Genomic DNA, 57,671 nt, shown 5'->3' on the forward strand with positions numbered 1-57,671 from the left:
CCCAACACCAACAACGGCCACACCCGCCGCACCACCAACACCACCACCACAACCACCTGCAACCCCAACCCCGCCCACGGCCCGAACCGCGGATGATCCTCTCGGGGAAAGCCGCTCCAGAAGGCGACGAAGACGTTGAGTGCGATGAGTGCGGCGACGAGGATGGTGTCCTGAACGGCGCTGCGGCCCAACCATCGAATCGGCCCTATCACGCGGTCACCCTAACGGCGCCCACGCGCCGCATACGCACATGTGGTCCATAGGACACAAGGGAGCGTACGAAAGTGGGTAGCGCGCCGCCGAAGTTGCAACCTTGGTCGCTTCCACTCCACACGAACCGCTCTGCCTGCTCCGCCGCCCCGCTTGTTTGGCTGGTGTCACGAAGACAGCCGAAGGGGCGGAGGAGCAGTGCCACACGAGACGCGGCAGCCGGTGCCGACGCCGGACGTGCCGCACGCGCCGGGCGCGCCGCGCCCTGCCCGGCGCCTGGACCGCCGCGCCGTCCACTGGTGGACGACGCAGAACCTGCTGGTCGTCGTGCCGGTCCTCGCCGCGCTCGCGGCGGTGGCGCTGCTGCCCGACGCGCCGTCGTGGCTGTGGCCCCTCTTCGCAGTGCTGTGCCCCCTCAGTGTCGGCTACGCGCTGCTCACCCCCTGGTACCGCTACCGCGTGCACCGCTGGGAGGCCGGTGACGCCGCGGTGTGCGCCGCGTCGGGCTGGCTCGTGCGGGAGTGGCGCGTCGTGCCGTTCACCCGCATCCAGACCCTGGACACCAGGCGCGGCCCGCTCATGCAGCTGTTCGGCCTGTCCGCGGTCACCGTGACGACCGCGTCGGCGGCGGGCCCGGTCACCATCGCGGGCCTGGACGACACGCTCGCCACCACCATGGTCCGCGACCTCACCGAGCGGGTCCGCGCCCTGCACGAGGACGGCACGTGACGACGGCGACGAAGGGCCCCGACGTGCCGAGCCCGCCCCGGACACCCCCGGCGCAGCCGTGGCAGCGGCTGCACCCGCGCATGGTCGCCGTGAGCGTCAGCTGGCTCGCGGGCCCGGCCGCCGCCCTGCTCGGCACCATGTTCCTGGCCCGCGACCTGCTCAACGCGCACGGCTTGATCGTGCTCGGCTCCTACATCGTGGTCGCCGCCGTGCAGGCCGGACACGAGTGGGTCCGCTACCGGACCACCCGCTTCCGGATCACCGACGGCCAGGTCGAGCTGCACGCGGGACTGTTGTTCCGTACCGACAAGTCGATTCCGCGCGACCGCGTCCGCAGCGCCGACGTGACCGCCAACCCCGTGCACCGGCTCTTCGGCCTCGCGGCCGTCAAGGTCGGCACGGGACAGCACACGGGCAAGAGCGAGGATGACGAACTGGTCCTCGACGGCATCTCGCGCGCCCAGGCGGTCCAGTTCCGGGCCCTGCTCCTGAACCGCGGCGGCCCGGACGCGGCCCCCGCCCTTCCGGTGCCGCTCGCGAAGCTGAGCTGGTCCTGGGCCCGGTACGCGCCGCTGACCGTCACCAGCCTGGCCGGTGTCGTGGCCGTGGTCACCGGTGGCTCCAAGCTCCTGGACACCCTCGGGCTCGACCTCACCGACAGCCGCGTCGCGCGGGGCGTCTGGGACCGGCTCGACGCGCTGCCGGTCGCGGTGGCCGTCACCGCCGTGGCGGCCGTCCTCCTCGCCATCGGGGTGGCCGGCTCCCTCGTGTCCTTCGCCGAGGCGTGGTACGGGCACCGCATCGAGCGGGAGCCGGAAGGCTCCCTGCACCTCATGCGCGGCCTGCTCACCTCCCGTTCGGTGTCCGTGGCCGAGCGGCGCGTCTGCGGCGTCGAACTCAGCCGGCCCCTGCCGCTGCGCGCGGCCGCCGCCGCCCGGCTCACCCTCCTGGCCACCGGCCTCGGCGGGCCCGCCGCCCGTTTCTCCAACCCGGCGCAGCTTCTGCCGCCCGCGCCCCTGGACTCCGCGCACCGGGTGACGGCCGACGTCCTGAACGAGGCGTCGTCGCCGATCGCACGCGTGGCGCTGCGCGGTCACCCCCGGCCCGCGCTGCGCCGCCGTCTGGTGCGCGGTTGCCTGCTGGCCCCGGCCGGAGCCGCCGCTCTGGCCGGGGCCGGGACGGCGGCGGGAGCGCTGCCCTGGTGGACCGCCGCCGCGGCCGCGCTGACCACCGCGGCCTGCGGCTATCCGCTCGCGCGTGACGCCTACCGCGGCCTCGGCCACGCGCTCAGCGGTGACTACATCGTCGTACGCCACGGCACGTTCGTGCGCCGCACGGTGGCGCTGCGGCGCGACCGGATCGTCGGCTTCACCGGCAGACAGTCGTACGCCCAGCGCCGCGCCGGACTGTTCACGCTGACCGCCACGACGGCGGCCGGGAAGGGCGCCGTCCGGATCTACGACGTGGACGTGACCGAGGGGCTGCGCTTCGCGGAGGAGGCGCTGCCCGGCCTCGTCGCCCCGTTCCGCGCCCCGGAGCCCTCGCCCGCCGGGTGACCCCCCAAACCCCCTGAAAGAGCAGAAGAGCAGCAGACCAAGTACTCCGGAGCGCTCCGGAGTGGAGGAAGGAACCGTGTTCAAAGCCCTAGGACGTTTCGTCGTCGGCCACCGGTGGCTGGTGATCATCACCTGGCTCATCGCCGGGGCGGCCGTGATCGGCTTCGCGCCGTCGCTGACCACCACATCCGACCAAGCAGAGTTCCTTCCCAAGCACTACGAGTCGATCCAGGCGCAGAAGATCCAGGAGAAGGCGTTCCCCAAGGGGTTCAGCCCCTCGGCGATCGTGGTGTTCACGCGCGAGGACGGCAAGGCCCTGACCCGCGCCGACTCCGCGCGGGTCGACAAGGTCGGCAAGGCGCTGAAGGCCAAGAAGTACGAGAAGGTGGAGCAGGTCATCACCGCGCCGCCGTCGCCGCACAAGAAGGTGCAGACGGTGATGGTGTCGATGGCCGACGTGAAGGCCGGTGACAAGGGCCAGCAGCACGCCGTCGAGGACATGCGGGACGACCTGAAGCCGCTGGTCGCCGACTCGGGCCTGAAGGCGGGCGTCACCGGTGACGCGGCCACCCAGCTCGACAACGAGGAAGCCTCCAAGGAGGCCGACTCGCTGATCTTCCTCGGCACCATCGGCCTGATCATCGTCCTGATGACGATCATCTTCCGCAGCCCGACGATCACCATCCTCACCATCGTCGGGATCACCCTGGTCTCACAGGTCGCCAACGGCCTCATCGCCACCTGCGCCAAGGTGTTCCACCTCAAGGCCGACAGTTCGGTCTCGTCGCTGCTCATCGTGGTGCTCTTCGGCGTGGGAACGGACTACATCCTGTTCCTGATGTTCCGTTACCGGGAGCGGCTGCGGCTCGGCGAGGACCCGAAGACCGCCATGGTCTCGGCCGTCGGCCGCGTCGGCGAGGCCATCGCCTCGGCCGCCGGCGCCGTCATCGTCTGCTTCCTCGCGCTCCTTCTCTCCTCGCTCAGCTTCCTCGTCTCGATGGGCCCGGCGCTCGCCATCGCCATCGGCGTGACCCTGATCGCCTGCCTCACGCTGATCCCGGCGATCATCTCCCTCATGGGCACCAAGGTGTTCTGGCCGTCCAAGTCGTGGCAGCGCGAGCCGCGCGCGGCCCGGTTCGGCGCCCTCGGCCGGTCCGTGGCCCGCCGCCCCGGCCGGTTCGTGGTCGGCTCCGGGCTCCTCATGATCGTCCTCGCCCTCGGCGCCCTCGGCTACAAGCCGACGTTCGCCAGCCAGGAGGACGAGAACTCCAAGAAGGAGTCGCAGGTCGCCCTGCACGCCATGAGCAAGGACCTGCCCGCGGGCAGCACCAACCCCAGCACCGTCCTGATGCGCTCCACGAACGGCGCGAAGCTCAAGGAGGCCGACATGAAGGCCTTCGTCGCGCAGCTCAAGCAGGTCAAGGGCGTCGGTGACGCCTCGCGCGCCCAGCTCAGCAAGGACGGCAGGACCGCAGAGTTCAACGCGGTCCTCACGATGGACCCCAACGGCCGCGAGGCCATGGACATCGTGCGCGGCCCGCTGCGCACCGCGGCCCACGAGCAGGCACCGCCCGGCACCGAGACCAAGGTGGGCGGCGTCACCTCGGTGTTCGTCGACATCAACAAGGCCGTCAACCGCGACTTCTCCGTGGTCTTCCCGACGGCCGCCGCGCTGATCATGCTCATCCTCGGCCTGCTGCTGCGCAGCGTCGTCGCGCCGATCTATCTGATGGTCTCGGTCGCGCTCGGCTTCGGTGCCACGCTCGGCGCGAGCGTGATCCTCTTCCAGCAGATCGAGGGCCAGTCGGGCCTGACCTTCTTCCTGCCGGTCATCATGTACTTGTTCGTGGTCGCCATCGGCACCGACTACAACATCCTGATGGTCGCGCGCCTGCGGGAAGAGGCGAAGGAAGGGCTCGGCCCGCGCGAGGCCACCGCCAAGAGCATCCAGCACGCGGGCCCGACGGTGGCCGCGGCCGGGGTGATCCTCGCGGGCACGTTCGCCTCGATGCTGCTCGCCAGTGACGTCTCGCTCGCCCAGATCGGGTTCGCGGTCGCCTTCGGCATCATGATCTCGGCCTTCGTGATGGCGATGTTCTTCACGCCCGCCCTCACCGCCCTGTTCGGCCGGGCCGCGTGGTGGCCGCGCCGGATCAGGCCGGACACCCCGGATCGGGGCACGCCCCCGCACGGCGGCTACCAGCATCCGGTGCCCGCCCAGGGTGGCTCGCCGTACGCGCAGTACCCGCCGCAGCACGGCCGGCGCGACTGAGCGCCTGACGCGTCCACGGAAATCGCGCCCCACCGCCGATGCGGTGGGGCGCGATTTCCGTGGGGGATCGAGGAGGAGGAACTCCGTAGGACTCAGCGATTACTCGGCGGATTACTCGGCGATTTTCGTACGGCCCACCCAGCGCAGCTTCAGCGGGTCGGAATCCCCGCCACTCGCCGGTGCGTTCACCCGGGCCCCGCCGACTCCGGCCGGAGCGTCGATGAACTCATAGTGCTCATAGCCGTTTCCGTGCCGGATCTTGACCTTCTCTGCGGAGCAGATCACGTCATGGAGATCGCCGAGGACGACGGTTCCGGAAAGGGTGCTCGGGCCGCCTTCGAGGTGGACGGGATTCACTGTGATGGCGGAGATGCTGGGGTCGATTCCTCGCATGGGTCACCTCTCGTCTTGGCACCTCGGACTCGGAGTGATTGTTCTGCGGCGAGCGGCCTTCGGATAGCCCTCCGGCACCCCTCAATGACCCCTATGTTTTCGCCGTCAGGGCACGGGGGTTCACGACCGCACAGCGGCAGGGACGGGCTCCGGGTGGCGCCGGTGCCCGTTGAGCCCCGGGCGGGGCGGCTGCTCGTCGTCGTCCGGGGCGGCCGCGAGCGCGCTGAACTTCTCGCCCAGCGGCTGGATGACGTTCTTCTCGACCTCGTAGTAGTTCGTGAGCGCCGACAGGGGCACCCGGCGCAGGTGCCAGCGGCCCGTGAGGTTGCAGCCCACCGCGGGCCGGGGCGTGAAGTGCCCGGTCAGCCAGCCCTGGTGCTCGCCGTCGAGGGTGTGCTCCAGACGGAAGTAGTTGAACAGGCTCTGTGCCGTGGTGCGGACCGTCTCACCCGGGTCCTGCGGCCGGGGGTCGGCCACGCCGAACCAGCACTCGGGCTCCCCGGCGTCCTTCACATAGGCGTCGTTGAAGCCGAGCCACGGCCAGACGAAGGCGATGTGGCGCGCGTGCGCGGTGCTCACGTCGTCGGCGCGCTGCCCGTCCGCGATCCGGTCGCCGTCGATGTAGAAGCGCCCGAGCCAGCTCGGCAGCCACAGGTAGTACGGGTACGAGCTGTCGTCGGAGAGCAGATAGCTGTTGGCGTTCGAGAACAGTTCGTTCCCGGCTATGGGACGCAGCCGCACACCGTACTCCGGCAAGCTGAAACGCACACTGAGGACTTCGAAGAACGACCGTACGTCCTGGAAGTAGGCGGCCAAGGTGTCATAGGCGTGCGCGGTTTCGGCGGCGACTTCTTTACGGAAGATCATGGGTATCTCTCCAACGCGCTGAGGCGGTGCTTTCCGGGTTCGCGAGTCACCTGGGAACCCGAATGTGCTAAGACGTCTGCGTGAGCGCGACTGTAGATCACCAGCAGAGTGCGGTAAACCATGCGAGGGCAAACACGGTGACGCCCACTCAAGAGCCAGGGCCCACCCCTACGTTGGTGGACACGGCGATAGTCGGGGCCGGTATCGGCGGCTGTTTCCTGGCCGAGAATCTCGCCCGCCGGAGGAATGCGGAGGACAATGCCCCAAGCGGTCACGTGGCCCTCTTCGAGCGCACGCACCGGGTGGGCGGACGGCTCTGGACCGTGCGCGTGGGGCAGGGGAGAGGGGCCCCCGTCGCCGACCTCGGCGCGATGCGCCTGCACCGCGGGCTCCGGCGGGTCCTCGACGTCGTGGCCCGGGCCGGGCTCGCGGGCGACCTGGTGCCCTTCGACTTCGGGCGCCCCGAGAACCTCGTCCACGTCCGCGGAGTGACCCTGCGGCAGCACGAGCTGGCCGACGCCACGAAGGTCCCGTACGACCTGGCGGATGCGGAGCGCGGCCTGCACCCCGCGGACCTCGTGCGGCACGCGGCTGACACCCTCGTGCCCGGCTTCACCGAGCTGCGCCGGACCCACCACACGGCCCGCGAACAGGGCGACGCGCACCGGGCCGCACGCACGGCCGCCGCATTCCGCGCACTCCGGGACCGAGCAGTCGTCGGCGGCCTCCCGCTGTGCCGGACGACCTACGCCGACGCCCTCAGGGCGGTCCTCGGCGCGGAGGCCGTGGCGCTCCTGCACGACACCGGCGGCTACGACGTCGGCTTCAGCCGTGAGAACGCCGCCGAGCAGCTCGGCCTGCTGTTCCGCACCCCACCCGACGCCGAGTACGTGACGCTGCGGCACGGCATGCAGCGCCTGCCCCTCGCCCTGTGCGACCGCTTCACCGCGGCGGGCGGCAGCCTGCGCCTGGGGCACCGGCTCCTGCGGATCGACCGCGCCGAGCCGGGCGCGGCCCGGGCGGCGGCTGCACGCGGCGAGCCCCCGCCCCGCTACCTGCTGACGTTCGCCCTGGAGGACCCCCGGGGCCGCGCCACCGGCGAGCACGTGCGCGTGCACGCGCGCACCGTCCTGCTCGCCCTGCCGCCGGGGCCGCTGCTCCGGCTCGCCCAGGACGGGCTGCCCTTCACCGCCCGGCTCCGCGCGGACCTCGCCGCGGTCGAGGCCGTGCCCGCGCACAAGCTCTTCCTGCTGTACGAGACGGCGTGGTGGCACCGCCTGGGCATGACCCGCGGACGTGGCACGACGGACCTGCCCCTGCGCCAGCTCTGGTACGGCGGCACCTGCCCGCCGCCCGCGGCCTCCGTCACCGACGGCCCGGCGCTGCTCCTGGCCGCGTACCCGAGCGGACCCGCCGCCGAGGCGTGGCACGCCGTCGAGCCCCGGTACTCCACCGGGGGCGGGCCCGACCCGGCCGCCCCCGTCCCCGGCGCGGCCACCGTCGAGCGGGCCCACCGCCTCGTCGCGCGCATGCACGGCCTGCCCGGCCTCGCGGCCCCGCTGCTCGCCCGCCGGCAGGACTGGAACCGGCCGCCGCACGACGGGGCCTGGCACGTGTGGCGGCCCGGGCACGACCCCGAAACCGTGGCGCCCCGCGTGCGCAGACCCCTGCCCGGCGAGGCGGTGCACCTCGTCAGTGACTGCTGGACACCCGACCCCGGCTCGATCGAAGGAGTCCTCTCCTGCGCCGACGCGGTGCTGCGCGAGCTGGCCGGGGAACGGGGCGACCACGGAGCGGCAGGGGGTGCCCTGGGCGGCCGCGACCGGGCACGGTAGGTTCCTCGTAAAGATTCAGTCATCGGCGGGGGCCCGCGCAGGGTGGACCTCCGGTGCGGTTGTGGCGAGGTGTGGTGGCATGGGTGTGCTGACGGTGGGGAAGGTCCTGCGGTTCGACGAGGTCCGCGGCTACGGATTCATCGCTCCCGAGACGGGCGACGAGGACGTCTTCATGCACGCGAACGACCTCGTGGGCGAGAAGTACCTCTACCAAGAGGGCAGCGTGGTCGAGTTCTTCATGGAGATGGGTGACAAGGGACCCAAGGCGTCGAACATCCGCCTGGTCCACCAGTCCACCTCCCACCAGCTGCCGCGCGGCGGCCTCGCGGCCCGGGCCGCCGCCACCGCGCCCGACGACGGCGAAGTCTCCCCGGCCGACGAGTTCACGCAGGAGCTGACGGAGGCCCTGCTCGACTCCGTCGGCTCGCTGACCGGCGACCAGATCAAGCGCGTGCGGGCCTGTGTGCTCGAACTGGCGCGGGACCACGGCTGGGTCGCCTCCTAGCCCGTGGAGGGCGGTGGGGTGCGCGCACCCCACCGCCCTCGTCGTGTCACCGGGGTCCCGTGCCGGGACTACCGGTCACCGCTGACGCTCAGATGGCCTCCCACAGGGCAGGCACGTTCGGCGGCTCCCAGCCCGGGTAGGCGGTGTGGCCCTGGACGCAGCGGTAGCGGACTCCTTCGTACGTCACGATGTCCCCGGCCGCGTAGGTGGCGCCCAGCTGCCAGGTGGTCTCGCCGCCGCCGGGCACGGTCAGGGTGTACGTGGTGGTGTGGCTGACCTGCCCGGCGCCCGTGAAGGTCAGCGTGTACGTACCGCCCACCGTGCCCGCGGCGACCTCGACGGTGGCGGTCGACGACTCGCCCGAGGTGACCGACTCCGGGCTGAGGGTGACGTTCACCCCTGCCGGGGCGCCCGTGGCGGAGAGCTTCACCTGCTGGGCGTTTCCGCTGGTCGTGGCCGTGGCGACGGTGACCTTCGCGGAGGATCCGGGCTCGACCGTGCCCGCGGCCGGGTCGGCCGAGATCGAGAAGTCGTCCGTCGGGGCGGGCTTGTCGCCCACGGACGTCTTCCAGATCGTGTAGGCGACACCGTCCGCGCTGCGGTTGAGCGCGGTGGCGGCGATGTTGGCGGTGGTGTCACAGCCGGAGTGGTAGCAGGGGTCGTAGGCACGGCCCGCGCTGCCGCCCCACTTCGCGGCCTCGGCCGCGGACTTCGTGGCCGATGCGCCGGTGGCGTAGCCGGAGGTGGGGATGCCGACCTGCTGGAAGGACGCGTCGTCCGACCGGCCCCGTCCCTCGACGTTCTCCTGCGGGGCGAGGTTGAGGGACGTCCAGTACTCCTTCATCGGCGCCGAGGCCGCGGAGTTCAGGTTGTTGATGAAGTAGCCGGCGTTGACCGAGCCGACCATGTCGAAGTTGTAGTACGCCTTGATCTTGGCGCGTTCGGTGCCGTTGAGGGTCCTTGCGTAGTAGTCGGAGCCGTTCAGGCCCTGCTCCTCGTCGGTCCACCAGGCGAAGCGGACGCGGTTCTTCATGGCGGGGTTGTTCTGCGCGAGGGCGAGGGCCGCCTCCAGGATCGCGGCGGAGCCGGAGCCGTTGTCGTTGATGCCCGGGCCCGCGCTCACGCCGTCGAGATGCGCGCCGAACATGTAGACGTTGTCCGCCTTGCCCTGCGGCCACTCGGCGATCAGGTTGTTGCCCGCGCCCGCGGAGCAGCCGGAGGCGCACGTCTGCTCGGTGACCTGGTATCCGGCGGCCTCCAGCTTGCCCTTGACGTAGGCGAGGGAGGCGCGGTAACCGGCGCCGGTGGCGCGGCGGTTGCCGCCGTTCTGCGAGGCGATGGTGTTGAGCTGCGTCAGGTGCGCCTGCACCTTGGCCACGTCGATGTCCGGCGGAGGCGTCGGGTTGCCGCCGCCGCCCACGGTCAGCGTGTACTGGGCGGTGTGCGTCTTGGTGCCCGCGGTGCCCGTGACGGTGATCGGGTAGGTGCCGGCCGCGGTGGACGCCGTGGTGGTGACCTTCAGGGCGGACGTGGAGCCGGAGGTGACGGTCTCGGGGTCGAACGAGACGCTCGCCCCGGTGGGCGCGCCGGTGGCGGTCAGCTTGATCTGCTGGGCGCTGCCGGTGACGGTCGTGGTGGTGACCGTGGCCGTGGTCGAGGCGCCCGGCTCGACCTTTCCGGAGGCCGGACTCAGGCCGAGTGAGAAGTCGTCCTGCCGGCCCTCACAGGTCGGGTCGCCGGTCTGGGCCGGGACGCTGACCGCGTCCCAGGCGGCCTTGGTGGCGTTGAACAGGTCGCAGCTCGCGTCCAGGTTCTTCGCCGAGGTCAGGGTGGCGGTGCGGTAGCGCTTGTACGTCATGCCGCTGGTCTTGAGCAGCATGGCGCCGTAGAAGACCTTGCCGGCGTTCTTGGCGCCCACGCCCGTCACCTGCTTGCTGTTGCAGGTGGGGCTGGTGGGCTTGCCGCCGCCGGGGTTGGAGCCCTCGGCCAGCAGGTAGAACCAGTGGTTCATCGGCCCTGCGGCCTTGTGCTCCTCGGTGCCGGGGATGGAGGCCGAGTAGCAGTTGGGGTCGTTGTTGACCCGGCTCGGGTCGTACATGTTCCGGATCGGGCCGCGGCCCTGGAGGTTGACCATCTCCCCGACGGTGTAGTCGGGCGTGTCGTAGGGGGCGGCCTGGTTGATGTACTCCTCGGTCAGGGCGCCCATGATGTCGCCGGTGGCCTCGCCGAGGCCGCTCTCGTTGTTCGCCCCGCCGGGCGTGTTGGAGTCCAGGCCGTGGCCGAACTCGTGGGCGACGACGTCGACGCCGGCGATCCACTCGTTCGCGCTGTTGTGGCCGATGGTGACGGAGGAGCCGTCCCAGTAGGCGTTGAGCTGGTTGAGGCCCACGCGCACCGGCCAGCTGCGGCCGTTGCCGTCGTGGCCGTTGCGGCCGAACCACTCCTTGAACATGTTCCACTGCTTCTGCGCGGCGAACATGACGTCGACGCACCCGGTCTCCCGGCTCTTGGGATCACCGGTGCCCCAGTCGTCGGTGGCCTTGGTGAACAGGCCGCCGCTGTAGTCCGAGCACTGGAGGCCGGGCCGGGTGGTGTCGCGCAGGACGTAGTTGGTGCCCGACCGGGAGGTGTCGATGGTCAGCGGGCTGGGGCCGTTCCACTTGCTGCGGCCGGTGCCCGCGCGCACGTCGTCGTAGGTGTCGACGACCTTGCCGGTGAGCGCGTCGACGAAGACGTGCAGCCTGCTGGGGTCGCCCGCCTTGGTCCTGCCGGTCAGCACGGTCTCCCAGGCGAGCGCGGGCGTGTCCTTCGCGACCCGGACCACCAGGCGCTCGGAGGCGACCTTCGTGACCTTTGCCAGCTCGGCCCGGCTGGTCCTGACCGCCTGCGCGGCCTTCACCTTCGCCCGGATGGTGAGAGAGATCCTCGCCTCGGTGGCGGAGTGCACGGACCGCACCTTGCCCTCGCCGTCGGCGAGGACGACCGCGTCACCGCCCACCACCGGCAGACCGCGGTAGGTGCGCTCGTACGCGACGGAGTAGAGGCCCTTGCCCCAGGGGATGACCTGGTGCCGGTCGTACTGTTCCTGCGGTCCCTTCGCGAGCGAGTCGAGGCCGCTCCGCGCCGCCTGGTCGGCGGCGGCGACGGCCTTCGCGCGGGGGTCCGGCTTGCCCGCGCCAGGCGCGGCCGAGGCGAAGGTCGCGGGTGCCACCACCCCCCCGAGCGCCATGGCCAGGGTTATCCCGGCCGCTGCGGATCTTCTGAGCATCACGGCTCCTTGTGAGAGGTGTTGAGGCTCTGCCGGCCAGGGGGAGCACGTGTGCGTCAGTGTCCGCGGTCGCGCGATCCGCTCCGCTCATAAACTGACAGTGACATGACATTCCCATGGCTGGCGGAACCCTCACACCGGCCCGGGCCGCGGTCAATGGATCGCGGGTGCCCGGCACACCTTGTCAAGAACTGGCAAGCGCGCCGGGCCGGGCGCCGCCTCACTCCGACACCTCCCGCAGCCGTTCCCGGTACTCCCGCACCTCCGGCAGGTCACCCCAGCGCCCGACGAGCCGGGCGTGCAGCCCGCGCAGCTCGGCGGTGACCATCAACTCGCGCGCCCGTACGGCCTCCTCCAGGACGGGCCGCGCCAGGGCCACCGCCGCGACGGGGTCACCGGCGCACGCCCAGCTGTCCGCGAGGCGCAGGGTGAGCAGCAGCCGCGTGGTGTGCCTCAGGGGCGGAAGCAGCGCGTACGACCTGGCGGTGGCCTCGATCGCGCGGCGGGCCGCGGCGCGGTCGCCCGTCACCACCGCGAGGTCGCGCAGCGCCCCGCCGATCGCCGACTCCAGGCGCAGCACCCCTTCGGCCCCCGAGAGCCAGGGCGCTTCCAGGCGGTCCCTCTGGTCGAGGCGGGCGAATCTGCGCCGGGCCGTGGAGATGTGGCGCCGGCACGCGGCGGCGTCGTGGCTCAGCGCGTACGCGCGCGCCTGGTACAGGTCCGCCAGGGTCGCCATCCAGCGCCGCTTGGCGTCCACCGCCCCGATGGCCTCGGCGTACACGAGCATCGAGGCGGCGTCCCCGTCGAGCCGGACGAGGGTGCACATGTCGCTGAGGAGGGTCGCGCGGGCCTCGGCGTCCTGGACCGCGTCCGCCCAGCGCAGGCCGTGCCCGAACCAGGCCATGGCGACGCCGCTCTGCCCCCGCTCCATCCGCAGGCGCCCGGCGACCTGCGCGTACTGAGCGGCGAGCCGCAGCTGGCCGTACGGGAGGCGGCCCGTGGAGTTGACCGCCTCCGCCCAGCGGGCCACGCCGCGCAGCAGCCGTTCCACGGTGGTGGTGCACGCGTCGGTGGCGTGGACGAACGCTTGGCGGATGAGGCAGGCGAGAACGGCGGTGAGCCCGTGCAGCAGCTCCACCTCCGCGCCGGCCACGGCACCGGCGCGGTCGTACGGCCTGGTCAGCCCGTTCAGGAGGTCGGTCACCGAGCTGGGGTCGGGCGTCGCGCAGCCCACCGTGCCGTGCAGCGGGCAGACCAAGCCCTCGTCGGGCAGCCGTGCGGGCCACTGCTGCGCGGTCAGGGGAACCTCGTCGCCGGGGGTGTCCGCTCCGGGGATCGGGGAGAACAGGGTGGGCGCCGTCAGGGAGCGGCCGGGCACGCGTGGCGACGGGCGCGGGCTCGCGATGGCCGCAGCCAGCTGTCCCCCGGTCCCCAAGAGCGCGTCGAGCCTGCTCACCAGGTCGAAGGGCGGCTCCCGCAGCCCGCTCTCCAGCCTGCTGATGAAACTGTGGTGATAGCCCACCCGCCGACCGAGCTGCACCTGGGTGAGTCCGGCCCGCCGCCGGTGGAAGCGCAGCTGCCGCCCGAACTCCGCCCACCCCGGGTCGACCGCCTGTGACACGCCGACGGACATGGCCCCTCCCCGACCGGGCTCCCCCTGGGGCCAGTGTGACAGGGGAGGTTGATACTTCCCATACCCTTATGGCGTGCGGCACTTGACGCCACCAGGAATCAGGAGCTACCGGCCGGTTCGGTGGGTGAGCCGTCAGGCCTCCGGGTGGTGGACGGCGAAGACCGTGTACGTGTGCGGGTCGGGCGTGCCGAGCGCGGCGGCCCGGTCCCGGTACACCTGGACGTCCGGGTCACCCATGGTGGCCTTGATGTCGGCCTTGCTGCGCCACTGCGCGAAGTAGACGAGGCGCTTGCCGTCACGGCTGGTCATGATGTTGACGGAGATGCAGCCGGGCCGGTGGCGGATGAACTTCTCGGCGCCTTCGCTGAGCACCTCGGCCAGCTCCCGCTGGTTCTCCGGCTCCACTTCGAACACGTTGATCATGGCGAAGGTGCCGTCGTCGGTGCGGATGATGGTCTCGGTCATGGGGGCACGTGCCTTTCGTCGTCGATGGTTACGGTTGCTGTCTCGTCGGGGACGGCTCGGGGGAGGGGTGGCGGGAGGACGCCCGGCGAGAGAACGCCCGGCGGGAGGACGCCCGGCGGGAGGGCGTCCGGGGCCGTCCCTCGGAGCGGACGCCCGGCATCCCTCAGCGAGGGCGTCCGGCATCCCTCAGGAAGGAGCCGTGGCCCACGCGCGGGCCACCTCGACCGCCTGCGCCGGGTTGAGCCGTGGGTCGCACAGGGACGCGTGGGCGGTCGGGGCGGCCCCGGCGTCGAGTTCGGCAGGGTCCGCCCAGACGCACTCGGTCACGTCGTGCGGCGTGGTTTCGAGGTGCAGCCCCGCGGGCGTACCGCCGGCCGCCGCCACCGCGTCCAGGAACCCGTGGACCTCCGCGACCACCGTCCGGACCGAACGGACCTTGCCGCCCGAGGGCGCCTTGACGGTGTTGCCGTGCAGCGGATCGCACAGCCACGCCACCCGGTGCCCGGCCGAGCGCACCGCGGTGACCAGCGGCGGCAGCGCGGTGCGGACCTTCGCCGCGCCCATCCGGGAGATCAGCGTGAGCCGCCCCGGCTCCCTGTCGGGGTCGAGCCGGGAGCACAGGGCGAGCAGGTCCTCCGGCCGGGCCGCCGGCCCGACCTTGCAGGCGACCGGGTTGGTCACCCGCGCCAGCATGCGGGCGTGCGGACCGTCCGGGTGGCGGGTGCGCTCCCCGATCCACGGCAGGTGCGTGGAGGCCAGCAGGACGTCACCGGCCGCGGTGCGCCGCAGCAGCGGCAACTCGTAGTCGAGCACCAGCGCCTCGTGACTCGTCCACACCGGTGCCCCGGTGGGCAGCGTCCAGTCGCTGGTGCGCTGCCGCAGATACGTCACGGCGCGATGGGCGGCGTCGTAGCACTCAAGCAGGCGCCGGGGGTCCGGGCGGCGGGCCGCGGCGGTCGGTTCGGGGCCGTTGACCAGGTGGCCGCGGTAGACGGGCAGTTCGACGCCGTCCACGCGCTCGGTGGTGGCGCTGCGAGGCTTGGCGAACTGGCCGGCGATCCGCCCGACGCGCACCACCGGCCGGCCGGTGCCCGCCACCATCACCCCGGCCAGCGCGTCGAGGAGGCCCGCTTTGCGCATGACCGTCGCCGGTTCGCACTCGGCCGGGTCCTCGGCGCAGTCGCCCGCCTGGATCACCAGGTAGTGGCCGCCCGCGGCCTCGGCGAGCAGGGTCCGAAGGAGCCGGACCTCCTCGCCGGTGACCAGGCCCGGAAGGCGGGCCAGCTCGGCGCGGGCCGCCGCGACCGGGACGGAGTCGGTCCAGTCCGGCTGCTGCGCGGCCGCGCCGAGGCCGCGTGGGAAGTCCTCGTCCAGATCGTGGAGGGCGACCTCGACGGCGAACGGGCGGAGCGGATGTCCGGGGCGCGAGAGTCCGATCACGGGAGCCGCCGTGCCATGGTCAGACCGTCGGCGACGGCGAGCATGACCAGCTCCACGCGCTCGTCGTCGCGGGCGTGCTCGTTGAACGCGTGCACGGCCGCCGCCTTCTCACCGGGGAAGTCGTCGATCACCTGGCCGCTGAAGAGCGTGTTGTCGACCAGGATCAGCCCACCGGGCCGCATCCGCGGGACCAACTCCTCCCAGTAGTCGACGTAGCCGGGTTTGTCGGCGTCGATGAAGGCGAGGTCCAGGTACGGCTCGGCGGGCAGGGCGCGCAGGGTGTCCACGGCCGGGCCGAGCCGCAGCTCGACGCGGTCGGCGACACCGTCGCGGATCCAGAACTCCTGGGCCAGCGCGGTCCATTCGGCGGAGACGTCACACGTGATCAAGGAGCCGCCGGTGACGAGACCGCGGGCCAGGCAGAGCGAGGAGGAGCCGGTGAACGTGCCCACTTCGACGACGTTCCGGGCGCCGAGCAGCCGCACCAGGAAGGTCAGGAGCGCGGCCTCCTCGGGAGCGACCACCATATGTGCCTGATCGCAAGTCAGTTCCCGTGTCCGCGACGCCAGTTCGGACAGGAGCGGGTCGGGGTTCATCCTTCCCTGGGTGAGCAGATAGTCGTGCAGCTCGGATGTGAGCGCGATGTTCCTGAGCGTGTCGTTCCGCAGCACGGGGTCTCCCGATGGTGGTGAGAAAGAGGGGTTCGCGGGGCGGAGCGAAGGGCCGGCCCCGTGGGGTGCGTCCGGCGGGCGGTTCAGGAGGCCGTGCCCCTGGCGGCCAGCCAGTCCGCGTAGACACGGCGGACCGCCTCGGCCGGACGGGAAAGACCGGCGGTCGCGGCGCGCAGGTCGCCCGCGCAGTGCAGTTCGAAGCGCCGCTGGCCGGGACAGTGGTGGTTGCGGACGAAGTACGTGACGGTGGAGCCGTGGGGGCCGCCCTCGTGCGGGTTGTGTCCGCCGCCCTCCCACAGCAGCCCGGCCTCGGTGCGCCAGGTGGTGACGAGCCGGGACAGCAGGGGCGGGGACGGCCGGGCCAGCACGAACGCGGTGTGGTTCTCGAAGCCGCACGCGGCTTCGGTGGCCGCGATCCCGTCGTCGAATCCACCGCTGTCACGGGGGAGGAGGAAGACCTCCACCGCGGCGTGCCGCCGTCCGTCCGGCAGGCGGAGCCGCAGTCGGGTGATGTGCACCTCGCACTCCGCCGGATCCAGTCCGTGGCGCTCGGCGAGGCGGGCGCGCACCACGGTGCTGGGGACGGTCGGCGAGGGAGCGAGCCCCCGCGACTCCAGGTGACGCAGCCCCGCCTCCAGGGTGCGGGGGAACAGCAGGACCGCGCAGTGGTCGAAGACGCACTCGCGCTCGGTCAGCGCCGCCGCGGTCCCGTGCGGCGCCAGCGGCGCGACGAGTGCGGACGCCGGCGCCGTACTGGCGAACCGGGCGTCACGTATCACTTCCTCCAGGCGGTGCAGATCCGTCTCGGTGAACGCCCCCGCTCTGGCCGAACCGTCGGCACGGCGGGTCTTTTGCTCGGCGATTCCACAGGAACGTACGAAAGTCATTGGTGCCCCCTTCCGTGGAGCTTCCGGAATTCTGTGACGGAATCCCGCACCGAGGCAAGGGCGTTCAGATGTCAGCCGTGTTCTTGGTGCTCGAAAAGCGCGTACGCGCCACCAAGGCAACCCTGTCACCTGGGAGAACGTGAAAGTTTCGACGGTACCGATGACATGGTTCGGCAGGAGCGATCGATCTGCTGGAGACATTTCTCGTGAATTCCGGAAGCGGATTCCCCCCTTTCTGTATTGATGTTCCTTGTCGACCGAGAAGCCCTCGCCCGCGAGCCTTCGCCCGGCAAGCTGCGATGACGTGGGTGGCGGAGGCGATTCCGCAGAGGGGCGGCAGTGATGAGGGCGACGATCCGCGGGTGAAAGCCGGGTGAAGATTCCTCGTGCGGCGCTGGCGAAGCCCCTGTATGGGAATTCCTTATCGCGCGCCGACGGCGCGCGGCCCATAGGGATTCCTTATCGGGTGGCGCTGGACGAACGGATCGGGCGCCGCACAGAATCTGAATGCGCGAGACAGCGTCCGCATCGCACTGCCGCTACGGAGGTTTCTTTGTGAACGCTCCCCCTGTCCGTACGAAATCCCCGCCGGTGCCCCGCACGTTCACCGCCGCCCTGGAACGCGCGGCCGCCTGCCGTACGGAACCCGCCCTATGGGACAGCGACCGGTGGCGGACCTGGAGGGACTGCCAGGACCAGGCCGAGCGCACCGCGGCCGCGCTGCACCGGCGCGGCCTGAGAGGCGGCGACGTCCTGGCGGCCAGACTCCCCAACTCCTGGGAGCTGGTGGTGCTGCACGCGGCCGCCGCCCGCCTCGGCACCTTGCTGCTGCCCCTGCACTCCGCCTACGGAACCCGCGAGACGCGGCGGCTCATCGAGCAGTCGGGCGCGGTCGCCCTCGCCGCCACGGCGGTCGTACGAGGCGAGGACCGCGGGGAGGAGATCTCCCTCCTGCGCGAGCGGTGCACCGGGCTGCGGCACCTGTGGGTGTCGGGCACGGGCGCCGCCCCTCCCCGGGCCGACGATCCGCCGGACCTGGCGGAGTTGTTCGACGAGGAACCAGGCCCGGACGCGCCGCTGCCGCCCGCGCCGGCCGACCCGCGGGCCCCGCTGGTGCTGCTCGCGTCCTCGGGGACGACCTCCCGGCGACCCAAGCTGTGCGTCCACAGCCACGGCGGGCTCCTCGGCAACGCGGCGGCCGTGGCGGCGGACGGCGGCTTCGATGCCACCGACACCATCGTGTCGGCGAGCCCGCTCAGCCATGCCTTCGGGCTGCTGTCCGTCCACCTCGCCCTGGTCACCGGCGGAGCCGTCGGCCTGGTCGACCGCTGGGAGCCGGCCGGGTTCGCCGCCGCCCTGGACGCGGTCGGCGCCACCACCATCTTCGCCGTACCGGCCCAACTGCGTGACCTGCTCGCCCTGTCCGGGAAGGACGCGGGCCCGCGCACCCCGACGCTGCGGGAAGTACGCACGGGAGGCGCGCCCGTGCCCCGCGAACTGGCCGAAGGCGTACGCCGCACCCTGGGGGCGCACCTCGTCGTGCAGTGGGGGATGACGGAGGTCGGAGCCGGCACGTACACCCGCGTCGGCGAGCCGCCCGAGGCGGCCGGGACCGTCGGACGGCCGTCCTCCGGCGCACAGGTACGGATACGGCGTCCGGACGGCGAGCCGGCCGCAACCGGCGAGACCGGTGAACTCCAGTACCGCAGCCCCCACATGTTCCGCGGCTACTACCGCGAACCGGAGCTGACCCGGGCCGCGCTCACCCCGGACGGCTGGCTGCGCACCGGCGACCGGGCCGCGCTGGAACCGGACGGCTCGGTGGTCTACCGGGGCCGCGCCGACGAGCTGATCAACCGGGGCGGCCTGAAGTACAGCGCACTGGAAGTGGAGGAACTGCTCGACGACCTCCCGCAGTTGGCGCAGCACGCGGTCATCGCGCGGGCCGACCCGCGACTCGGCCAGCGCGCCTGCCTGGTCGTGGCGCTGCGCCGAGGCGAGCGCGTGACCCTGGACGACATCACGAGCCACCTGGCGGCCAAGGGGCTCGCCACCTACAAACTCCCCGAACAACTCGTCGTGGTCGACGAGTTACCCACCACGGTCACCGGCAAGACGGCCCGCGCCCGACTGCGGGCGATGCCCCTGCCACCCCTCCCCGCGCGGCCCCCGCGGCGCGGCACGGCCGGGCAGCGCCGGTGAGCGGCGAGCGCCGGACCGCCTCAGGAGGCCAGTTGACCGCGCAGCACCGACTGGAGCCCGGCCAGGTTCGGGTTGGACGAGTTCCGGTCCAGCCACGTCATGGTGAGGGACGTACGCAAGGACGCGTCGTCGACCTCGACGACGGCGATCTCGCCCCGGCCCGCCTGCGCCCGCACCGCGAGGGACGGCAGCAGGGCGCAGCCCATGCCCGCGGCCACACACGCGCTGAGGGTGCCGATGCTCGACACCTCCGCGACCGGCTCCTTCGCGGTCGGCCCGGAGAAGGAGTCGTCGAACATCTGCCGGAAACCGCAGCCGTGTTCGGTGGCGAGGAAGGGCTCCGCCGCCAGCTCCCCGAGCCCCACCCGCCCGCGGGCGGCCAGCGGATGGTCCGGCGGGGTGATGACCACCAGCGGCTCCTCGCCCAGGGTCTCGGCCCGCAGCCCCGCGTCCGCCGGGGCGTCGCCGAACGTCAGGCACACGTCGAGGTCACCCCGGCGCACCGCCTTGTACAGCTCGCCCCGATTGTCCTGGGTGATCCGCACCCGCGCCTCCGGATGGAGCGAGCGGTAGCGCGCCAGCACCTCGGGCAGCAGATACAGGCACACCGTCTCCAGCGCGCCCACGGCGATCTCCGAGTCCGGTCGGCTCACCGCCCAGCGGGCCTCCTCCATCAGCTTGAGGATGCGCTCGGCGTACTCCGACAAGGCCGCGCCCTGCGGCGTCAGCCGGATCTGCCGCTGCGAGCGGTCGAGCAGCTCGACCCCGAGATCGCGCTCAAGGGCCTGGATCTGGTCGCTGACGCTGGACTGCGCGTAGTGCAACTCGCGTGCCGCCCGGGTGACGCTGAGCGTCCTGGCGACCGCGTCGAACGTCCGAAGATGCCGCAACTCCACGTCCCGGCCCCCCTCTCGAACATCGATCGGCTGAGCCGATGCTACCCATAGGGCATTCCCGTCGTCACCGGCGGCAGCGCGCCTTTCCGTTCCGCTTGAATGGAATGCGACCCCCGTGAACTCCCTTTCTACGGCGGCCCTTTGGTGCTTCAGAAACGAAGGAGAAAAACATGTCGACGCAGGCGGAAGCCGTTTCCGTCGCACCGGCGCGAATCGAGAAGCCCTCGGCGACCCTGCTGATCGGACTCTCGCTCGGCTACTTCATGGTCCTGCTGGACACGACGATCGTCGCCGTGGCGCTGCCCGCCATCTCCGATTCGCTGCACGTCGGCCTCAGCGGCTTGCAGTGGGTCACCAACGGCTACACCATCACCTTCGCCGCCCTGCTGCTCACCGCCGGCTGGCTGTCCGACCGGCTCGGCGGCCGCAGGACCTTCCTCTACGGCCTCGTGGCCTTCGGCGTCCTGTCCGGTGTCTGTGCCGCCGCCGGCTCCCTGGGCGCCCTGGTCGCCCTGCGCCTCGCTCTCGGCGCGGCCGGCGCGCTGATGCTTCCCGCCTCGCTCGCCGTGATCACCAACGCCTACAGCGACCCGGCCGACCGCGCCCGCGCCGTCGGCAACTGGGCGGCGATCACCGGGGTGGCTCTCGCGGCAGGCCCCCTGGTCGGCGGTGCGCTCACCGACTCCGTCGGCTGGCGCGCGATCTTCCTCATCAATGTGCCGCTGGCGCTGATCAGCTTCGTCATCACCCTGCGCCTGGCTCCGGAGACCCCGCGCAAGCAGCGCAGCGGTCTGGACATCACCGGCCAGCTCAGCGCCGTCGCCACCCTCGGCGCGCTGTCGTACGCGCTGATCGAGGGCCCCGCCAAGGGGTGGGGCGGCGGCCCGGTGGTCGGCGCCTTCGTCCTTGCGGCCCTCGCGGCCGCGGTGTTCGTCGCCGCTGAGGCACGGGCGAAGGACGCGGCGATGCTGCCGCTGCGCATGTTCCGCAGCCGGGGCTTCTCCACCGCCCTCGGCGTGGGCCTGATCGCGAACTTCGGCCTGTCCGGACTGCTGTTCGTCCTTTCGCTGTTCTTCCAGGAGGGCCGGCACTACTCCTCGCTCAGCGCCGGTCTGGCCTTCCTGCCGCTGACCCTGCCCACCGCCTTCAACCCCATCTACACCGGGCGGCTCGTCGGCCGCGTCGGCCCGCGCCGCCCGGCCGCCTTCGGGTTCGTCCTGATGGGCGTCGGCGCCCTGCTCCAGGCTCCGTTCACCGGTGACTCCGGGCTCGACCTCGGCGTCACCGTGGCCGGCCTTCTGGCCTTCGGCTTCGGCGTGTCCTTCGCCCTGCCCGCCCTGGTCGCGGGCATGGCGAGTTCCGTACCCGCCGACCTGGCCGGCATCGGTGCCGGCGCGCTCAACTCGGCCCGCCAGGTCGGCGCCCTCCTCGGCGTGGCCGTCCTCGGCGTGGTGCTCAACCTGTCCTCGACCAGCGCCGACGGCACCAGGTGGGCGCTCGTCGCCGGCGGTCTGAGCCTGCTGTTCGGGTCGGCCGTCGCCTGGACCGGGCTCAAGGGCCGCACCGCGAGCTGAACCGGAGCGGCCCCGGCCCGCGGCGCCCCGCCCCCATCCCAGGAGGAGCATTGACTTCCCTCTCACCGTCCACCCGCCCCGGGGCCGGCGCACCAGCTCCGCGCGTCCACGGGGTCGACCATCTCGCGTACGTCACCTGGAAGCCCCGCGCCACCGTCGAGTTCTACACCCAGGCCCTCGGCATGCCCCTGGTGCACGCCATCACCGCCAACGGCTGGGTCACCGAGGACTACCCGGACTTCGTGCACTTCTTCTTCGACGCGGGGGCAGGCAACCGCATCGCCTTCTTCTACTACTTCGGCCTGCCCGAGGAGAGGGCCCCCAGCGACCTCATGCACCGCTCCCGCCACGTGGCTTTCCACGTCGACACGGAGGACGAACTCCACCTCTGGCGCGCGCGGTTGAAGGCGCACGGCATCCGTGTCACCCGGCCGCTCGCCCACGAACTCATCGAGTCGGTCTACTTCGACGACCCCAACGGCATCCAGCTGGAGATCACCCGCCCTCTGCGCGCGATGTCCGCCATCGACGCCCGGGACGCCGAACTGACGGTCAGGGCGCTCGCCGACGTCGCCGAGTCCCCGCTCCCTTCGGTGGAATCGCTGTGGCGGCGCAAGGCGGAACTGATCCGCAAGAGCGCGGAAGGAGCCGAGCGGTGAGCCTCGCCCTGTACGTGCTCGACGTGCCCGAGTTCCAGCCCGTGCTGCGTGCCGCCGGGGCCGCAGGCCTGACCCCGCGTCAGGTCGGTGACTACGTCGAGCTGCGCACGGACGAGCCGGAGGCCGTGCTCCGCCGCGACGACGCGGTGATCCGCACCGCGGTGTGGCACGCGGCCCTCACCGGTGGCCTCGACGGCCGCATCGTCAGCTTCACCTCCGACACCCTCCACCTCGCCAAGGAGCCGGGATGAGCACGAGCACGGGCAGTTCCCCACGTCACCCGGTCCTCGTCGTGGGCGCGGGCCCGGCGGGCCTCAGCGCCGCCCTGGCCCTGCGCGCCGCCGGCCTGCCCGCCGTGGTCCTGGAACGCCGTACGGAGGGCGCCGTCCGGCCCGGCAGCCGAGCGGCCTATCTCCACGGTGCCTCGCTGCGCGAACTGGAGCGGCTCAGCCCGGGACTCGGCCACGAGGTGGCAGGCCGCGGTCTGCTCTGGACGACGAAACGCTCGTATTGGGCGGGCAAGGAGATCTACGTCCGCACCTACCCGCAGTCGACGCGTGCGGGACTGCCGCACTTCACGAGTCTGCCGCAGGTGATCACCGAGGACCTGATGGCCGCCGCCTGCCGCGAGCAGGGCGTGGCGTTCCACCGGGACGTGGAGGTGACCTCGGCGCGGAGCACTCCCGAGGGCGTCCTGCTCACGGACTCGGCCGGCCGCGAGTGGCAGGCCGACTACGTGGTGGCCGCCGACGGCTCGCGCTCCGTGCTGCGCGCCGCGGCCGGCAGCCCGCTGGAGGGGCCGCGCTCCCGGAACACCTTCGTGGTGGTCGACCTCGACGACGACCCGGAGCACCACCCCCTGCCGAGGGAGCGGGTCTTCCACTACCGGCACCCGGAGCTGGGTGGCCGCAACGTACTGACCCTGCCCTTCGCGGGCGGGTGGCGGGTCGATCTGAACCTTCTGGCGCACGACGATCCGCAGCGGTTCCTCTCGCCGGAGGGCCTGCGCCGCTGGATCCCGCGGGTCCTGCCGGAGGCGTACGGCGAACGGGTCAGCTGGGTCTCCACGTACCGGTTCGCCCAGCAGGTCGCCGCCGACTTCACGGACGTGCACCGGCGGATCCTGCTGACCGGCGAGGCGTCCCACCTGTTCGCCCCGTTCGGCGCCCGGGGCATGAACTCCAGCATTCCCGACGCGGTCCGGGCGGTGGGGGCGGTGGTGCGGGCGCTGGAAGCGGGCCGTGACCGGGCCGCCGCCGGGGCGGCTGTCAGCCGCTTCGCCGCGGAGCGCAGGGAGGCGGCGGTCTACAACCGCGCCTGTGCCAGTGCCGCGCTGGACCACATGCTGGCCCGTCGCCCCTCCCTCCGGCTCCGGCAGCGCGCGGCGGCAGCGGTCGCCACAGCGGGCCGCAGGGCGGGCGCGTGGCTGGACTCCGCGCCGTACGGGCCCAAGCTGGCCGCGCGCGGGGCGGCCCGCGGCTCGTACTGACCGGCGGTGGATCCGCCTCCGTCGCGCGCGGGGAGGGGGCCGGCGCCGCTCAGGGCGGGGAGACGGGGGAGCTTTCCAGGATGGTCCGGGCCGCTGTCCGCGCCGCGTCCACGACGGACTCGCCGGCCGTGGCGGAGAGGGCCAGGTACACCGGCAGAGGCGCGGGCGGGGCTCCCAGGGCGCCGGGCGGCGCCTGGCGGATCGCCGGTTGCCGCACGTGGGTGTTCGCGCCCAGGGCCGTGTAGGCCAAGCCGGCCTGGACGGACGCCAGCAGGGTCAGCGGGTCGGAGCACCCGGTGAGGGAGTACCAGGGGACGCTGTTGCGGTTGAGCGTCTCGGCGATGTGCACGCTGAGCGCCGAGCTGCCGCCGAGCAGGGCGACGGGTATCCGGCCCCCGGCCGTGAGCGGGGCGCGGCCGAACCAGTCGAGCCGCAGCCGCCCCAGCAGCTCGGAGCGGGGAGTGGCCGTGCCGAGCAGCAACGCCGCTTCGAGCTTCCCCGCGCGGACTCCGTCGGCGAGCGCGGCGCTCTGGCCCGTGACCATCGAGCACCGCACCTGGGGCCGCTCCACCGCCAGGCGGGTGAGCATCGTGCCAAGGCCCTCGGTGAGGTGGGTCGAGCAGCCCATGGTGAACGAGTCCCGGCTGGACAGCGCCGACACGCGGCTGAGGACGTCGTTGTTCAACATGAGGACGCGCCGGGCGTGCGCCACCAGTTCCCGGCCGACCGGGGTGAGTCGCGGGGGCCGCTTGGCGCGCTGGAAGACGGGTGCCTGGACGATCGACTCCAGGCGCTGGATCTGTTGGCTGATGGTCGGCTGTGTGACGTGGAGCGACTGTGCGGCCCGGGAGAACCCGTCCTCGTTGACGACGGCCAGCAGAGTGCGGAGAAGCTTCACTTCGATGTCGCGCTGCATCGTTGACTCACACCTGTTCCGGTGGTGACGGTGTCGCCCGCCCCTTGGGCCCACCATGCCGGTGGGCACGGACGATCCACCGTCACCGCCTTGCGGGAGCTGCTGCCTCGATGGGCGGCCAGTCCCACTATGAGTCGTCCGGCCGACGCGTTGCCATCCCTGTTGGCACAACGGGGTTTCCCGTCCTCCCGACGCGTCGACCAGCGAGTACGTCGGGGAGGGCGGCCATATTTACCCTGACGGAGAAAGCCGCCCTACCCATGACGGTCGGCCCCGCGGAACCGCGCGCGCGTCCTTCCGAGGAACTCAGCCCGCGCCCTTCGGCGGAACTCAGCCCGCGTCGACGACGACCTTGCCCACGTGTGCGCCGGACTCCAGGTACCGGTACGCCTCGTCGATCTCGTCGAACCCGAATCGCTTGTCGATCACTGGGTGCAGGCCGTGTCGCTCGACGGCTCGGTTCATCTCCTCGAACGACTCCCGGCCGGCGTTGGTGAGACCTCTCAGGGTGAGCTGCTTGGCGAGCACCCGCAGCGGATCGATGCCGCTGCCGTGCGTCAGCACCCCCACGACGCTGATGTGCCCGCCCATCCGGGCGGCGTCGATGGACTGGGGGAGGGTTCCCGCGCCTCCCACGTCGACGACGTGGTCGACGCCCCCGGCGGTCAGCTCGGCCGCCGCGGTTCCCCACCCGGGCGTCCTCTCGTAGTTGATGACATCCGTGGCGCCGAGCGCCCGCAGCGTCTCCAGCTTCCTGTCGGAGCTGGAGGTGGCGATGACCCGGGCACCGGCCAGCGACGCGAATTGCAGAGCGAACGTCGAGACCCCGCCGCTGCCCAGGGTGAGCAGGCTCCGGCCGGGCGTCGGCCGGCCTTCCTCCAGCACCGCTCGCCACGCGGTGAGACCCGCGCTGGGCAGGGTGGCGGCCGCGCCGAAGTCGAGGTGCGACGGTACGGCGACGACGGCGTCCTCGCCGAACGTCACGTACTCCGCCAGCACACCGTCCACCGTGCCGCCGAGTTCGTCCGCGGTCTTGCCGGGGGTTCCCGGACCCGAGAGCCACCGCGGGAAGTAGACGCCGACGACGCGGTCGCCCGGCGACCACCGGGTCACGTCCGTGCCGACCCGCACGACCTCGCCCGCCCCGTCGGACAGCGCCACCACGTCGGGCTTCACGGGCTTCGGATACAGCCCTTTGGCGATCATCAGGTCACGGAAGTTGACCGACCATCCGCGCATGCGGACGAGTATCTGACCGGGCCCGGGTTCGGGGACGTCACGTTCCCGCTGAACCAACCCGGCACCCGGCTTCGCTATGCAGAAGAACTTCACGATCGATCCAAGTCTCGATGAGGAGTGGAGAGCAGGGAGAAGGAAGTTGGGATAAAGGGGGGAGAGGGAAGTAGGGGGTGAGTGGGCGAAGGCGTCACTTCGTCGTGTTCCAGTGGCTCGACGTGGCGAGTTCGCCGTCGACGCGCCTCAGCAGCTGCGGAGTGATCTCGCCGAGCGAGCTGACGATGTGCCGCACCCCGTCCTCGGCCATGAACCGGCGCTGGCGCCGATGAGCGGCGCTGCTGGGAAAGCCGATGAAGCCGGAGCCGTGCTCCCGCGCGGCCTCGGCCACCCGGCTGACGTCGTCGATGAAGACCGCCTCGTCGAAGGCGCAGCCGACGACGTCGCGCACGATCCGCGTGACGCCCGGCCTGTGCTCGTTGATGCTCACGTAGGGGTGCTCGGGGTCGAGGAGGTCCACCACGTGCCCGAGGTGCCGGTCGAAGGTGTGCTGCCGGTCACGGCCGCCGTAGCAGAGCACGCGGACGTCGAGGTTCCGCAGCGATGCCAGGAGGTCCACCACGCCGTCGTTGACCTTGACGGGGTGCTCGCGCAGGTACGCGTCCCGCTCCGCCCAGATCGCCGCGAGCACCTCCGGGACCGGCTGGTCGAGGCCGCACAGCCGCCCGACGCGTTCGGCGACGACCACGTCCCGCAGGCCGACGACATCCCGCTCGGCCTGAGCGTCGTAGTGGCCGCCGTGGCGGGTGACGAAACGCTCGATGACGGCCAGGTAGGTGTCATTGATGAGTACGCCGTCGCAGTCGACCGCGACGAGACGGACCTTGCGCATCCCGTTCATCGTTGCCCGACGCGGTCCGCGAACACCTGCCGCGCCACGGCCATGGCGTTCAGTGCTGCCGGGAATCCGGCGTAGAACGCCACGTGCAGCACCGTCTCGACCACCTGCTGCCGGGTTCCGCCGACGTTCAGCAGGCCGTGGATGTGCACCTTCAGCTGCGGCAGTGCCGAGCCGAGCGCGGTGCAGGCCGCCACCGTGACGATCTCCCGGTGGCGCAGGTCCAGGTGCGGCCGGGGGTAGATCTCTCCGAAGGTGAACTCGATGATGTACCGCGCGAGGTCGGGTGCGATGTCCTGGAGGGCCGCCACCACCTCTGCGCCCGCGTCTCCGTCCACCTGCTCCATGACGGCGAGGCCGCGTGCGTACCGGTCGTCCGCCGCGCCCGAGGGCCGCGCGGGCTCCGCCGCGTCCGCGCCGGACCTGTCGTCCGCGCCCCCCGGCGGGGCGAGCAGGTCCTTCGCCGCGAGGAGGGCGTTGAGCACGGCCGGGAATCCCGCGAAGGAGCTGACCTGGATGATGGACTCGATGATCTGCCGCCGGTCGCAGCCGACATTCAGCGCGGCCTTGACGTGGAACTGGAGCTGGGCGGACGCGTAGCCGAGGGCGGTCAGCGCGCCGATGGTGGCCAACTGCCGTTCCGCAAGGGTGAGTCCTTCCCTGTGGTAGACGTTCCCGTAGATGAACGCGACGCACTGCTCGCCGAACGCGCCCTCGTCCACGCTCTCGAACAGGTCGAGAACCGCCGGGCGCTCCAGTTCGCCCATCCGCTGTATCAGATGCAGTCCCCGATCGAAATCCGACCTCGGTGCGGACCCCTGCGTTTCGACCATCTGTCGTTTCCTTTCTCCGCCCGTCAGGGCCTATGCGTCCGGGGTCAGTTGCGATCGGGTGGCCCCGGCTGCCTTGCGGTGTTCCAGGACGTCTACGCGTTCCTGTTCGACCATGGAGTACTCGATGTCGGCCCTGGCCACGACTCCGCCGTTCTGGCACGCCGACGTCGTCGTACGGAACCGAAGGCTGGACTTCTTCTCCCCGTCGAACTCGGTGATCTCGGAGCGTACTTCCGCGTGCAGCGGGAAGAGGAAATTGTCGAAGCTTATGTCGATGCGGTGCCAGATGCCCGCATAGCCGGAGAAGGGCAGCCCGGGCCGGTGGCTCGTCTCGAACTGCGCGGTGCAGATCTGCCGCATGGCTTCGACGATCAGCATTCCCGGCACATGCCGCGTGGTGTGATGGTCCAGCAGGTGTTCGTTGTCCTTGTGGATGCGGAGCCCGGCCGCGCAGTGCGTTTTCGAGAAGTTCCGGAGATCCGCGAGCAGGACGTTCTCCGCGCGATGCTTGTGCACCACCGGAGGCCGTACGGGCCGGGAGAGGGGAAGCTCCGGGGTGGCGAGGCGCATTCCGGAGCCGTTCCCGGTCACGCCGCCGACCAGCAGCGCGTCCAGGTCCGATCGCTCGATTCCCTGACCGAGGTGAAGCACCCATGCGCCGTCGGTCCGTTCGGTTTTCGCGCCGGCCAACGCGACGCACTCCGAGACCGTCAGCACCTGCTCGCCGTCGGCGAACCGCGCGAACCTGTCCGCCACCAGAACGACATGGCGTAAGGCACCCTCCCCGTGTTCGCCTTCCGGTCCTGACCGTCCCGGTCGACCCCGATCGTGTCGACCCCGGTCCTGTCGGCCCCGACCCGCGGCGGCGCCCGCCGATTCATCCAGCACGATGTTCCCCCTTCGACACCGGGCCCCCCGATGTCACACAGACATTTGTGCGCTCGACAAGGAATCCATCAGGTCCCGTGCCGCCTTGGAGCGATGCCACCGTGGGGCGGCGAGTTCCGCTGCCACCGCTTTCAGCACCGCTCGCACCATGTCGGGCTGCCCGCCGACATCCGTGGAGAGGAACGGTTCCAACTCGGCGGCAGCGCCGTCCAGCTCGCCCAGTCGCAGCCGGGCCCGCGCCCTCTCGATCCGGATCATCAGCTCCATCACCTCCCACCGGTGCTCCGGCGCCAGCGCCCCGTACGCCTGGCGCGCGGTGTGCAGTTCCTTCAGCGCGAGTTCGGTACGCCCCACCGAAAGGAGTGAGGTGCCCGCCATGTAGTGCCGCCGGTCTTTGCTGATGTTGAAGAACCGGTCCTCGTCGGCGACGGCCGGGTCGGCGTCCTCGATCCTCGCCCAGCGCCCGATGGCGTCGAGGACCCGCTGTTCGGCCTGGACGGATGCCCACCCGCGTGCTTCCGCGAGGATCAGGGGCCCGTCGGCCATCCCTTTGCCGGCCTCGGCGGCCAGCCCGTCCGCGGCGAGGCGGGCGGACTCGGCGCCGTTCCCCGCCCAGTACTCCACCCGCGCCTGGGCGGTGCGGACCCAGCGCCGCGCGAGCTGGTCATCGGCGTACTGGTGATAGAGCCAGGCCGCGGAGTTGAGTTCCTGCGCGGTGCCGTACCGCCCCAGGTCCGCGGCGGTCCAGGCCATCATCGCGCAGCACTTCGCGCTCATCACGTACAGATCCCGTGTCTGCTTCGGCCGCTGCCGGTTCTTCAACAGGGCGGCGATCCGCTCGCGCACCAAAGACAACTGGCGGAGAACGGACGCGGGTGGCGCGTGCGCGTAGGCGTTGCCGAGGTAGTTCATGTCGGTCCACAGGTCGTCCAGCTGGACGTCGTCGACGTTCGTCTGCGTCAGAGTCATCGCTTCGGCCAGCACGTTCTCCCCGACGGCCGCGGTCATGCGCGGGGGTGCGGTCTCCGCACTCCCTGGCGGCTGATGCGGGGGCACCGCACCTGACGGCGCGCCGGACGCTCCCGCCGCGTGGTACTCGGCGAGATGGCCGGGTGGCAGCTGCTCCAGATCGCGGAGGTCGAGAAGGTCCCGGAAGCCGGCGCCGTACACCTGGGCCAGGATGCGCAGCGCGGGCAGGGTCGGCCGGACGCCCCGGTCCGGCCACTGCTCGTACTCCCAGATGCGGGAGCCGCGCATGCCCGCGCCCGCGTCCCCGCGTACGACGTTGTAGTGCCGGGCCGCCTGGTCGAGCGACAGGTCGGCTGCCAAGCGCCATGCGGTGCGCGGCCGGATCTGGCATTGCGCGATCAAGTGTTCCGCGACGCGGGGGCGGATGGCCTCCCCGGGAAACCCCAGAGCGGCCAGGCGATCACGTATCTGCCTGCGATGTGCTTTGCTTCCGGGCTTGGCCTGGCGACCCATTCCTCCTCCAACGATGCCGAATTTGCTGTGCGTGGAGATGTGCGCCGAGGGGACGGAAGGAACCCTGTCGGCGTACGGAGAATTGACGCTCCGTCACGGCAGTGGCAACTGGGGAGGGTTTCCCTACCGGAAACGACTGTACGAAGCGCGGTGGAGGCACTCAATGATGTTCTTCCGCTGTCGACAGGAACGAGCCAGCTTCCCGGTGCGGCGGAGATCAAGAGGAATGGTTCCGGTTCGCCGCTGATCAGCCGCAAGAATCGGAACTCTCCCAGGGGAGGAAAACAGGCGGGCGGTATCTGCAGGTGGACGTTGGCAGGAACGCCCCCTGGCGTCATATCCCCGGCGTGTCGCTCCATGCTGTACGAGCCGAAAGGGTGTACTCGGCCGCGTGTGCACCGGAAAGGCCGATCGCGCGGTGCGCCGGTCAAATTCTACGCATTCTTTGCAGGGTTATGGGCGAGTCCTTACCGTCATGCGCATGGCGATGGAGAGAGCGCGGCCTCGGAACATTCCCGCCGCCCGGCGGGGGCCGACCCGGGGGGCGGCGGGATGTAGGGTGCGGCCGTAGCACTTGACCTGCAAGAAGGCAGGCAGGGAGCCCACACCCCAGGAGTACTCCGATGCTTCGCACCATGTTCAAGTCCAAGATCCACCGCGCCACGGTGACCCAGGCCGATCTGCACTACGTCGGGTCCGTCACCATCGACGCCGACCTCCTGGAGGCGGCCGACCTGCTGCCCGGAGAGCTGGTCCACATCGTCGACGTCACCAACGGCGCCCGACTGGAGACCTACACCATCGAGGGCGAGCGCGGCAGCGGTGTCATCGGGATCAACGGCGCGGCCGCGCACCTCGTGCACCCCGGCGACAAGGTGATCATCATCAGCTACGCCCAGGTCGAGGACGCCGAGGCCCGTGCGCTGCGGCCACGGGTCGTGCACGTCGACGAGGGCAACCGCGTCGTGGCCCTCGGCGACGACGCCGCCGCGCCGGTGCCGGGCGCCCCCGACATGGCACGCTCCCCGCAGGCGGCGGCGCGCCCCTAGCGACCCGCGCGGGCCCGCCGCGGCGCGCGGCCCAGCCACCCGCGCGCGGCGGCGCCCGCCGGGCGACGGAGCGGTACGGAGACACGGGCGCCCCGGCGGGCGCGGCGAGGAGCAGGGTCGATGAGCGACACCGGGGCGGCCGGGCGGCCGTTCGGCATCCGGGGCGACAGGGCGCGCGGAGCCCTGCTCGCCGGGGAGGACGGGCAGGCCCTCGGGCGGATCGCCCCCCTTCCCCCTGGCCGCGCCCACCGGGGCCGAGGGCGGCCCGTCGCCATGGTGACCCTCGCGCTCCTGCACACCTCGCCCGTCCACGTGCCCGTCTTCGACGCGCTCCGGGACGAGGACCACCCGGGCCTCGCGCTGCGCCACCTCGTGCACGGGGAACTGCTCGACCGCGCCCGCGAGGAGGGTCCCGAGGCCGTCGCGGACCAGCTCGGGGCGGTCCTGGAGCGGGCCGTCGCCGACGGCGCGGGCGCCGTCCTGTGCACCTGCTCGACGATCGGCGGCGTCGCCGAGGCCCGCGCCGCGGCCCTGGGCGTGCCCGTGCTGCGCGTCGACCGGCCCATGGCGGCCGCCGCCGTCGCGGCGGGCCCGGCGGTCACCGTCCTCGCCACGGTCGCCAGCACGCTCGCACCCACCGCCGCCCTCCTGGCGGAGGAGGCCGGGCGCGCCGCGCGCCCCGTCGACGTACGGACCGTCGTGGTGGACGGCGCGTGGGAGCGCTTCGAGGCAGGGGACCAGGACGGCTATCTGCGTCTGATCGCCGCCGCCGTCGAACGGGCCGACGCCGACGGCGCCGATGTCGTCGTGCTCGCCCAGGCCTCGATGGCGGGCGCCGCCGCCCGCTGCGCCGTCCGGGTGCCGGTCCTCGCGAGCCCGCGGCCCGGACTGCGTGCCGCCGCCGTGCTGTGCGGGCGGCCGAGCGCCTAGGACGGGCCCGCCGAAAGGAGTGGACTCGGCGCGCGGGGGCACGCGAGGCGGGAGAGAGTGGAAGCGGCCGGCTCGCCTCCGCACCTCGGGGCCGGTCGCCCCGCGCCCTCACGAAACGCCGGGAGGAAGCATGACCAACCCGTTCCCCGACCCCGTCCCGCCGGGCCCCACCCCGGGCCCCCGCCCCGATCCGGTCCCTGACCCGGCCCCGGCCCCGGAGCCGACGCCCGACCCGAGGCCCGCCCCGGGACCCGTGCCGGTGCCGCAGCCCCCGCCGTCCCCGGTGCCGAAGCCGCCGGGCCCGGACCCCGTACCGGATCCGGACCCGACGCCCGAGCCGATGAGCTAGCCCGTACCGGTACGGGCTACGCCTCGACCTCCGAGCGGTCACCGCCCCACAGCGTGTGGAACGAGCCCTCGCGGTCCGTCCGGCGGTAGGTGTGCGCGCCGAAGTAGTCCCGCTGCCCCTGCGTGAGCGCCGCGGGCAGCCGCTCCGCGCGCAGCGCGTCGTAGTACGCGAGCGCCGCCGCGAAGCCCGGCGCGGGCACGCCCTGCCGGGTCGCGGCGACGAGCACCGCGCGCCAGTCGTCCTGCGCCGCGCCGATCTCGCGCGCGAAGCCCTCGTCGGCGAGGAGGCTCGGCAGGTCGCCACGCGCGTCGTACGCGGCGCGGATGCGGTCGAGGAAGGCCGCGCGGATGATGCAGCCGCCGCGCCAGATCGAGGCGACAGCGCCCAGGTCGATGTCCCAGCCGTACTCCTCGCTGCCCGCCGCGATCTCGTGGAAGCCCTGCGTGTACGACACGATCTTCGAGGCGTACAGCGCCTGCTCGACGCGGTCGGCGAAGGCCGCGGCCTCCTCCTTGGACAGCGGCTCGGCGGACGGGCCCGCGAGGCCGCGCGAGGCCGCGCGCAGCTGGGTGTGCCCGGACACCGAGCGGGCGAACACCGCCTCCGCGATGCCCGACACCGGCACGCCCAGGTCAAGCGCGATCTGTACGGTCCAGCGCCCGGTGCCCTTCTGCTCGGCCTGGTCCGCCACCACGTCCACGAACGGCTTGCCCGTCGCGGCGTCCACGTGCGCGAGGACCTCGGCGGTGATCTCGATCAGGTAGGAGTCGAGCCGCCCCTGGTTCCAGGTGCGGAAGATGCCGGCGATCTCGGCGGGGGAGTAGCCCGCCACCTCGCGCAGCAGCTGGTACGCCTCGGCGATCAGCTGCATGTCCGCGTACTCGATGCCGTTGTGCACCATCTTCACGAAGTGGCCCGCGCCGTCCGGGCCGATGTGCGCCGTGCAGGGGCTGCCGTCGGCGGCCTTCGCGGAGATCTTCTCCAGCATCGGGCCGAGCGCCGCGTACGACTCCGCGGAGCCGCCGGGCATGATGCTCGGGCCGTTGAGCGCGCCCTCCTCGCCGCCGGAGACGCCGGCGCCGACGAAGTGGATGCCCAGGTCGCGCAGTTCGCGCTCGCGGCGCCGGGTGTCCGCGAAGTGCGCGTTGCCGCCGTCCACGATCATGTCGCCCGGTTCCAGCAGCGGCGCGAACTCCTTGATGACGGCGTCCGTCGGCTCGCCCGCCTTCACCATGACGACCAGGCGCCGCGGGCGCTCCAGGGCCGCCACGAACTCCTTCGCGGTCTCCGTGTACACGAAGTCGCCCTCGTCGCCGAACTCCTCGACCAGCGCCCGGGCCTTGGCGGCGGTGCGGTTGTGCACGGCGACCGTGAAGCCGTTGCGGGCGAAGTTGCGGGCGAGGTTGCGCCCCATCACCGCGAGCCCCGTGACGCCGATCTGCGCTGAACTGCTCATGTGCTAGCTCCTGGGTTCCTGGAGATCCGAAGGACCGTGACGGTCCGGCGCGCCGACTGACCTGCCGCTCATGTCAGGGGCGGCGCGTGTGTCGTAGGTAACGCGCCCGCCCGTCAGTATCACTCCGCGGCGTACCGTGACCTTGGACACCGTGCCCGAAGGAGGAGCCGCCCGTGCCCCATTTCGACCTGCCGCTCGACCAACTGCGCCAGTACCGCCCGGAGCTGCCCGAACCCGAGGACTTCGACGCCTTCTGGGAGAAGACCCTCGCCGCCGCGCGGGAGCACGACCTCGACGCCCGGTTCGAGCCCGTGGACGTGCCGCTCGCCTCGGTCGACGTCTTCGACGTGACCTTCGCGGGCTTCGGCGGCCACCCCGTCAAGGGCTGGCTGCTGCTCCCCGCGGGGGCGCGCGAGCCGCTGCCCGCCGTGGTCGAGTACATCGGGTACGGCGGCGGCCGGGGCCTGCCGCACGAGCGGCTGCTGTGGTCGGCGGCCGGGTTCGCGCACTTCATCATGGACACGCGGGGACAGGGCAGCGGCGGCTCGGTGGGCGAAACCCCCGATCCGGTGGGGAGTGCTCCGGCGTACCCGGGCTTCGTGACGCGCGGGGTCGAGGACCCGCACGCGTACTACTACCGGCGCGTCTTCACCGACGCCGTGCGCGCCGTCGAGGCCGTGCGCGCGCATCCGCTGGTGGACGCTGCGCGCGTGGCCGCGGTCGGCGACAGCCAGGGCGGCGGCATCACGCTCGCCGTCGGCGGGCTCGTGCCGGACCTCGCCGCGATCTGCCCGAACGTGCCGTTCCTGTGCGACTTCCCGCGTGCGGCGACGCTCACCGCCCGGCCTCCCTACCAGGAGATCGGCCTGTATCTGCGGGCGCACAGGGGGAGCGAGGACCGGGTGTTCCGCACGCTCGCGTACTTCGACGGCGTGCACTTCGCGGCGCGCGGCCGTGCGCCCGCGCTGTTCTCGGCCGCCCTGGAGGACGAGACCTGCCCGCCGTCGACGGTCTTCGCCGCCTTCAACGCCTACGCCGGCGCCGAGCGGTCGATGGAGGTCTACCGCTTCAACGACCACGAAGGAGGGGGCGTCTTCCTCCAGGATGTGCAACTCCGTTGGCTTCCGGGGCATTTGAGGAACTGACCAGTTCAACGCCCTCTCGACGGACAGGCCTTGTCACAGTGGCGGCCGACCGGCTAGCTTGCGGCCTTGTCCTGTGGCTGACGTGTGACCTCGCGTACATCGCGTGTCTGAGGGGGCTTTCATGGCCTTACGAGGCCGGCATCGCCGGTACCAGCCGAGCCGGATCAACCGTGCCTCGCTCACCGTCACCGCGAGCGGCGCGGGCATCGCGCTGCCCCTGGTGTCCGCGGGGACGGGCCACGCGGCGGACGTCGACACCTGGAACAAGGTGGCCGCCTGCGAGTCCACGAACAACTGGAGCATCAACACCGGCAACGGCTTCTACGGCGGCCTGCAATTCACCCAGTCCACCTGGGAGGCCTACGGCGGCACGCGGTACGCCCCGCGTGCCGACCTGGCCACCAAGGACCAGCAGATCGCCGTCGCCGAGAAGGTCCTCGACGGGCAGGGGCCCGGCGCCTGGCCCGTCTGCTCGGTGCGGGCGGGCCTCACCCGGGGCGGCGACACCCCGGACATCAAGCCTGCGACGGCGCCCCAGAAGCGCCCGGGCACGGCCAACGACGCCAAGACCGACGGCGGGCGCACGGCCCCCAGGCCGCCGCAGCGCACCGTCAAGGACGTCAAGCCGGAGGTGACCCCGCAGTCCGCCGCGGGCACCGCCCGCATGTACACGGTCGTGCACGGCGACACCCTGTCGGGCATCGCCGACGAGCGCCGCGTGCGGGGCGGCTGGCCGCAGCTCTACCAGAACAACCGCCGGACCATCGGCGCCGACCCGGACCTCATCACCCCCGGCCAGCGGCTCTCGCTGCGCGGCGCGGACGGCAAGGAGAAGCGGCCCGCGCGGCCGCCCGAGCGCAGGAAGCCGCCGGAGGGCAAGGAGCGGCCCGCGCGCGCCCCCGAGAAGCAGCGCGCGCACCCGCGGCCCAAGCCCCCCGCGCAGCAGGAGAGGAAGCAGGCCAGGCCCGCGCCGAAGCGGGACACGGCACCGGCTGGGCGGCAGAAGGCCAAGCCGGCCACGCAGGCGCAGTCGGGGGCCACGGCGCCCGTCGCCGCGTCGATCGGCACGCCCTACCGCGCGTCCGGCAGCTCCTGGTCGAAGGGCTACCACACGGGCGTCGACTTCCCCGTGCCCACGGGCACCTCGGTGAAGGCCGTCGCCGCGGGCACGGTCGTGGAGTCCGGCTGGGGCGGCTCGTACGGCTACCAGGTCGTCATCCGCCACACCGACGGCAGGTTCTCGCAGTACGGCCACATGTCGGCGCTCTCGGTGAAGGCCGGGCAGAAGGTCGTCCCGGGCCAGCGCATCGGCCGCTCCGGCTCGACCGGCAACAGCTCGGGCCCGCACCTGCACTTCGAGATCCGCACGGGCCCCGGCTTCGGCTCGGACGTCGACCCGCTGGCCTATCTGCGGGCGCGAGGCGTCCGCATCTGAGGATCCGCGCGCCCGGGCGGCTCGCCTTACGCGCGCGCCGCCCGGGCGTCCGCGCGGGGGAAGGCCTGCATCACCGGTTGCATCGGCACGCCCGCGAGCCCGGCGAGACTTTCGGGCAGGAACGGCTGCTCCGGCGCGGGGGGTTCGTCCGCCCGGGGCCGGGAGCCCGCGTCGGCGGCGGGGCGCTCGTCGTGGACCGCCGCGCGTTGCTCGGTGACCGCGGCCGTGCGCTGCTCGGTGACCTCGGCCGACTCCTGCGGCGACCCGGACGAGGAGGCGGGGACGCGGCGGGCCGCCGGCTCGGCGGGCAACTCCTCGCGGGGCGCGGCCGGCGCGGCGTCACCGCGCGGCGCGGCCGCGGCGGAACTCGCGGCGGCCTCCGCCCCGATGCGCTCGGTGGTCAGCAGGATCAGCCCGCCCGCGGCGACGACACCGCAGGTCAGCGCCACCGCCGTGCCCATGGCTCCGTAACGGAAGGACTCCCCGAACAGGGTGAGGCCGACCGCGGCCGCTATCACCGGATTCACCACCGTCACCGTGGACAGCGGCGCCGCGAGCCCCGCGCCCCGGTAGGAGGCCTGGGACAGGAGCAGTCCGGCCACCGCGAGCACCGCGATCACCGCGAGGCTCGGCACCTGCCGGGTCAGCGGCTCCTGGGCGTCCCAGTCCACCGCCACCGTCTTCGTGAACACCGAGGAGATGCCGAAGGCGATGCCCGCCGCCGTGGCGAGCAGCACGCTGCGTACCGCCGGGTGCCGGTGCGCCGCGTGGGCCAGCAGCATCAGGGCGACCACGGCCCCGCCCGTGCCGAGCGCGAGCATGACGCGCTCCGCGTCCAGGAGGGAGCGGGAGTCGGCGGCCCGGGTCAGCGAGAGCAGGCCCGCGAGGCCCACCGTGGCCATCAGGGCGCCGCGCCAGGCGGTGGCACCGGCCTTGCGGCGCACGAACATCGCGGCCATCGGCAGGGCGAACACGATCGTCAGGGCGCCCAGGGGCTGCACCAGGCTGAGCGGCCCGAAGGCCAGCGCCACGACGTGCAGCAGCCCGCCGAGGCCGTTCAGGACCACCGCGACCCACCACACTCCGCGGCGCAGCGGCGCGTACTCGTGCTGCGAGGCCGTCGCCGCCACCTGCTCCTGGAGGATCGCCCCGCCCGCGTACGCCACGGCGGAGACGAGGGAGAGCAGGACGGACAGCGCGAGGGCACTCATGAGGCGCTCCGCAGGTGAAGGCAGCGCCGGTCGGCCCGGTACGTATCGTGCCGGTACGTCCGGTACGTCCGGTGCGGCGTGCGGTCGGCTTCCATGTTCACCACAATGTCGCGCGGAGCGCTTCCAGTCGTCGTCCCTGAGCAGTCAATCCGTCCTACTGCCGATGGAGTACGACCCCCCGTATGTCCTCCCCAGGTCTGGTTACCCATGGGACCGGGGGCTTCTGATGTACTGCGGCGATGACAGCTCACAGCCCTGACATCGCCTGGGACGTGGTCGGATCCGTCGGCGGCTTCTTCGCCCTGCGGACGGGGGAGCCGCCGGGGCGGACCCTTCCCATGGTCGCACGCGTGTACGAGGTCGGCAGGGCGGTGACGGAGGGTGACCCGCTGTCCTTCCGCGTCACCAAGGTCGCCGCCCGGCTCGCCGCTCCCGAGCCCCGCGTCGCGGCCTCCATCGCCCACCTCGGCCTCGCCGCCCGCCTGTGGTCCCTCGCGCTCGGCCCGGCCGCCCTGTACGGGCGCGTGCCCGACCTGGACCCGCGGCTGCTGCGCTGGGACGCCGACGGCAGCTCGCCGGACGACCTGTGGCTCAGCGGCGACCGCACGTTCCCGGCCGATGCCGCGCGCCTGAGGCAGGTCGTCCTGGAGGGCCACCTCGCCCCGCTCGCGGACGCCCTGCGCGCCCGCTTCCGGATCTCCCCGGCGCTCCTGCGCGGCAACGCGGGCTCGGCGCTCGCGGGCGCGGCCCGCGAACTGCACGCCTGGGCGGAGCGTGCGGGCCGCCCCGACGTGGGACGGCGGGCCCTCGCGCTCGCCGCCGACCTCTTCGCCCTCCCGGAGCTGCGCGCCACCGGCACCCTGGACGGCACCGCGTTCCGGCGCCGCAGCTGCTGCCTGTACTACCGCTGCCCGAACGGCGGCCTGTGCGGCGACTGTTGCTTCGACCGGCCGCCGCAGCGGTCTTCCCTCGAAGCGCCCGCTGGGTGACCATGAGGGGGCCGGCCGACGACGGGGGGCTCCGCTCGTGAAAGTGGGACTGCTCACCCGTGAGTACCCGCCGGACGTCTACGGCGGCGCGGGTGTCCACGTCGAGTTCCTCGCCCGCGAGCTGCGCGCGCTCACCGACCTGCACGTCCACTGCTGGGGCACCGACGCCGCCGCTGACGAGGGGGCCGGCGAGGTGGTGCGCCACCGCGCGTGGAGCGCGCTCGACACCGCCAACGACGCCCTGCGCACCCTGTCCGTGGACCTCGCCATGGCGGCCGGGCTCGACGGCTGCGACCTCGTCCACACCCACACCTGGTACGCCAACCTCGCGGGCCACGTCGGCAAGCTCCTGCACGGCATCCCGCACGTCCTGACGTCGCACTCGCTGGAGCCGCTGCGCCCCTGGAAGGCCGAGCAACTGGGCGGCGGATACGCCGTGTCGAGCTGGGCGGAGCGCACCGCCGTCGAGGCCGCCGACGCCGTCATCGCCGTCTCCGGCGCCATGCGCGAGGACATCCTCGCCTGCTATCCGGCCGTCGACCCCGCGAAGGTGCGCGTCGTCCACAACGGCATCGACACCGCGCTGTACCACCCCGACCCGGGCACCAGCGCCCTGGCCCGGCACGGCGTCGACCCCGGCCGCCCGTACGTCCTGTTCGTCGGCCGCATCACCCGGCAGAAGGGCGTGCCCCACCTGCTGCGCGCGGCCCGGCGACTGGAGCCCGGCATCCAGCTGGTGCTGTGCGCGGGCGCGCCCGACACCCCGGAGATCGACCGGGAGTTCCGCGTCCTGTTCGAGGACCTGAGCCGCGCCCGCGACGGCGTCCACTGGATCCCGCGCATGCTGCCGCGCCCCGAGGTCGTCCAGCTCCTCACCCACGCGGCGGTGTTCGTGTGCCCATCGGTGTACGAGCCGCTCGGCATCGTCAACCTGGAAGCCATGGCCTGCGGCACGGCCGTCGTCGCCTCCCGCGTCGGCGGCATCCCGGAGGTCGTCGCGGACGGCACCACAGGGCTCCTCGTGCCCTACGACCGGCACGACGAGGAGCGCTTCGAGCACGACCTCGGCCTGCTCATGAACCGCCTGGCCGCCGACCCGCGCCGGGCGGCGGCCATGGGCGCGGCCGGACGCTACCGGGCCCGGCGCGAGTTCGGCTGGGACGCGGTGGCGCGGCGCACGGTCGAGGTGTACGCAGACGTGCTCGGCGTACACGGCGTACTCAAGGCAACGTAAGCGGGCACCCGGACACCGGGGGCGCACGGGCGCCCCCTCTCGGAGCGTTCCGGGCCCACAGGGCGGTAGAGGGGGCGGCGATGCGCGGCGGACCTTCGGTCCTTGGAATCGTCCTCGCGGGCGGCGCGGGCAAGCGGCTCATGCCGCTCACCGCCGACCGCGCGAAGCCGGCGGTGACCTTCGGGGGCACGTACCGCCTCGTCGACTTCGTGCTCTCCAACCTCGTCAACGGCGACGTCCTGCGCATCTGCGTCCTGACGCAGTACAAGTCGCACTCCCTCGACCGGCACGTGTCCACCACCTGGCGCATGTCGAGCCTGCTCGGCAACTACGTCACGCCGGTCCCCGCCCAGCAGCGCCTCGGGCCGCGCTGGTACCTGGGCAGCGCGGACGCGATCCTCCAGTCCCTGAACCTCGTCCACGACGAACAGCCGCAGTACGTCGCGGTGTTCGGCGCCGACCACGTGTACCGCATGGACCCCCGGCAGATGCTGGCGCAGCACGTCGAGTCCGGCGCGGGCGTCACCGTCGCCGGGATCCGCGTGCCGCGCGCGGACGCCCGGCAGTTCGGCGTCATCACCCCGGCGCGCGACGGCACACTCGTGACGGGCTTCCTGGAGAAGCCGCAGGACCCGCCGGGGCTCCCGGGCGCCCCGCACCAGGTGTACGCCTCCATGGGCAACTACATCTTCACCACCAAGGCCCTCGTCGACGCCCTGCGGCAGGACGCCGAGGACGAGGAGTCGGCGCACGACATGGGCGGCTCCATCCTGCCGATGCTCACCGAGCGCGGCCTCGCCCAGGTGTACGACTTCGACGGCAACCACGTGCCGGGGGAGACCGCGCGGGACCACGGCTACTGGCGTGACGTCGGCACGCTCGACGCCTACTACGAGGCGCACATGGACCTGATCTCCGACCAGCCCGTGTTCACCCTCGACAACCGCTGCTGGCCCATCTACACCCACCCCGGCCAGCTCCCGCCCGCCAAGTTCTGCGCGGGCGGCATCGCGGGGGAGTCGGTCGTCAGCCCCGGCTGCGTCATCCGCGGCCAGGTCACGCGGTCCGTGCTCTCGCCCGGGGTCACGGTCGAGGAGGGCGCGGTCGTCCAGAACTCGGTCCTGCACGACAACGTCCGCGTCGGCCGGGGCGCGGTGGTCCGCGGCGCCGTCCTGGACAAGAACGTGGACGTCCCGCCCGGCGCCACGATCGGGGTGAACCCGGAGCGGGACGCCGAGCTGTACACCGTCTCGCGGGCCGGGGTCATCGCCCTCGGCAAGGGACAGTGCGTACCGGAGTGAGGGCCGGCGCGCGGGAGCGGTGGGCGCGCCCGCCCCGGCACGGGAAGCGACGGTTCTACTAGCTTTCGTAGACCCGTTACCGAGGGCGGATGTGGACTTCTGTACCTATACCACTGCTCGTACCCGCCGCGTACGCTGAGCGGCAGTTCCTTGGGGAGCGGGGGTCGGGAGGGTGTGGTCCGAGGTGTTCCGGTGCGGGCGTACGGGAAGGGCGGGCACCCACTCCATACGCCCGCGGCGCATCCGTACGCGAGACGGCCGCACCCCCGCCGGTTCGCGTCCCTGAAGCCGACCGCCCCACGGATCGCGCCGGAGCGTGAGCGCTCCGCACGGACCAGGGCCGGGTGCGCCCCCCGTCGCACCCGGCCCTCCACCGACCGGTGACCACCGAGGCCGTCGCCCCGCCGCGACCACATGCCCGGACCCCGAGTTCCGTACGACAACCGGCACGGCAAGTCCAGAAGGTGAGGATGAACATGGTCGACAAAGGCACTCCCAACGCATTCCTCAGCGGTGGCTCCCACGCGTTGATCACGGACGAGGACCGGCTGCACCACCTGCCGGACCCCGGCGTGGACAAGGTCAAGGTGCTGTGCGGCAACCGCTACGAGCACTTCGAGGCCAGCTCCGAGACGACCCGCGTCGACGACCGCGAACTGCGCGTCTTCGTGTGGACCCAGCGCACCTACGTCGCGGAGTGAGACGGCGGGCCCTCCCCCGGCAGGACGCGGGGGAGGGCCCGCCCGCGCGGCGGGCGCGCTTGTCCGGGCCGTCGTCGGTGTGCCAGATTTCGTGGGCGCGTGCGCGCGCACATCCTGTGACCGATCTGTGCACACCATGCAAAACGAAGGGACGTAAGGGACGTAATGAGCACCGAGACGCTGGAGTTTCAGGCTGAAGCGCGGCAGCTCCTGCAGTTGATGGTCCACTCGATCTACTCGAACAAGGACATCTTCCTGCGCGAACTCATCTCCAACGCCTCCGACGCCCTGGACAAACGGCGCCTGGCCGGCCTCACCGACGAGGCCCTGCGGGCCGACGACCTGCACATCGCCGTCGAGGCGGACAGCGAGGCCCGCACCCTGACCGTGCGCGACAACGGCATCGGCATGTCGCGCGAGGACGTGGTGGGGCTCATCGGCACCATCGCCCGGTCCGGCACGGCCGAGACTCTGCGCCGCCTCAAGGAGAAGAAGGAGAACAAGGGGAACAAGGAGAACGCGGAGGGCGCCGAGTCGGTCGAGCTGATCGGCCAGTTCGGCGTCGGCTTCTACTCCGTGTTCATGGTCGCCGACAAGGTCAGCCTGCTCACCCGCAAGGCCGGCACGGAGGACGGCGTCCGCTGGGAGTCGGACGGCGGCGGCACGTACACCATCGAGACCGTCGAGGACGCGCCGGAAGGCACCTCGGTGACCGTGCACCTGCGCCCCGCGGACGAAGAGGACGCGCTGTACGACTACGCCGACGACCGGAAGATCCGGGAGATCGTCAAGCGGTACTCGGACTTCATCTCGTTCCCCATCCGCATGGGCGACGAGACCCTCAACTCGATGAAGGCGCTCTGGGCGCGGCCGCGGTCCGAGGTCAAGGACGGGGAGTACCGGGAGTTCTACCGGCACATCAGCCACGACTGGACGGACCCGCTCGACGTCATCCAGATGAGGGCGGAGGGCACCTTCGAGTACGAGGCGCTGCTCTTCATCCCCTCGCGCGCCCCGCACGACCTCTTCCAGCGCGACGCCCGTCACGGCGTCCAGCTGTACGTCAAGCGCGTGTTCATCATGGACGACACCCGCGAGCTGCTGCCCGACCACCTGCGCTTCGTCAAGGGCGTCGTGGACGCGGCCGACCTGTCCCTGAACATCTCCCGCGAGATCCTCCAGCAGGACCGGCACATCCAGCTGATCCGCCGCCGCCTCGCGAAGAAGGTCCTCTCCACCGTCAAGGACCTCATGAAGAACGACGCGGAGAAATACCGCACGTTCTGGCGCGAGTTCGGCCCCGCGGTCAAGGAGGGCCTGCTCGACCGGTCCGAGGACCACAAGGCGATCCTCGACATCGCGTCCTTCGCCTCCACCGCGGGCGACGAGCCCACCACCCTGGCCGACTACGTCGCCCGGATGAAGGACGGCCAGGACAAGGTCTACTTCATGACCGGCGAGAGCCGCGCGCAGGTCGAGAACTCCCCGCACCTGGAGGCCTTCCGGGCCAAGGAGTACGAGGTCCTGCTGCTCACCGACCCGGTGGACGAGATCTGGGTCGAGTCGGTGCGGGAGTACGACGGCAAGGAGTTCCAGTCCATCGCGCGGGGCGCGGTCGACCTGCCCGCCGACGAGGAGCTGTCGGAGGAGGAGTCCGGGGCCTACGCGCCGCTGCTCGGCTGGCTCAAGGAGACCCTCGACGACGTGAAGGACGTCCGCCTGACGACCCGCCTCACCAGTTCGCCCGCGTGCCTCGTCAGTGACGCCGAGGGGCTCACCCCGGCGCTGGAGAGGATGTACAAGGCGATGGGTCAGGAGGTCCCCGCGGTCCAGCGCATCCTGGAGCTGAACCCCGAGCACCCGCTGGTCGCCGGCCTCAAGGCCGCGCACGAGCAGCGCGCCGACGCCCCGGAGCTGACCGAGACGGCCGAGCTGCTCTACGGCACCGCCCTGCTCGCGGAAGGGGGCGACCTGGCGGACCCGGCGCGCTTCGCCAAGCTGCTCGCGGACCGCCTCGCCAGGACGGTGTGAGCCCTGGGCGGCCGGCTGTGTGACCCCTGAGGCGAGCCTGCGTGCCGCGCGCCGCCGCCGCGGCGGGCCTGCGCCTGCCCATCCGGCGGGTGCTGCTGCCCCTCGGCGGCGCCGCGCGGCACCCCGCGCCCGGTTTCGACCCGCTGGACCACGCGCGGCTCGCCGCCCGTACGGGATCTCCACGCGGCGGCGGGCGCGCTGCCGCGGCGGAGGGCCTGGAGCGGCTCGCGGTCTGCTCGCGCGGAGCTGACCGGGCTGGTGGCCGCCTGTGACGACCGAACGAGTTTGATACCAGGCCCCCGCGCTACGTAAAGTTCCGCTTTTGGAGTATCCGCGGTCGATCCCAGGCGAACCGCGGCACGAGCGCGATGAGGAACGACAGCGGCGATGACGGTCACAGACGAGAGCCAGCAGGAAGGCACCGGCGCCGTCGCCGGGGCCGACGCGTACGGTCCGGGCATCGACCCCGAGCGCCTCGCGGTCTGCCTCAGCGTGCTCGACGAACTCGACAAGCTGGAGGTCGACCACCCCGACGCGATCACCGTGCGCCGCGCCACGGCCGGGATCTACCGCACGGTGAAGCAGCGCCGCCGCCAGGAGCGCCGGGCCGCGAAGACCGCCCACGACAAGGCCGTCACCGAAGCCACCGCCACGGGCTCCGCGCAGCGCATCGACGACGAGACCGAGGGCATCCTGCCCTCGTCCGTCACCGAGGCGGGCAAGCTCGCGGGGATACTCCAGCGCCCCCGCTCCTGCTACACGTGCAAGGCGCGGTACGTGGAAGTCGACTACTTCTACCACCAGCTCTGTCCCGAGTGCGCCACCCTGAACCGCGCCAAGCGCGACGCCGGCGCCGACCTCACGGGCAAGAGCGCGCTGCTCACCGGCGGCCGCGCCAAGATCGGCATGTACATCGCGCTGCGGCTGCTGCGTGACGGTGCCCACACCACGATCACCACGCGGTTCCCGAAGGACGCCATCCGCCGGTTCAAGGCCATGGAGGACTCGGCGGACTGGATCGACCGCCTCGAAGTCGTCGGCATCGACCTGCGCGACCCGGCCCAGGCCGTGGCCCTGGCCGAGCAGGTCGCCGAGCGCGGCCCGCTGGACATCCTGATCAACAACGCCACGCAGACCGTGCGCCGGCTGCCCTCCGCCTACGCCGCGCTCGTCGAGGGCGAGAGCGCCCCGCTGCCCGCCGGTGAGCTGCCCGCCCACCACGTGATCGGCGCGTTCAACTCCGGCGCGGTGGACGGCCTGGCCGCGCTGCCCGTCGGCGTCACCGGTCTCGACGCGCAGAAGGTCGCCGACCTCGCCCTGGTCGCGGGCAACGCGAGCGTCGAGCGGCACCGCGACGGCAGCGCCATCGACGCGGGCGGCCTGGTGCCGGACGTCGTGGACAGCAACACCTGGGTGCAGTCCATCGAGCAGATCTCCCCCGTGGAGCTGCTCGAGACGCAGCTGTGCAACTACACGGCGCCCTTCATCCTCATCAGCAAGCTGCGCGCGGTGATGGCCGAGGCCGCGCGCAAGGCCCCGAGCAAGCGGGCGTACGTCGTCAACGTCTCCGCGATGGAGGGCGTGTTCGGCCGCGGCTACAAGGGCGCGGGCCACCCCAACACCAACGCCGCCAAGGCCGCCATGAACATGGTGACGCGGACCAGCGCCCAGGAGATGTTCCAGACCGACGGCATCCTCATGACCTCCGTCGACACCGGCTGGATCACCGACGAGCGCCCCCACTACGACAAGCTGCGCCTGGCCGAGGAGGGCTTCCACGCCCCGCTCGACCTGGTCGACGGCGCGGCCCGCGTCTACGACCCGGTCGTGCGCGGCGAGGCCGGCGACGACGTGTACGGCGTCTTCCTGAAGGACTACGCGCCCGGCAAGTGGTGACGCGCCGCGCGCCCGCCTGGTGGTCAAGGGTGGCACGCGCCTCTTCCGGGTGACGGGGCGTCTCCGCGCGGGCGGATGTCCGGAAGTCACCCCTTAGGCCCAGCGCTATCGAGCAGAAGCCCGCTCATTTGGTTAATCTGGTGCGAACGGACGGCTGGAAGGCATCCACCACCGCCTCCCGGCCGTCCAGGGACAGGCTCGCCACCACGGCCGCGATCCCGCCCGCATCCGGCGCCACCGCGACCGCGAAGCCAGCGAAAGCAATGAGGCATCGTTTGTCCGTTACGCGACACAGAGGAGTGCGCGGTGACACCAGATCTGACCAAGCAGGACACGCGGCCGGTCGAAGCCGGCGGTGAGCGGGCGGTCCGCCCGAAGCAGCTCCGCAATCTGGAGGCCTGGGCCAAGGCGGCCCCGATCCGTCTCGCCGGCTACGAGGACGACCTCGCCGAGCCGCACATCCTGCCGGGTATCGACTGACGGTATCCGCCCGCACGTCGCACGCACCCCGCGCCGATCTCCATGGCGCGGGGTGCGTGGCGTATGCCGGCCTTCTCCGCCCGCCCCGGGCCCCAGGGCCCCGGGGCGGGCCTCGCAAGATCCTCCCAAGGAAATTCTGCAAAAACTATTTTGGAAAGTACGGAGGGCGATCTAGGCTCCCCGTATGGCTGACGAACACCGGGTCCTCGACCCCGAGCGGGACGCCGCCGCCCTCAAGGCCCTCTCCCACCCCCTGCGCATCAGGCTGCTCGGCCTGCTGCGCGCGGACGGCCCCGCCACCGCGAGCGAGCTGGCGGCCAAGACCGGCGAGTCGTCCGCCTCCACCAGCTATCACCTGCGGGTCCTGGCGAAGTACGCGTTCGTGGCGGAGGCCGAGCACCGCGACGGGCGCGAGCGGCGCTGGCGCCCGGTCCACGCGGTCACCAGCTGGAACAACGTGGACATGGACGCCTCGCCGGAGGGACGCGCCTTCCGCAGCAGCATGGCCCGGCGCCAGATCGACCATCTGAACCGGTCCCTGGCCCGGCACGAGCGGGACCTGGACGCCGGCCGCTTCGGGCCCGAGTGGCGCGAGCACGCCGGGATCACCGACCTCATGCCCCGCCTGACCGCCGGCTCCCTCGCCGAGCTGTGGCAGACCTTCGAGGCGAAGCTGGCCGAGCTGACCGCGCGGGACGCCGAGGACCCCCGCGCGGAGCAGGTCGTGGTCTTCGCCGCGACCCTGCCGGTGACGGCGTACGCGGCGAGGGAGGCCGGTGAGCCCGGCGAGTGCGGGCAGGGTGCCGGTTCCGGTGGCGCGGACAGCGATGCGGACACCCTCGGAGCGCACGGCCCTGACGCCCCCGGCGCACCACGTACCTCCGGTGAGCCCGAGGCCGCCGCCGGTCCGCACCGGAACGTCACCTGGGGCGTGGCGTGACGGCCCGGCAGCCCCTCGCCCCGCACGCCGCCCGGCGCAGATACGTGCTCGCCTGCGGCCTGTTCTGGCTGCCGCTCGGCCTCGCCATCGCCCCGATGGTGCCGCTGATGACCGAGCGGGGCCTCGCCCTCGCGGCGGTCGCGGGATGCGTCGCCGCGCACTCCCTGACCGCCTCGCTGCTCGAACTGCCCACCGGCGGGCTCGCGGACGTCATCGGCCGCAAGGCCGTGCTCGCCGCCGCGGGCGTGCTCGACGTGGTGGCGCTCACCCTGCACGCCCTCGGCACCTCCGCCTGGGTGCTCGCCCTCGGCATGGCCCTCAAGGGGGCGGGCCGGGCCCTGTCCAGCGGCCCCGCCGAGGCCTGGTACGTCGACACCGTGCAGGCGAGCGCGGGGCCCGACGCCGAGCTGCGCACCGGCCTCGCGCGCGGCGCCACCGCGACCTCCGTCGCCCTGGCGGCCGGCACGCTCGTCGGCGGCGCGCTGCCCTGGCTCCTCGGGCTCGGCCCCGACCTCGGCGGCCGCCTGGAGGAGGCCACGTCGGGGCTCGTCCTGCCGCTGTCCGTGCCCGCGCTCCTCGGCGTGGCCGTGGCGCTCGTCTTCATCGTGTACGTACTGACCGCGCTGCCCGAGCCGCCCCGCCCCCGGGCCACCCTGCGAGGCGTGCTGCGTGGCGTCCCGGGCACCATCGCCGCCGGGATCCGCCTGGGCGGCAGCGACGCCCTGGTGCGCAGGGTCGTGCTCAGCGCGGGCGCGGCGGGCAGCGCCCTGGTCACCGTCGAACTCCTCACGCCGGGCCGCGCCGCCGACCTCACCGGCGCGGCGGAGTCGGGCGCCGTGGTGTTCGCGGGCCTCGCCTGCGCCGGGTTCCTGTGCTCGGCCCTCGGCAGTCAGCTCGCCGCGACCGTCGCCCGCATCGCCGGCGGCGGGGAGCGCGCCGTCCTGCTCTGCCTCGGCGCCGCCGGGGGCGGGCTGCTGCTGCTCGCGGCCACGGCGACCGCCACGGGCCCGGCCCCGGTGCTGCTCGCGGTCGGCGGCTACGCGCTCGTGTACCTGGGCCTCGGCGCGGCGAACCCCAGTCAGAACGACCTCCTGCACCGCCGCGTGCCCAGCGAGGGCCGGGCCACCGCCCTGTCCGTCCAGTCCCTCGCGCTGCAACTGGTCGGCGCCGTCACGGGGTTGATCGCCGGCTTCCTCCCGGCCGGGCCCGCGCGCTGGCTGCTGGGCGCCGCCGTCCTGCTCGCGGGCGCCGCGCTGTGGGCGCGCCGCACGGAACCGGACGCCGGAGCGGAGGCCCCCGCCGAGCGGTTCCCGCTGGTCAACACCGAATCAGCGGCGGAACGTTGACGTGACGCGGAGGAACCGCGACGCCGCGCACCGCGTTTCCTCCGGGGTGAGGTGACGGACGGCGTGAGGGGGACGCGGTGCTGGGGCTGACCATGCTGGTGACGTGGGCCAGGTCGATGCGCGACCGGTTCGGACCGCAGCCACCGGAGGTTCCGGGGACGCGAGGGACGGGGGATACGGAGGAGACGGGGGAGACGGGGGAGACGGAAGAAGCAGGGGAGGCGCGGCAGACGTATGTGGCGGCCGGCCGGGCGGCTGCCGAGGAGCGGCTGCGAGCCCTCGCGGCGCTGCCGCCCGCGGCCCGCCGCGACGAGGTGGCGGAGCGCTCGGCCGACGCGACGACCAGCCTGCTCGTGGACCTCTTCGCCTTCGGGGCGGCCTGCGACGACCCCTGGCGGGTGCGCGAGGAGGCCGAGCTGCTCGCCGACGTCCTCGAAGCGGTCGTCGCCGCGCTCGCGGTCGGCCGCGCCCCCCGCCGGAGCGACGCCCGGCGCGTCGCGCGGATGCTGGCCGCGCAGACGCATCTGCTGCGCGGCATCGCCGCCGACGCGCTCGGGCACCGGCGCGAGGCACACCGCCACTTCTCGCTCGCCGCGCACCCGGCCGCCGCCCGGGTCGACGGCGTCGCCTTCGCGCTCGGCACCGTCGGAGCCGCCCTCGCCGACGAGGAGACCGACCTCGCCTCCCTCGCCGAACTGCCGGAATCCGCCCAGGACATGCTCGGCCCGCTGGAGGAGATGTGCGGCCACGAACTCACCGGGCTCCGCCGGGCGCTGGAGGTACGCCGCGCGGCGTACGCCGTGGTGGCGACGGTCGCCGAGGACGGCGACCCCGAGGAGGGCAGCAGGGAAGCGGCCGTGAAGCGCTGGCTGGACCAGTGGGGTCCTGGCGCCGAGGCCGAGCTGTGGATCGCCTGGACGGACGTGCTCCTCCGCGGGCGGCACGAGAGCGAGGGCGGGGGCGCGGATGGGGACAGCGGCGGGGGAGAGGCGCTCCTGGAGTGGGCGGTGCTCGGCGACCGGGTGCTCGCGGACAGCCCGGAAGCCCCGCGGTTCCGCCGGACGCTCGCCCACCGCCTGCGGACCCAGGGCGCGACGGACCGAGAGATCCGCGCCCTGGCGTCGCTCGTGGCCGACACCCCCGCGGACCCGCGGGCGGTCACGTCGCTCGCCCACGCGTACGCGGAGGCCGACCGCCTGGACGAGGCCGTCGCGCTGCTGCGCTCGCGGATCTCGGACCCGCCGGTACCCGACGACGAGCCCTTCGTCGAGCTGATCGTGCTGCTCCTCGCCACCCGGCTGCGCCCCGAGGCACAGGAGTGGGACGAGGAGCTGGCCCGCGTCACCGGTGGCCGCCGCCTCACCGACGCCCTGCCCACGACAGGCAACGCCCCCGCCTCCGCCGCACGGCCGCCCGTGTACCCGCGGCTCAAGGACGGCACGGACCCGTCGCAGCGCCTCGCCGAGGACGAGCCGGGCACGGCGGCCGAGGCCGCGAAGCCGCTCGGCGTCCCCCCGGTGACCCGCGCCCAGCAGGAGGCATCCGAGCTGATCGGCCGCGGCGAACACCACTTCCACCGCGGTGAGTACGCGGACGCCGCGACGTACTACCAACGCGCCCTGGACGCCGACCCGGACAGCTCGCTCGCCCTGCTGATGCTCGGCGACGTGCACTTCGTACGCCGGGAGACGGGCGTCGCCCGGGTCTGCTTCCAGGAGTCGCTCGCCGTCGAGGAGACGCCGCTGGCCTGGCGCTTCCTCGGCGACACCTTCCGCGACGCGCGTGACGGCGCGGAGGAGGCCCGCCGCTGCTACGCACGCGCGCTGGCCCTCGACCCCGGCTGCGGCGGGGCCCGGCAGTCCCTCGAAGCGCTGCCACCCCGGACCGTGGCACCGGCACCGGCCCCCGACGCGCCCGCGGCCGACCGCGCGGTGGCCGAACCCGCGGCGGCCGAGGCCTCCAAGGCCCCGCCCCAGAAGGCGGAACCCCACGCGCCCGTCCTCGGCGAACTGCTCGCCGCGGCCGGCGACGACGCCCGCTTCGACGCCTGGCTGCGCGCCGAAGGGGCGGAGCACTGGGCGGGCGCCCTCGCCACCCTGCGGAAGACGGTCTTCCAGTGCGCGGCCGAGGCGGGCGACTTCGAGCGCTCCCTGCTGCTCGCCCGGCGCGGCGTACAGATCGCGGAGCACCTGGACCGGCAGTGGCCCACCGGCGACCCCGATGAGCCCGGCCGGGCGCGGCTGCTGGCGAACGCCCTGGGGCAGGCCGCGGCCGTCCTCGACACCATGGGGCGCTACAGCGAGGCGTACGACCTGCTGCGCCAGGCCGAGCGCTGGCTGGTGACCGACGAGCACGAGCGGGAGCGCACCGGCCGCGACCCGTGGCTCGACCACGGGCAGTGCGGCAGCCTCGACCACTGGGCAACGCTGTACCGGGACCTCGCCCGGGCGGCGCGCCGCCGCGGCGACGCGGCCGCGGCGGAGGAGTACCAGCGCAGGCTCGACGAGATCACCGCCGACGCCCCAGCCGGCGACCACGACCGGGTCGTGTCGCTCGTCGAACTCGCCATGGCCTGGCACGAGCTGGGGGAGCGGGAGCGCGCCCTGAGCTGGTTCCACGAGGCCCTGCCGCTCGCCGAGCGGGAGGCGCCGCGTTCCCCGGAGCCGGTCGCCCTCGCCACCGTCCACCACTGCCTGGGCGTCGTCCTCGGCGAGCAGGGATTCCCGCGCAGGGCCCTGCACCACCTCGCCGAGGCCCGGCAGCACGACTCCGGCAACGCCGACCGGCTCGCCCAGGACTGGCTCGCCACCGCCGCCGTGCTGCGCCGCCGGCCCGACCTCGGCCACGCCGTGCTGGCGTACGAGCAGGTCCTGCATCTGTCGGGGGTGCCGGGGCACAGGGGCGACCCGCTGTTCTGGGCGCCCCGCGGCGAGCCCACGGCGACGCGCGGCCACCGCGTCCTGGCCGCCGGGCGCGCCTGGCCCGCGATCCTGCCCATGGCCCGCGCGGCCTGGGAGTACGGCGAGCGGTGCACGGCCACCGACGTGCTCGAACTCGGCGTGGAGCTGGCCGACCTGGTGAGCGCGGCCGAGCCGGACCCCGAGCGCCGCACCCACCTCCAGGACGGCCGGGCCGAGGCGTACGAACTGCTGACCCGCTATCGCCTCCAGTGCGCGGCGAGCGCGGCCCGGCGCGAGGGGGAGGACCGGGCGGCGGACCGCCCGGACCAGAGCCCCCGTCACCACGTCGCCGCGGCCTTCACCGCCTCCGAGCGCCTGCGCGCCCGCTCCCTGCTCGACGCCATGAGCACCGCCCAGCTCCGCGCGCCCGACGGTGTGCCGCCCGCCCTGCTGGCCGACGAGACGGCCCTCCTCCGGGAGCGCGCGGCCCTCGCGGCGGCGCCCGTCGCGGACTGGGAGCGCCACCACGACCTCACCGCGCGCCTCGACGTCCTCTGGCGGCAGCTCGCCGGGTACGGCCCGCTCGCCGAGGAGTACGTCGCGGTCCGCCGCGCCACCGCCATGGACCCCGGCGCCGTCTCCCGCCAACTCGCCGGGCAGCACGCGGTGGTGGCCTCGTACGCGGTGCTCGACACCGGGGAGATCGCCCTGTTCACCCTGGGCGGCGACACCGAGGAAGAACCCGTGCGCGTGACCCCGGTCGACGCCGACGGCGTGGCGGTGCTGCGCTTCATCGAGGACAACCTGGGCAGCGCCGGGCGCGTCCGTGAGATGGCCGAGGCGAGGGCTGGCCTCTTCCACCGCGTCCTCGACCCGCTCGTGGCGCCGCTGGCCGCGCTCACACGGCCCGAGGACACCGTCGTCATCTGCCCCACCGGGGCGCTGCGCCACGTGCCCTTCCACGCCCTGAGCGCCGACGGCTCCGGGGCGCTGATCGACCGCAACACTGTCGCGTATCTGCCGACCGTGTCGCTCCTGCGCACCCTCGCCCTTCCCCAAGCCCCCGGCCCCGCTCGAACAGGGGAGACCCCCTACGCCGCCGTCGTCCTCGGTGACCCCGGCGGTGACCTGCCGCACGCGCGCGGCGAGGCCGAGGCCCTCGGCGAACGGCTCGGCTGCGCCCCGCTGCTCGGTGGGCGGGCGACCAGGGAGCGGGTGCTGCGCGGCCTTCCCGGCGCGCGCGTGTTCCACGCCGCCTGCCACGCCTCCTCCGCCGCCGCGGACCCGCTGTCCTGCGGACTCGTCCTCGCCGACGGTGTCCTGACGGCCCGTGACATCCTGCGGCAGGACTGGCACGGCGTCCGGCTCGCCGTCCTGTCCGCCTGCCAGACCGGCACCGGCCGCACCGACGACACCCTCGGCCTGAGCTGGTCCCTGCTGTACGCGGGCGTGCGGTCCCTGGTGACGAGCCTGTGGCGGGTGCCGGACGCCACCACGGCCGCCCTCATGGGCGACTTCCACGACCTGACCGCCGCGGGCGAGGCGCCCGGTGCCGCGCTGCGCACCGCCATGCTCGCGGCCCGCGACCGCCCCGGCGGCGGCCACCTGGCGAGCTGGGCGGCCTTCCGCCTGTTCGGCGACTGGCGCACCCCGCACCCCGGCCCGCGTTCCGCGGCCCGAGGGGGTACCCCGTGACCGCGCGTCACGTCCCGGACCGTCCCCGAGGGCCTCGGCCGGGAAGCTCCGCCTGAGGGCCGAGCTGGGGCGGCGGCGAGGCGCGCCGCCGTCTCGCGTGGGCGCGCGAGGGGTTCACCGCGCCGCGTGCGCTGCGCCCGTGCTCTCCCGCTCGATCAGCGTCGGCAGCGGCACCTGCACCGTCGCCGCGGGGCCGTCGTCGAGGAGGCCGAGGAGTTCGCGCGCGGCCGTCCGGCCGAACGAGACCGTGTCCCGGGACAGGGCCGTCAGCCACGGGTGCACCATGCGGCACAGGGCCGAGTCCTCCCAGGCCACCACCGACACGTCGGCGGGCACGGCGAAGCCGAGGGATGCCGCGGCCGCCACCCCGGCGACGGCCATCACGTCGTTGTCGTAGACGAGCGCCGTCGGCGGGGCCGCCGAGCGCAGCACGCGGCGGGTCACGGCGGCACCCTCCGCGTCCGAGTAGTCGGTGGTGACCGACCGCACCCCGCTCAGGCCCCGGCGCTCGGCCTCGGCGCGCAGCGTGCGCACGCGGCGCTCGGTGTGCGCGAGCCCTGGGAGCCCGGCGATGTGCACGATGCGGCGGTGCCCGAGCGCGTGCAGATGGCCGACGACGGACGCCATGGCGCCCGCGTCGTCGGCCCACACGGTGGACAGGCCCGTGCGCGGCGGCCGGCCGGGGTCGGGCACCCCGCCGGTGACCACCGCGGGCAGCCCCAGCTCCTCCAGGAGCGCGGGCCGCGGGTCGTCGGTGCGCGGGTCCACCACGAGGACGCCGTCGACCCGGTGCTCGGCCCACCACCGCCGGTACGCCGCGCACTCCGCGTCGACGTCCTCCACCACCTGGAAGAGCAGCCCCAGTTGACGCTCGGCCAGGACCTCCTGGATGCCCGAGATCAGCTGGAGGAAGAACGAGTCGACGCCGAGCGTGGCCGCGGGCCGGGCCACCACCAGGCCGACCGTGGCCGCGCCCTCGCCCGACAGGGCGCGCGCCGCCGTGCTGGGCCGCCAGCCCAGCTGCTCGGCGACCCTGCGCACCCGGTCGCGGGTGACCTCGGAGACCCCGGGTCTGTCGTTGAGCGCGAAGGAGACGGCGCTCTCGGAGACGCCTGCGCGCCGGGCGATGTCCTTCATGGTCGGCCGGCGCGCCGGTGACCGCTTGCCTTGCACCCGTTGCCCCTTTCCGCGTGCGGAGTACCCGATGCACTCCGGCCGCGCAGGTACTAATGCGCTTGAGCTAGCACACCCTAAAGCGCATTAGCTGTCGGTGACAAGGCTTTCAACCAACGGCTCTGACCTGGGAGTTAGCCAGTCAGCTCGGTCTCGTACGCGGCGAATCGGCACCAATCCATTGACTTTTCACCGGAACTCCATGCAGGGTCTGCCTCGGTGCGATTCAGCGATTGAGTGATTCATGACCCCGTGATCCCACGCGGGTCCGCCACCGCTGCCGGTGGCCCGTGCCGCCGTACGCCGGGCCGAGCAAAGGAGCCGTTCACGTGCGTCATTCCCGGATATCCCGCAGCCCCCGCAGGGCGATCCCCGCGGCCGCCGCCGTCGCCGCCGTCTTCTCGACGTTCGTTCTGAGCGCCTGCGGCGGCAACGACGACGGCGGCTCGACCGACGCCTCGGGCAAGGTCGAGGGCAAGATCACCTTCCAGACCTGGAACCTGAAGGCGAACTTCAAGTCGTACTTCGAGGGCCTGATCGACGACTTCGAGGACAAGTACCCGGGCACCGAGGTCAAGTGGGTCGACCAGCCCGGCGAGGGCTACGCCGACAAGATCAGCGCGGACGCCGCGGGCGGCACCCTGCCCGACGTCGTGAACGTCTCGCCGGACCTGGTGGCGCCGCTGGCCAAGGCGGGCATCGCCCTCGACCTCGACCAGGCGGCGGGCAAGTACGAGAAGGAGTACCTGCCGGGCGCCTGGAAGAGCCATCAGGTCCCCGGCGTGCGGGGCACGTACGCGTTCCCGTGGTACCTGAACACCGGGCCGCTGTTCTACAACAAGCGGCTGTTCGAGGAGGCGGGCCTGGACGCGGCCAAGCCGCCGAAGACGTACGACCAGCTCTTCGCCGCAGCCCTGAAGATCTCGAAGAAGAGCGGCGGTGACATCGCCACCCTCGCCAACGTCCCCACCATCGAGGACTTCGGCCGCTACGGCGTCCCGCTGATGAACAAGGAAGGCACCGCCTTCACCTTCAACGACGCCAAGGGCGTCGAGCTGCTCACGCAGTACAAGAAGCTGTACGACGCCAAGGCCCTGGACGGCCAGGCCCTGACCGCGACGCCCGAGTCGACCGGCAAGAAGTTCCTCACCGAGGCCGTCGCGATGAACCCGGGCAGCGCCCTGGACCTGGAGAAGTTCAAGAAGGACGCCCCCGCCCTCTACAAGAACATCGGCATCACGCCGCAGATCAGCTCCACCGGCAAGGACAACATGTACGTGATGGGCGTGATGGTGAACAAGCGCACCAAGCAGACGCCCGCCGCCGTCGCCTTCGCGCACTTCGTCACCGACGCGCAGCGCCAGATGTCCTTCGCCAAGAAGGTCGCGATCTTCCCGAGCACCAAGGGCTCCCTGGACGACCCGTACTTCACCAAGGAGGACGGCACGGACGAGACGCGGGTGCGCATCGCCGCCGCCAAGTCCCTGAAGACCGCGGTGAACTACACGCCCGTGCTGTTCAGCGAGCAGATGAAGGTGGCCCTGCGCAACTCCGTCGCCAAGGCCCTCCAGGGCAAGGACAGCCCTAAGGAAGCGCTTGACAACGCTGTCAAGCAGTGTGACCGCCTGCTCCAGCAGAGCTGACCCCCTACAGGAACGTCGGCCATGACCGCCATGAAGACTCCAAGTCCCGCCGCGTCCCCGGCGCTGCCCACCGGGGACGCGCCCAGGACGGCGAAGGCCGCGCGCGCCGGACGCGCCGGCCGCCGCGTCCGGAGGCAGCTGCCGACCAGCCCCTGGCTGTTCGCCGCCCCCGGCCTCGTGATCGTCGGCTGGTTCATCCTCTATCCGTTCGTCAGCACGGTGATCAACGCCTTCACCGACAAACGGCAGTTGGTCGAGGGCAAGTACGTGGGCCTCGCCAACTTCCGCGAGCTGCTGCACGACGACATGTTCTGGATCGGCCTGCGCAACAGCACCCTGTACGTCCTCGTGGTCGTACCCGCGCTCGTCATCCTGCCGCTGCTGCTCGCGATGCTCGTACAGAAGCAGATCCCCGGCATCACGTTCTTCCGGTCCGCCTTCTACACGCCGGTGGTCGCCTCCATCGTCGTCGTCGGCCTGATCTGGGTGTGGATGCTCGACGAGCGGGGCCTGGTCAACGCCGTCCTGGAGGCGGTCGGCGCGGGCAAGGTCGGCTTCCTCAGCGACCAGTGGCTGCTGCTCTTCTCCGCCATGGGCGTCACGGTCTGGAAGGGCCTCGGCTACTACATGATCATTTACCTGGCGGCGCTCGCGAACGTCCCGCGCGAACTGCACGAGGCCGCCGCCGTCGACGGCGCGGGACCGGTCCGCCGCTTCGTCAGCGTGACCATGCCCGCCGTGCGCTCCACCATGGTCCTGGTCGCCGCGCTGTCCTCCGTGGCCGCGTTCAAGGTCTTCTCCGAGGTGTATCTGATGGCGGGGCCGACCGGCGGGCCCGCGGGCGAGGACACCACGCTCGTGATGCTCGTGCAGCGCACCGGCACCGGCCTGACGGGCCGCGTCGGCTACGCCTCCGCGATCTCCGTCGTCATCTTCGTCGTCACCGTCGCGCTGATGCTGCTCGTGCTGCGCGCGGACCGGAAGGAGAACCGATGAGGACCCCCTCCGCCGAAGCGGACCGCGCCGACCGCGCCGACCGCGCGGAGCGCGCCGCGGCCCCCCGGCCGCGGAAGTGGCGGCCGACGGACGAGAACGGGCGCCGCATGCGCGCATGGGAACTCGTCCTGCGCTACGTCCTGCTGTTCGCCGTCCTGGCCCTGATGATCGGCCCGTTCCTCTGGCAGTTGTCGACGTCCCTCAAGGGCCCGCACGAGAACATCTTCAGCTCCCCGCCCACGTTCCTGCCGTCCGACCCGACCCTGCACAACTACGAACGCGTCGCCGACACCATCCCGGTGTGGGACTACGCGCTGAACTCCCTGAAGGTCGCCGCGGCGAACGTCGTCACCAACTGCGTGGGCGCGGCCCTCGCCGGGTACGCTCTCGCCCGCCTGCGCTACCGCGGCCGCAAGGCGGCGACCCTCGTGTTCATCCTGGCCATGCTGGTGCCCGTCGAGGGCATCATCATCGCCCAGTTCACGACGATGCGGGACCTCGGCCTCAACAACACCCTCATCGGCGTGCTGCTGCCCGGCTGCGTCTCGGCGCTCAACGTGCTCCTGATGCGCAACGCGTTCCTCAACGTGCCGTACGAGATCGAGGAGGCCGCGTTCGTCGACGGGGCGAACGTGTGGCAGCGGTTCTTCCGCATCGCGCTGCCCGCCGTGAAGGGCACCCTCGCCGTCGTCGCCATCTTCGCCTTCATGGGCGCCTGGGACGACTTCCTGTGGCCCCTGATCGTCCTGAGCGACCCCGACAAGTTCACCCTGACCATCGGCCTCAACTACCTGCACGGCACCTTCGCCAACGACGAGCGCCTCGTCGCCGCGGGCACGGTGATCGCCGTGCTGCCGCTGATCGTGCTCTTCGCCTGCCTCCAGCGGTACTTCTTCCGCGGGGTCGGGGAGGGCGCCGTCAAGGGCTGAGTCCCGCCCCACCCACCCCCCTCCTTGAGAACCAGGAACCG

Annotated in this window: 48 protein-coding genes; 29 read left to right on the forward strand and 19 right to left on the reverse strand. The window is 72.5% G+C overall.

Going from position 1 to position 57,671, the window contains the following annotated elements:
• Positions 1-212 (reverse strand): hypothetical protein (locus AC07GB_RS33655; protein WP_361847717.1); only part of this gene is annotated, 212 nt, incomplete at its 3' end.
• A 196-nt stretch (positions 213-408) separates the two neighbouring features.
• Here AC07GB_RS33655 and AC07GB_RS33660 point away from each other — a divergent pair.
• The 3 genes from AC07GB_RS33660 to AC07GB_RS33670 all read left to right on the forward strand — a co-directional run bounded on the left by AC07GB_RS33660 (position 409) and on the right by AC07GB_RS33670 (position 4,767).
• Positions 409-939, forward strand: a complete 531-nt coding sequence (locus AC07GB_RS33660; protein WP_478852205.1) for a PH domain-containing protein — start codon at positions 409-411, stop codon at positions 937-939.
• Entirely contained in the window at positions 936-2,495 is a 1,560-nt protein-coding gene (locus AC07GB_RS33665; RefSeq protein ID WP_478852207.1) for a PH domain-containing protein, read from the forward strand. Before AC07GB_RS33660 ends, AC07GB_RS33665 begins: the two co-directional genes overlap by 4 nt.
• 76 nt (positions 2,496-2,571) lie before the next feature.
• Positions 2,572-4,767: an MMPL family transporter gene (locus AC07GB_RS33670; protein ID WP_478852209.1), complete on the forward strand. Its 2,196-nt coding sequence runs from the start codon at positions 2,572-2,574 to the stop codon at positions 4,765-4,767.
• Positions 4,768-4,878: 111 nt separating this feature from the next.
• Here AC07GB_RS33670 and AC07GB_RS33675 read toward each other — a convergent pair whose 3' ends face one another.
• Together AC07GB_RS33675 and AC07GB_RS33680 are read right to left on the reverse strand one after the other, a co-directional pair.
• Positions 4,879-5,160 (reverse strand): DUF5988 family protein, encoded by a 282-nt coding sequence (locus AC07GB_RS33675; RefSeq protein ID WP_478852211.1) that lies wholly within the window; start codon positions 5,158-5,160, stop codon positions 4,879-4,881.
• A gap of 120 nt (positions 5,161-5,280) precedes the next feature.
• Complete coding sequence (locus AC07GB_RS33680) at positions 5,281-6,027, reverse strand: hypothetical protein (protein ID WP_478852213.1); 747 nt, start codon at positions 6,025-6,027, stop codon at positions 5,281-5,283.
• 176 nt (positions 6,028-6,203) lie between these two features.
• Between AC07GB_RS33680 and AC07GB_RS33685 the strand changes: the two genes are divergently transcribed.
• Together AC07GB_RS33685 and AC07GB_RS33690 are read left to right on the forward strand one after the other, a co-directional pair.
• A complete protein-coding gene (locus AC07GB_RS33685) occupies positions 6,204-7,862 on the forward strand; it encodes a flavin monoamine oxidase family protein (protein WP_478852215.1) in 1,659 nt (552 codons plus the stop codon).
• A gap of 85 nt (positions 7,863-7,947) precedes the next feature.
• Complete coding sequence (locus AC07GB_RS33690; RefSeq protein WP_478852332.1) at positions 7,948-8,367, forward strand: cold-shock protein; 420 nt, start codon at positions 7,948-7,950, stop codon at positions 8,365-8,367.
• Between the two features lie 88 nt (positions 8,368-8,455).
• Here the strand turns inward: AC07GB_RS33690 and AC07GB_RS33695 are convergent, their stop codons facing one another.
• The 6 genes from AC07GB_RS33695 to AC07GB_RS33720 form a co-directional block, all read right to left on the reverse strand.
• On the reverse strand, positions 8,456-11,635 hold the full coding sequence (locus AC07GB_RS33695) for a M20/M25/M40 family metallo-hydrolase (protein ID WP_478852217.1): 3,180 nt from the start codon (positions 11,633-11,635) through the stop codon (positions 8,456-8,458).
• 220 nt (positions 11,636-11,855) lie between these two features.
• Positions 11,856-13,268 (reverse strand): helix-turn-helix domain-containing protein, encoded by a 1,413-nt coding sequence (locus AC07GB_RS33700; protein ID WP_478852219.1) that lies wholly within the window; start codon positions 13,266-13,268, stop codon positions 11,856-11,858.
• Positions 13,269-13,400: 132 nt separating this feature from the next.
• Positions 13,401-13,733: an antibiotic biosynthesis monooxygenase family protein gene (locus AC07GB_RS33705; RefSeq protein WP_478852221.1), complete on the reverse strand. Its 333-nt coding sequence runs from the start codon at positions 13,731-13,733 to the stop codon at positions 13,401-13,403.
• A gap of 186 nt (positions 13,734-13,919) precedes the next feature.
• Positions 13,920-15,107, reverse strand: a complete 1,188-nt coding sequence (locus AC07GB_RS33710) for a 3-deoxy-7-phosphoheptulonate synthase (RefSeq protein WP_478852334.1) — start codon at positions 15,105-15,107, stop codon at positions 13,920-13,922.
• 62 nt (positions 15,108-15,169) lie between these two features.
• Complete coding sequence (locus tag AC07GB_RS33715; protein ID WP_478852223.1) at positions 15,170-15,844, reverse strand: O-methyltransferase; 675 nt, start codon at positions 15,842-15,844, stop codon at positions 15,170-15,172.
• Between the two features lie 83 nt (positions 15,845-15,927).
• On the reverse strand, positions 15,928-16,731 hold the full coding sequence (locus AC07GB_RS33720; RefSeq protein WP_478852224.1) for a hypothetical protein: 804 nt from the start codon (positions 16,729-16,731) through the stop codon (positions 15,928-15,930).
• Between the two features lie 555 nt (positions 16,732-17,286).
• Between AC07GB_RS33720 and AC07GB_RS33725 the strand changes: the two genes are divergently transcribed.
• Positions 17,287-18,933 carry a class I adenylate-forming enzyme family protein gene (locus AC07GB_RS33725; RefSeq protein WP_478852226.1) on the forward strand — a complete coding sequence of 549 codons (1,647 nt, stop codon included), beginning with the start codon at positions 17,287-17,289 and terminating at the stop codon, positions 18,931-18,933.
• A gap of 20 nt (positions 18,934-18,953) precedes the next feature.
• On the opposite strand, the gene AC07GB_RS33730 is transcribed toward AC07GB_RS33725, so the two are convergent.
• Positions 18,954-19,829, reverse strand: coding sequence for a LysR family transcriptional regulator (locus tag AC07GB_RS33730; RefSeq protein WP_478852228.1), 876 nt, complete (start codon positions 19,827-19,829; stop codon positions 18,954-18,956).
• Between the two features lie 170 nt (positions 19,830-19,999).
• On the opposite strand from AC07GB_RS33730, the gene AC07GB_RS33735 reads away from it, so the two are divergent.
• From AC07GB_RS33735 to AC07GB_RS33750, 4 genes are read left to right on the forward strand one after another with little or no spacing between them, the layout of a single operon-like run.
• Positions 20,000-21,403, forward strand: coding sequence for an MFS transporter (locus AC07GB_RS33735; protein WP_478852230.1), 1,404 nt, complete (start codon positions 20,000-20,002; stop codon positions 21,401-21,403).
• A 50-nt stretch (positions 21,404-21,453) separates the two neighbouring features.
• Positions 21,454-22,062, forward strand: a complete 609-nt coding sequence (locus AC07GB_RS33740) for a VOC family protein (RefSeq protein ID WP_478852232.1) — start codon at positions 21,454-21,456, stop codon at positions 22,060-22,062.
• Positions 22,059-22,313: a hypothetical protein gene (locus AC07GB_RS33745; protein WP_478852234.1), complete on the forward strand. Its 255-nt coding sequence runs from the start codon at positions 22,059-22,061 to the stop codon at positions 22,311-22,313. The genes AC07GB_RS33740 and AC07GB_RS33745 overlap by 4 nt, the downstream gene beginning before the upstream one ends.
• Positions 22,310-23,551, forward strand: a complete 1,242-nt coding sequence (locus tag AC07GB_RS33750) for an FAD-dependent monooxygenase (RefSeq protein ID WP_478852236.1) — start codon at positions 22,310-22,312, stop codon at positions 23,549-23,551. Before AC07GB_RS33745 ends, AC07GB_RS33750 begins: the two co-directional genes overlap by 4 nt.
• 49 nt (positions 23,552-23,600) lie before the next feature.
• Here AC07GB_RS33750 and AC07GB_RS33755 read toward each other — a convergent pair whose 3' ends face one another.
• From AC07GB_RS33755 to AC07GB_RS33780, 6 genes are all read right to left on the reverse strand, one after another.
• Positions 23,601-24,467 carry a LysR family transcriptional regulator gene (locus tag AC07GB_RS33755; RefSeq protein WP_478852238.1) on the reverse strand — a complete coding sequence of 289 codons (867 nt, stop codon included), beginning with the start codon at positions 24,465-24,467 and terminating at the stop codon, positions 23,601-23,603.
• A gap of 330 nt (positions 24,468-24,797) precedes the next feature.
• Positions 24,798-25,799 (reverse strand): zinc-dependent alcohol dehydrogenase family protein, encoded by a 1,002-nt coding sequence (locus AC07GB_RS33760; protein ID WP_478852240.1) that lies wholly within the window; start codon positions 25,797-25,799, stop codon positions 24,798-24,800.
• 94 nt (positions 25,800-25,893) lie between these two features.
• Entirely contained in the window at positions 25,894-26,592 is a 699-nt protein-coding gene (locus AC07GB_RS33765; RefSeq protein ID WP_478852242.1) for an HAD family phosphatase, read from the reverse strand.
• A 5-nt stretch (positions 26,593-26,597) separates the two neighbouring features.
• On the reverse strand, positions 26,598-27,365 hold the full coding sequence (locus tag AC07GB_RS33770; RefSeq protein WP_478852243.1) for a carboxymuconolactone decarboxylase family protein: 768 nt from the start codon (positions 27,363-27,365) through the stop codon (positions 26,598-26,600).
• Positions 27,366-27,461: 96 nt separating this feature from the next.
• Positions 27,462-28,319 (reverse strand): AfsA-related hotdog domain-containing protein, encoded by an 858-nt coding sequence (locus tag AC07GB_RS33775; RefSeq protein ID WP_478852244.1) that lies wholly within the window; start codon positions 28,317-28,319, stop codon positions 27,462-27,464.
• A gap of 33 nt (positions 28,320-28,352) precedes the next feature.
• Complete coding sequence (locus AC07GB_RS33780; RefSeq protein WP_478852246.1) at positions 28,353-29,648, reverse strand: hypothetical protein; 1,296 nt, start codon at positions 29,646-29,648, stop codon at positions 28,353-28,355.
• A 776-nt stretch (positions 29,649-30,424) separates the two neighbouring features.
• On the opposite strand from AC07GB_RS33780, the gene panD reads away from it, so the two are divergent.
• From panD to AC07GB_RS33795, 3 genes are all read left to right on the forward strand, one after another.
• Positions 30,425-30,850, forward strand: a complete 426-nt coding sequence (panD, locus tag AC07GB_RS33785; RefSeq protein ID WP_478852248.1) for an aspartate 1-decarboxylase — start codon at positions 30,425-30,427, stop codon at positions 30,848-30,850.
• Positions 30,851-31,123: 273 nt separating this feature from the next.
• Positions 31,124-31,780, forward strand: coding sequence for an aspartate/glutamate racemase family protein (locus AC07GB_RS33790; protein WP_478852336.1), 657 nt, complete (start codon positions 31,124-31,126; stop codon positions 31,778-31,780).
• Positions 31,781-31,910: 130 nt separating this feature from the next.
• Positions 31,911-32,129, forward strand: coding sequence for a hypothetical protein (locus tag AC07GB_RS33795; RefSeq protein WP_478852250.1), 219 nt, complete (start codon positions 31,911-31,913; stop codon positions 32,127-32,129).
• Between the two features lie 16 nt (positions 32,130-32,145).
• Here AC07GB_RS33795 and gndA read toward each other — a convergent pair whose 3' ends face one another.
• Entirely contained in the window at positions 32,146-33,585 is a 1,440-nt protein-coding gene (gndA, locus tag AC07GB_RS33800; protein ID WP_478852252.1) for an NADP-dependent phosphogluconate dehydrogenase, read from the reverse strand.
• 173 nt (positions 33,586-33,758) lie between these two features.
• Here gndA and AC07GB_RS33805 point away from each other — a divergent pair, with 173 nt between their 5' ends.
• Both AC07GB_RS33805 and AC07GB_RS33810 read left to right on the forward strand, forming a co-directional pair.
• Positions 33,759-34,730, forward strand: coding sequence for an acetylxylan esterase (locus tag AC07GB_RS33805; protein ID WP_478852254.1), 972 nt, complete (start codon positions 33,759-33,761; stop codon positions 34,728-34,730).
• Positions 34,731-34,851: 121 nt separating this feature from the next.
• On the forward strand, positions 34,852-36,165 hold the full coding sequence (locus AC07GB_RS33810) for a transglycosylase family protein (RefSeq protein ID WP_478852256.1): 1,314 nt from the start codon (positions 34,852-34,854) through the stop codon (positions 36,163-36,165).
• 26 nt (positions 36,166-36,191) lie between these two features.
• Here the strand turns inward: AC07GB_RS33810 and AC07GB_RS33815 are convergent, their stop codons facing one another.
• Positions 36,192-37,376 (reverse strand): DMT family transporter, encoded by a 1,185-nt coding sequence (locus AC07GB_RS33815; RefSeq protein ID WP_478852258.1) that lies wholly within the window; start codon positions 37,374-37,376, stop codon positions 36,192-36,194.
• Between the two features lie 239 nt (positions 37,377-37,615).
• Between AC07GB_RS33815 and AC07GB_RS33820 the strand changes: the two genes are divergently transcribed.
• The 11 genes from AC07GB_RS33820 (at position 37,616) to AC07GB_RS33870 (ending at position 52,889) form a co-directional block, all read left to right on the forward strand.
• On the forward strand, positions 37,616-38,365 hold the full coding sequence (locus AC07GB_RS33820; RefSeq protein WP_478852260.1) for a (2Fe-2S)-binding protein: 750 nt from the start codon (positions 37,616-37,618) through the stop codon (positions 38,363-38,365).
• Between the two features lie 37 nt (positions 38,366-38,402).
• On the forward strand, positions 38,403-39,599 hold the full coding sequence (gene glgA / locus AC07GB_RS33825) for a glycogen synthase (protein ID WP_478852262.1): 1,197 nt from the start codon (positions 38,403-38,405) through the stop codon (positions 39,597-39,599).
• An 80-nt stretch (positions 39,600-39,679) separates the two neighbouring features.
• Complete coding sequence (gene glgC / locus AC07GB_RS33830) at positions 39,680-40,900, forward strand: glucose-1-phosphate adenylyltransferase (protein WP_478852264.1); 1,221 nt, start codon at positions 39,680-39,682, stop codon at positions 40,898-40,900.
• A 476-nt stretch (positions 40,901-41,376) separates the two neighbouring features.
• Positions 41,377-41,601 carry a DUF5988 family protein gene (locus AC07GB_RS33835; protein WP_478852266.1) on the forward strand — a complete coding sequence of 75 codons (225 nt, stop codon included), beginning with the start codon at positions 41,377-41,379 and terminating at the stop codon, positions 41,599-41,601.
• Positions 41,602-41,766: 165 nt separating this feature from the next.
• On the forward strand, positions 41,767-43,632 hold the full coding sequence (htpG, locus tag AC07GB_RS33840) for a molecular chaperone HtpG (RefSeq protein WP_478852268.1): 1,866 nt from the start codon (positions 41,767-41,769) through the stop codon (positions 43,630-43,632).
• 41 nt (positions 43,633-43,673) lie between these two features.
• A complete protein-coding gene (locus AC07GB_RS33845; RefSeq protein WP_478852270.1) occupies positions 43,674-43,904 on the forward strand; it encodes a hypothetical protein in 231 nt (76 codons plus the stop codon).
• A 115-nt stretch (positions 43,905-44,019) separates the two neighbouring features.
• Entirely contained in the window at positions 44,020-45,528 is a 1,509-nt protein-coding gene (locus AC07GB_RS33850; protein WP_478852272.1) for an SDR family NAD(P)-dependent oxidoreductase, read from the forward strand.
• 306 nt (positions 45,529-45,834) lie between these two features.
• Positions 45,835-46,008 (forward strand): hypothetical protein, encoded by a 174-nt coding sequence (locus tag AC07GB_RS33855; RefSeq protein WP_478852274.1) that lies wholly within the window; start codon positions 45,835-45,837, stop codon positions 46,006-46,008.
• Positions 46,009-46,192: 184 nt separating this feature from the next.
• Complete coding sequence (locus AC07GB_RS33860) at positions 46,193-46,948, forward strand: ArsR/SmtB family transcription factor (RefSeq protein WP_478852276.1); 756 nt, start codon at positions 46,193-46,195, stop codon at positions 46,946-46,948.
• The gene (locus tag AC07GB_RS33865) at positions 46,945-48,294 is read left to right on the forward strand and encodes an MFS transporter (protein WP_478852278.1); all 1,350 of its coding nucleotides are present in this window, start codon (positions 46,945-46,947) and stop codon (positions 48,292-48,294) included. Before AC07GB_RS33860 ends, AC07GB_RS33865 begins: the two co-directional genes overlap by 4 nt.
• A 77-nt stretch (positions 48,295-48,371) precedes the next feature.
• On the forward strand, positions 48,372-52,889 hold the full coding sequence (locus AC07GB_RS33870) for a CHAT domain-containing protein (protein WP_478852280.1): 4,518 nt from the start codon (positions 48,372-48,374) through the stop codon (positions 52,887-52,889).
• A 114-nt stretch (positions 52,890-53,003) separates the two neighbouring features.
• On the opposite strand, the gene AC07GB_RS33875 is transcribed toward AC07GB_RS33870, so the two are convergent.
• Positions 53,004-54,062: a LacI family DNA-binding transcriptional regulator gene (locus tag AC07GB_RS33875; protein WP_478852282.1), complete on the reverse strand. Its 1,059-nt coding sequence runs from the start codon at positions 54,060-54,062 to the stop codon at positions 53,004-53,006.
• Positions 54,063-54,391: 329 nt separating this feature from the next.
• On the opposite strand from AC07GB_RS33875, the gene AC07GB_RS33880 reads away from it, so the two are divergent.
• Genes AC07GB_RS33880 through AC07GB_RS33890 form a run of 3 tightly spaced genes read left to right on the forward strand, consistent with a single transcriptional unit; the run spans position 54,392 to position 57,630 of the window.
• A complete protein-coding gene (locus AC07GB_RS33880; protein WP_478852284.1) occupies positions 54,392-55,705 on the forward strand; it encodes an extracellular solute-binding protein in 1,314 nt (437 codons plus the stop codon).
• Positions 55,706-55,726: 21 nt separating this feature from the next.
• Positions 55,727-56,701, forward strand: coding sequence for a carbohydrate ABC transporter permease (locus tag AC07GB_RS33885; protein ID WP_478852286.1), 975 nt, complete (start codon positions 55,727-55,729; stop codon positions 56,699-56,701).
• The gene (locus AC07GB_RS33890) at positions 56,698-57,630 is read left to right on the forward strand and encodes a carbohydrate ABC transporter permease (RefSeq protein WP_478852290.1); all 933 of its coding nucleotides are present in this window, start codon (positions 56,698-56,700) and stop codon (positions 57,628-57,630) included. Before AC07GB_RS33885 ends, AC07GB_RS33890 begins: the two co-directional genes overlap by 4 nt.
• Positions 57,631-57,671: the final 41 nt, after the last annotated feature.

The organism is Streptomyces sp. NPDC045778 (assembly GCF_056431945.1).

Excerpts from the sequence above, each read along its gene's own strand:
- AC07GB_RS33695 (WP_478852217.1), bottom strand. The coding sequence starts at position 11,635 with ATGCTCAGAAGATCCGCAGCGGCCGGGATAACCCTGGCCATGGCGCTC.
- AC07GB_RS33770 (WP_478852243.1), bottom strand. The coding sequence starts at position 27,365 with ATGGGCGAACTGGAGCGCCCGGCGGTTCTCGACCTGTTCGAGAGCGTG.
- AC07GB_RS33765 (WP_478852242.1), bottom strand. The coding sequence starts at position 26,592 with ATGCGCAAGGTCCGTCTCGTCGCGGTCGACTGCGACGGCGTACTCATC.
- panD (WP_478852248.1), top strand. The coding sequence starts at position 30,425 with ATGCTTCGCACCATGTTCAAGTCCAAGATCCACCGCGCCACGGTGACC.
- AC07GB_RS33885 (WP_478852286.1), top strand. The coding sequence starts at position 55,727 with ATGACCGCCATGAAGACTCCAAGTCCCGCCGCGTCCCCGGCGCTGCCC.
- AC07GB_RS33835 (WP_478852266.1), top strand. The coding sequence starts at position 41,377 with ATGGTCGACAAAGGCACTCCCAACGCATTCCTCAGCGGTGGCTCCCAC.
- AC07GB_RS33750 (WP_478852236.1), top strand. The coding sequence starts at position 22,310 with ATGAGCACGAGCACGGGCAGTTCCCCACGTCACCCGGTCCTCGTCGTG.
- htpG (WP_478852268.1), top strand. The coding sequence starts at position 41,767 with ATGAGCACCGAGACGCTGGAGTTTCAGGCTGAAGCGCGGCAGCTCCTG.
- AC07GB_RS33675 (WP_478852211.1), bottom strand. The coding sequence starts at position 5,160 with ATGCGAGGAATCGACCCCAGCATCTCCGCCATCACAGTGAATCCCGTC.
- AC07GB_RS33820 (WP_478852260.1), top strand. The coding sequence starts at position 37,616 with ATGACAGCTCACAGCCCTGACATCGCCTGGGACGTGGTCGGATCCGTC.
- AC07GB_RS33700 (WP_478852219.1), bottom strand. The coding sequence starts at position 13,268 with ATGTCCGTCGGCGTGTCACAGGCGGTCGACCCGGGGTGGGCGGAGTTC.
- AC07GB_RS33705 (WP_478852221.1), bottom strand. The coding sequence starts at position 13,733 with ATGACCGAGACCATCATCCGCACCGACGACGGCACCTTCGCCATGATC.
- gndA (WP_478852252.1), bottom strand. The coding sequence starts at position 33,585 with ATGAGCAGTTCAGCGCAGATCGGCGTCACGGGGCTCGCGGTGATGGGG.
- AC07GB_RS33795 (WP_478852250.1), top strand. The coding sequence starts at position 31,911 with ATGACCAACCCGTTCCCCGACCCCGTCCCGCCGGGCCCCACCCCGGGC.
- AC07GB_RS33680 (WP_478852213.1), bottom strand. The coding sequence starts at position 6,027 with ATGATCTTCCGTAAAGAAGTCGCCGCCGAAACCGCGCACGCCTATGAC.
- AC07GB_RS33890 (WP_478852290.1), top strand. The coding sequence starts at position 56,698 with ATGAGGACCCCCTCCGCCGAAGCGGACCGCGCCGACCGCGCCGACCGC.
- AC07GB_RS33810 (WP_478852256.1), top strand. The coding sequence starts at position 34,852 with ATGGCCTTACGAGGCCGGCATCGCCGGTACCAGCCGAGCCGGATCAAC.
- AC07GB_RS33755 (WP_478852238.1), bottom strand. The coding sequence starts at position 24,467 with ATGCAGCGCGACATCGAAGTGAAGCTTCTCCGCACTCTGCTGGCCGTC.
- AC07GB_RS33720 (WP_478852224.1), bottom strand. The coding sequence starts at position 16,731 with ATGACTTTCGTACGTTCCTGTGGAATCGCCGAGCAAAAGACCCGCCGT.
- AC07GB_RS33860 (WP_478852276.1), top strand. The coding sequence starts at position 46,193 with ATGGCTGACGAACACCGGGTCCTCGACCCCGAGCGGGACGCCGCCGCC.
- AC07GB_RS33850 (WP_478852272.1), top strand. The coding sequence starts at position 44,020 with ATGACGGTCACAGACGAGAGCCAGCAGGAAGGCACCGGCGCCGTCGCC.
- AC07GB_RS33790 (WP_478852336.1), top strand. The coding sequence starts at position 31,124 with ATGGTGACCCTCGCGCTCCTGCACACCTCGCCCGTCCACGTGCCCGTC.
- AC07GB_RS33735 (WP_478852230.1), top strand. The coding sequence starts at position 20,000 with ATGTCGACGCAGGCGGAAGCCGTTTCCGTCGCACCGGCGCGAATCGAG.
- AC07GB_RS33815 (WP_478852258.1), bottom strand. The coding sequence starts at position 37,376 with ATGAGTGCCCTCGCGCTGTCCGTCCTGCTCTCCCTCGTCTCCGCCGTG.
- glgC (WP_478852264.1), top strand. The coding sequence starts at position 39,680 with ATGCGCGGCGGACCTTCGGTCCTTGGAATCGTCCTCGCGGGCGGCGCG.